The 57671-nt window shown below is 65.8% G+C and carries 49 protein-coding genes (2 of these 49 cut by a window edge); 29 read left to right on the forward strand and 20 right to left on the reverse strand.

Features of this window, described 5'->3' with window-relative positions:
- On the reverse strand, positions 1–203 hold the 5' end (the start) of the coding sequence (gene ggt, locus QWY79_RS11110; protein WP_435389784.1) for a gamma-glutamyltransferase. Its footprint begins 1525 nt before the window's first position; 203 of the gene's 1728 nt are visible here — the first part of the coding sequence; the start codon lies at positions 201–203; its stop codon lies off the left edge, out of view.
- Between the two features lie 298 nt (positions 204–501).
- Between ggt and rpe the strand changes: the two genes are divergently transcribed.
- From rpe to QWY79_RS11125, 3 genes are all read left to right on the forward strand, one after another.
- Positions 502–1200 carry a ribulose-phosphate 3-epimerase gene (rpe, locus tag QWY79_RS11115; RefSeq protein WP_290272705.1) on the forward strand — a complete coding sequence of 233 codons (699 nt, stop codon included), beginning with the start codon at positions 502–504 and terminating at the stop codon, positions 1198–1200.
- On the forward strand, positions 1197–1478 hold the full coding sequence (locus QWY79_RS11120; RefSeq protein WP_290272707.1) for a GIY-YIG nuclease family protein: 282 nt from the start codon (positions 1197–1199) through the stop codon (positions 1476–1478). The genes rpe and QWY79_RS11120 overlap by 4 nt, the downstream gene beginning before the upstream one ends.
- A gap of 79 nt (positions 1479–1557) precedes the next feature.
- Positions 1558–2406: a mechanosensitive ion channel family protein gene (locus QWY79_RS11125; protein ID WP_290272709.1), complete on the forward strand. Its 849-nt coding sequence runs from the start codon at positions 1558–1560 to the stop codon at positions 2404–2406.
- Positions 2407–2640: 234 nt separating this feature from the next.
- Here QWY79_RS11125 and QWY79_RS11130 read toward each other — a convergent pair whose 3' ends face one another.
- Positions 2641–3939 (reverse strand): NAD(P)/FAD-dependent oxidoreductase, encoded by a 1299-nt coding sequence (locus QWY79_RS11130; RefSeq protein WP_290272711.1) that lies wholly within the window; start codon positions 3937–3939, stop codon positions 2641–2643.
- 94 nt (positions 3940–4033) lie between these two features.
- Here QWY79_RS11130 and QWY79_RS11135 point away from each other — a divergent pair, with 94 nt between their 5' ends.
- The 5 genes from QWY79_RS11135 to trpC all read left to right on the forward strand — a co-directional run bounded on the left by QWY79_RS11135 (position 4034) and on the right by trpC (position 9166).
- A complete protein-coding gene (locus tag QWY79_RS11135) occupies positions 4034–4699 on the forward strand; it encodes a phosphoglycolate phosphatase (protein WP_290272712.1) in 666 nt (221 codons plus the stop codon).
- 267 nt (positions 4700–4966) lie between these two features.
- The gene (gene trpE, locus QWY79_RS11140) at positions 4967–6451 is read left to right on the forward strand and encodes an anthranilate synthase component I (RefSeq protein ID WP_290273423.1); all 1485 of its coding nucleotides are present in this window, start codon (positions 4967–4969) and stop codon (positions 6449–6451) included.
- Positions 6452–6718: 267 nt separating this feature from the next.
- Entirely contained in the window at positions 6719–7300 is a 582-nt protein-coding gene (locus QWY79_RS11145) for an anthranilate synthase component II (protein WP_141317579.1), read from the forward strand.
- A gap of 31 nt (positions 7301–7331) precedes the next feature.
- The gene (gene trpD, locus QWY79_RS11150; RefSeq protein WP_290272717.1) at positions 7332–8351 is read left to right on the forward strand and encodes an anthranilate phosphoribosyltransferase; all 1020 of its coding nucleotides are present in this window, start codon (positions 7332–7334) and stop codon (positions 8349–8351) included.
- Positions 8352–8371: 20 nt separating this feature from the next.
- Positions 8372–9166: an indole-3-glycerol phosphate synthase TrpC gene (trpC, locus tag QWY79_RS11155; protein ID WP_290272718.1), complete on the forward strand. Its 795-nt coding sequence runs from the start codon at positions 8372–8374 to the stop codon at positions 9164–9166.
- A 109-nt stretch (positions 9167–9275) separates the two neighbouring features.
- On the opposite strand, the gene QWY79_RS11160 is transcribed toward trpC, so the two are convergent.
- On the reverse strand, positions 9276–11096 hold the full coding sequence (locus QWY79_RS11160; protein WP_290272720.1) for a cation:proton antiporter: 1821 nt from the start codon (positions 11094–11096) through the stop codon (positions 9276–9278).
- A 135-nt stretch (positions 11097–11231) separates the two neighbouring features.
- Positions 11232–14573 carry an FAD-binding and (Fe-S)-binding domain-containing protein gene (locus QWY79_RS11165; protein ID WP_290272721.1) on the reverse strand — a complete coding sequence of 1114 codons (3342 nt, stop codon included), beginning with the start codon at positions 14571–14573 and terminating at the stop codon, positions 11232–11234.
- 270 nt (positions 14574–14843) lie between these two features.
- Between QWY79_RS11165 and serS the strand changes: the two genes are divergently transcribed.
- The gene (serS, locus tag QWY79_RS11170; protein WP_290272723.1) at positions 14844–16124 is read left to right on the forward strand and encodes a serine--tRNA ligase; all 1281 of its coding nucleotides are present in this window, start codon (positions 14844–14846) and stop codon (positions 16122–16124) included.
- A gap of 154 nt (positions 16125–16278) precedes the next feature.
- On the opposite strand, the gene queG is transcribed toward serS, so the two are convergent.
- Positions 16279–17388 carry a tRNA epoxyqueuosine(34) reductase QueG gene (gene queG / locus QWY79_RS11175; protein ID WP_290272725.1) on the reverse strand — a complete coding sequence of 370 codons (1110 nt, stop codon included), beginning with the start codon at positions 17386–17388 and terminating at the stop codon, positions 16279–16281.
- A 103-nt stretch (positions 17389–17491) separates the two neighbouring features.
- Between queG and QWY79_RS11180 the strand changes: the two genes are divergently transcribed.
- The 11 genes from QWY79_RS11180 (at position 17492) to QWY79_RS11230 (ending at position 30904) form a co-directional block, all read left to right on the forward strand.
- Positions 17492–19027 carry an NAD(P)H-hydrate dehydratase gene (locus tag QWY79_RS11180; protein ID WP_290272727.1) on the forward strand — a complete coding sequence of 512 codons (1536 nt, stop codon included), beginning with the start codon at positions 17492–17494 and terminating at the stop codon, positions 19025–19027.
- 2 nt (positions 19028–19029) lie between these two features.
- On the forward strand, positions 19030–19566 hold the full coding sequence (gene tsaE / locus QWY79_RS11185) for a tRNA (adenosine(37)-N6)-threonylcarbamoyltransferase complex ATPase subunit type 1 TsaE (protein WP_290273425.1): 537 nt from the start codon (positions 19030–19032) through the stop codon (positions 19564–19566).
- A gap of 23 nt (positions 19567–19589) precedes the next feature.
- Positions 19590–21014 (forward strand): N-acetylmuramoyl-L-alanine amidase, encoded by a 1425-nt coding sequence (locus QWY79_RS11190; RefSeq protein WP_290273427.1) that lies wholly within the window; start codon positions 19590–19592, stop codon positions 21012–21014.
- Between the two features lie 167 nt (positions 21015–21181).
- Positions 21182–23182 carry a DNA mismatch repair endonuclease MutL gene (gene mutL / locus QWY79_RS11195; protein WP_290272730.1) on the forward strand — a complete coding sequence of 667 codons (2001 nt, stop codon included), beginning with the start codon at positions 21182–21184 and terminating at the stop codon, positions 23180–23182.
- Positions 23183–23230: 48 nt separating this feature from the next.
- Complete coding sequence (gene miaA / locus QWY79_RS11200) at positions 23231–24184, forward strand: tRNA (adenosine(37)-N6)-dimethylallyltransferase MiaA (protein ID WP_290272732.1); 954 nt, start codon at positions 23231–23233, stop codon at positions 24182–24184.
- A gap of 126 nt (positions 24185–24310) precedes the next feature.
- A complete protein-coding gene (hfq, locus tag QWY79_RS11205) occupies positions 24311–24562 on the forward strand; it encodes an RNA chaperone Hfq (protein ID WP_141317484.1) in 252 nt (83 codons plus the stop codon).
- Between the two features lie 8 nt (positions 24563–24570).
- Positions 24571–25884, forward strand: coding sequence for a ribosome rescue GTPase HflX (gene hflX / locus QWY79_RS11210; RefSeq protein ID WP_141317485.1), 1314 nt, complete (start codon positions 24571–24573; stop codon positions 25882–25884).
- Between the two features lie 122 nt (positions 25885–26006).
- Positions 26007–27239, forward strand: a complete 1233-nt coding sequence (gene hflK / locus QWY79_RS11215) for an FtsH protease activity modulator HflK (protein WP_290272733.1) — start codon at positions 26007–26009, stop codon at positions 27237–27239.
- Between the two features lies 1 nt (position 27240).
- A complete protein-coding gene (gene hflC, locus QWY79_RS11220; protein WP_290272735.1) occupies positions 27241–28122 on the forward strand; it encodes a protease modulator HflC in 882 nt (293 codons plus the stop codon).
- Between the two features lie 223 nt (positions 28123–28345).
- On the forward strand, positions 28346–29542 hold the full coding sequence (locus QWY79_RS11225; protein WP_290272737.1) for an ATP phosphoribosyltransferase regulatory subunit: 1197 nt from the start codon (positions 28346–28348) through the stop codon (positions 29540–29542).
- A 66-nt stretch (positions 29543–29608) separates the two neighbouring features.
- Positions 29609–30904, forward strand: coding sequence for an adenylosuccinate synthase (locus QWY79_RS11230; RefSeq protein ID WP_290272738.1), 1296 nt, complete (start codon positions 29609–29611; stop codon positions 30902–30904).
- 188 nt (positions 30905–31092) lie between these two features.
- Here the strand turns inward: QWY79_RS11230 and QWY79_RS11235 are convergent, their stop codons facing one another.
- The 9 genes from QWY79_RS11235 to QWY79_RS11275 all read right to left on the reverse strand — a co-directional run bounded on the left by QWY79_RS11235 (position 31093) and on the right by QWY79_RS11275 (position 41912).
- Positions 31093–32754, reverse strand: coding sequence for a BCCT family transporter (locus QWY79_RS11235; protein ID WP_290272740.1), 1662 nt, complete (start codon positions 32752–32754; stop codon positions 31093–31095).
- 615 nt (positions 32755–33369) lie between these two features.
- Positions 33370–34200, reverse strand: coding sequence for an ABC transporter permease (locus QWY79_RS11240; protein ID WP_290273430.1), 831 nt, complete (start codon positions 34198–34200; stop codon positions 33370–33372).
- Positions 34201–34205: 5 nt separating this feature from the next.
- Positions 34206–35408, reverse strand: coding sequence for a quaternary amine ABC transporter ATP-binding protein (locus QWY79_RS11245; RefSeq protein WP_290272742.1), 1203 nt, complete (start codon positions 35406–35408; stop codon positions 34206–34208).
- Positions 35409–35551: 143 nt separating this feature from the next.
- Positions 35552–36748 (reverse strand): PQQ-dependent sugar dehydrogenase, encoded by a 1197-nt coding sequence (locus tag QWY79_RS11250; RefSeq protein WP_290272743.1) that lies wholly within the window; start codon positions 36746–36748, stop codon positions 35552–35554.
- A gap of 71 nt (positions 36749–36819) precedes the next feature.
- The gene (locus QWY79_RS11255; RefSeq protein WP_290272745.1) at positions 36820–37695 is read right to left on the reverse strand and encodes an AEC family transporter; all 876 of its coding nucleotides are present in this window, start codon (positions 37693–37695) and stop codon (positions 36820–36822) included.
- Between the two features lie 54 nt (positions 37696–37749).
- Positions 37750–39801: an FUSC family protein gene (locus QWY79_RS11260; protein WP_290272747.1), complete on the reverse strand. Its 2052-nt coding sequence runs from the start codon at positions 39799–39801 to the stop codon at positions 37750–37752.
- A 5-nt stretch (positions 39802–39806) separates the two neighbouring features.
- Positions 39807–40670, reverse strand: a complete 864-nt coding sequence (locus QWY79_RS11265; protein ID WP_290273433.1) for an efflux RND transporter periplasmic adaptor subunit — start codon at positions 40668–40670, stop codon at positions 39807–39809.
- Positions 40671–40675: 5 nt separating this feature from the next.
- Positions 40676–40888, reverse strand: a complete 213-nt coding sequence (locus tag QWY79_RS11270) for a DUF1656 domain-containing protein (protein ID WP_290272749.1) — start codon at positions 40886–40888, stop codon at positions 40676–40678.
- A gap of 103 nt (positions 40889–40991) precedes the next feature.
- A complete protein-coding gene (locus QWY79_RS11275; RefSeq protein WP_290272751.1) occupies positions 40992–41912 on the reverse strand; it encodes a LysR family transcriptional regulator in 921 nt (306 codons plus the stop codon).
- A 343-nt stretch (positions 41913–42255) separates the two neighbouring features.
- Between QWY79_RS11275 and QWY79_RS11280 the strand changes: the two genes are divergently transcribed.
- From QWY79_RS11280 to QWY79_RS11300, 5 genes are all read left to right on the forward strand, one after another.
- Positions 42256–44238: a ligand-gated channel protein gene (locus QWY79_RS11280; protein WP_290272753.1), complete on the forward strand. Its 1983-nt coding sequence runs from the start codon at positions 42256–42258 to the stop codon at positions 44236–44238.
- Positions 44239–44342: 104 nt separating this feature from the next.
- Entirely contained in the window at positions 44343–45299 is a 957-nt protein-coding gene (locus QWY79_RS11285; protein WP_290272755.1) for an ABC transporter substrate-binding protein, read from the forward strand.
- A gap of 11 nt (positions 45300–45310) precedes the next feature.
- The gene (locus tag QWY79_RS11290) at positions 45311–46303 is read left to right on the forward strand and encodes a FecCD family ABC transporter permease (RefSeq protein WP_290272757.1); all 993 of its coding nucleotides are present in this window, start codon (positions 45311–45313) and stop codon (positions 46301–46303) included.
- A 7-nt stretch (positions 46304–46310) separates the two neighbouring features.
- A complete protein-coding gene (locus tag QWY79_RS11295) occupies positions 46311–47411 on the forward strand; it encodes a FecCD family ABC transporter permease (RefSeq protein ID WP_290272758.1) in 1101 nt (366 codons plus the stop codon).
- Between the two features lies 1 nt (position 47412).
- Complete coding sequence (locus tag QWY79_RS11300; protein WP_290272760.1) at positions 47413–48210, forward strand: ABC transporter ATP-binding protein; 798 nt, start codon at positions 47413–47415, stop codon at positions 48208–48210.
- Positions 48211–48305: 95 nt separating this feature from the next.
- Here the strand turns inward: QWY79_RS11300 and QWY79_RS11305 are convergent, their stop codons facing one another.
- On the reverse strand, positions 48306–48998 hold the full coding sequence (locus tag QWY79_RS11305; RefSeq protein ID WP_290272762.1) for a PRC-barrel domain-containing protein: 693 nt from the start codon (positions 48996–48998) through the stop codon (positions 48306–48308).
- Between the two features lie 203 nt (positions 48999–49201).
- On the opposite strand from QWY79_RS11305, the gene QWY79_RS11310 reads away from it, so the two are divergent.
- From QWY79_RS11310 to QWY79_RS11325, 4 genes are all read left to right on the forward strand, one after another.
- Entirely contained in the window at positions 49202–50188 is a 987-nt protein-coding gene (locus QWY79_RS11310; protein ID WP_290272764.1) for a metal ABC transporter solute-binding protein, Zn/Mn family, read from the forward strand.
- A 64-nt stretch (positions 50189–50252) separates the two neighbouring features.
- Positions 50253–51050, forward strand: a complete 798-nt coding sequence (locus QWY79_RS11315) for a metal ABC transporter ATP-binding protein (protein ID WP_290272766.1) — start codon at positions 50253–50255, stop codon at positions 51048–51050.
- Positions 51050–52195 carry a metal ABC transporter permease gene (locus QWY79_RS11320; RefSeq protein ID WP_290272768.1) on the forward strand — a complete coding sequence of 382 codons (1146 nt, stop codon included), beginning with the start codon at positions 51050–51052 and terminating at the stop codon, positions 52193–52195. Before QWY79_RS11315 ends, QWY79_RS11320 begins: the two co-directional genes overlap by 1 nt.
- Positions 52195–53355 (forward strand): metal ABC transporter permease, encoded by a 1161-nt coding sequence (locus QWY79_RS11325; protein ID WP_290272770.1) that lies wholly within the window; start codon positions 52195–52197, stop codon positions 53353–53355. Before QWY79_RS11320 ends, QWY79_RS11325 begins: the two co-directional genes overlap by 1 nt.
- A gap of 7 nt (positions 53356–53362) precedes the next feature.
- Here the strand turns inward: QWY79_RS11325 and QWY79_RS11330 are convergent, their stop codons facing one another.
- The 5 genes from QWY79_RS11330 to QWY79_RS11350 all read right to left on the reverse strand — a co-directional run.
- Positions 53363–54286, reverse strand: coding sequence for a ferredoxin family protein (locus QWY79_RS11330; protein ID WP_290272772.1), 924 nt, complete (start codon positions 54284–54286; stop codon positions 53363–53365).
- On the reverse strand, positions 54283–55116 hold the full coding sequence (locus tag QWY79_RS11335) for an ABC transporter ATP-binding protein (RefSeq protein WP_290272774.1): 834 nt from the start codon (positions 55114–55116) through the stop codon (positions 54283–54285). Before QWY79_RS11335 ends, QWY79_RS11330 begins: the two co-directional genes overlap by 4 nt.
- Positions 55117–55201: 85 nt before the next feature.
- Entirely contained in the window at positions 55202–56191 is a 990-nt protein-coding gene (locus QWY79_RS11340; protein WP_435389785.1) for a FecCD family ABC transporter permease, read from the reverse strand.
- 59 nt (positions 56192–56250) lie between these two features.
- Positions 56251–57249 carry a FecCD family ABC transporter permease gene (locus QWY79_RS11345; protein ID WP_290272778.1) on the reverse strand — a complete coding sequence of 333 codons (999 nt, stop codon included), beginning with the start codon at positions 57247–57249 and terminating at the stop codon, positions 56251–56253.
- Positions 57243–57671, reverse strand: the final stretch of a protein-coding gene (locus QWY79_RS11350; protein WP_290272780.1) for an ABC transporter substrate-binding protein. 600 nt of this gene lie beyond the right edge of the window; only the last 429 of its 1029 coding nucleotides appear in the window; its start codon lies beyond the right edge, outside the window — the gene reads right to left on this strand; the stop codon is at positions 57243–57245. The genes QWY79_RS11345 and QWY79_RS11350 overlap by 7 nt, the downstream gene beginning before the upstream one ends.

Consider the following 57671-nt stretch of genomic DNA (forward strand, 5'->3'; position numbering starts at 1 on the left):
ACGGCGTTGCCGCCATCGGCGAGGACATCCCGGGCGACCTGCGAGGCCAGAAAGTGGCTGGTCGCCACCATGCCCTGGGTGCCTTCCTGGGGATGGAAGCGTTCGCCTTCCAGAATGGCCGGCTGCGCCATGGCCAGCGGGGTCATCAGCAGGGTGCCGGCGATCAGGCCGGCGACCAGTGGGGTATGTTTCCAGTGTGGCATGAACCTCTCCTTGTCTTGGGTGACAAGCCCTTCCATTCGGGGCTTCCTGTAACTATCAGCAGGCAGCGATGATTGCGCAAGGTAAACACTGCTTAAATGCCTGCGCATGCAAAGCGCTTCGTTGCGCGGTGCTCGAAATCTCGCCTAACTAGATGTTATGCCTCGTTTTCTGTGCTCCGTGCGCCTTGCGCTTCACGATGCTCGACGATCTAATCAGCGTTTCCCAAGTCGTAATCCGGGTGATGGATGCTGTTAGAATATCCGCCATTGTGTTCTTCGAATTTCGCCAGGGAGCCCCATGAGCGCCACGACCTCCGACTACCTGATTGCCCCTTCGATCCTGTCTGCCGACTTCGCCCGGCTCGGTGATGAAGTCGATGATGTCCTCGCTTCGGGGGCGGATATCGTGCACTTCGACGTTATGGACAATCACTATGTGCCCAACCTGACCATCGGCCCCATGGTCTGCGAGGCGCTGCGCAAGCACGGCGTGACCGCCCCCATCGACGCCCACCTGATGGTCAAGCCGGTGGACCGGCTGATCGGCGATTTCATCGATGCCGGCGCCAGCTATGTCACCTTCCATCCGGAGGCCTCGGAGCATATCGATCGCTCGCTGCAGTTGATCCGCGATGGGGGCTGCCGGTCGGGGCTGGTGTTCAATCCCGCCACTCCCCTGCATTTCCTCGATCATGTCATGGACAAGGTCGACATGATCCTGCTGATGAGCGTCAACCCGGGCTTCGGCGGTCAGTCCTTCATTCCCGGCACCCTCGACAAGCTGCGCGAGGTGCGTCGACGCATCGATGCCTCCGGCCGTTCGATTCGTCTGGAAGTCGACGGCGGCATCAAGCCCGACAACATTGCCGAGGTGGCGCGTGCCGGAGCGGATACCTTCGTCGCCGGCTCGGCGGTCTTCAAGGGGCGCAACGCGCAGGATCCGCATCGTTACGACAGCGTCATGCGCGAATTTCGCCGCGCGCTCGAGGACGCATGAGCGAACTCGATACTGCGGCCGGGCCATGGCATCTGTACGTGCTCGAGACCGCCGACGGTGCCCTCTATACGGGCATCACCACGGATGTGCAGCGGCGCCTGAGCGAACACCGGGCGGGGCGCGGTGCCAAGGCCCTGCGTGGCAAAGGTCCGCTGCATCTGGTATATCACCAGGCGGTGGGCGAGCATGGTGAAGCGCTGCGCCTGGAGGCAGGCATCAAGCGCCTGTCGGCAAGGGAGAAACGACGCTGGCTGCTGACGCGCCAGGCTGAACCCTGAGGGGACGGGGCGTCGGCAGTCGGTCAACAAGGTGTCGGTCCCGCTCGGGGCGCGACAGGCAAGTATTCAAGGAGTCGAGATGGACGCGGATCTGGAACGCATCGTGGAATTTCTGCAGGTGCAGGGCACGAGCTTTGTGATCAACCTGGTGGCGGCGATCGCCATCTTCGTGCTCGGGCGCTGGGTGGCCAAGCTGCTGCATCGCCTGGCCGTCAAGTCCATGAAGAAGGCCAAGGCCGACCCCCTGGTGGTCACCTTCGTGGGCAACATCCTGTATGTGATGATGATGTTTGCCGTGGTCCTGGCCACCATCAGCCAGATCGGCATTCAGACCACCTCGCTGATCGCCGTCATCGGTGCCGCGGGACTGGCCGTGGGGCTGGCGCTGCAGGGATCGCTGGCCAATTTCGCCGCCGGCGTGATGGTGGTCCTGTTCCGCCCCTACCGGGTGGGCGACTACATCGAGGGTGGCGGCGTTTCCGGCACCGTCGAGGAAGTGCAGATCTTCAACACCGAGCTCAGCACGCCGGACAATCGGCGCATCATCGTGCCCAACGGTCAGATGATGTCGGATGCCATCACCAACTACTCCTCGCGTTCCACGCGGCGGGTGGACCTGGTCGTGGGCGTCGGTTACAACGACGACATCGATACCGTGCGACGCGTGCTGGAGAGCGTGGTGGCCGATGACAGCCGTGTGCTGGCCGATCCGGCGCCGAACATTCGCATCGGCTCGCTGGGGGATTCAAGCGTCAACTGGATCGTGCGGCCCTGGGTCAATGCCGGTGACTACTGGGACGTCTACTGGGAGATGACCGAGGAAATCAAGCGTCGCTTCGATCGCGAAGGCATCAACATTCCCTTCCCGCAGCGCGATGTGCACGTCTACCATCACGGCGACAAGGGCGAGACTGACGTCATCGGCTGAGGTCGGATCGCACCGACGGCCACTGCTCGAGGCCCGAGTCCCGATCGTGTCGGGGCTCGGGCCTTTCGCTTCTGGGTTATATGGCGCTTAGGGAAACGCTGAAAAAATTGGCGAGCATCGTGAAGCGCAAGGCGCACGGAGCACAGAAAGCGAGACATAACATTTAGTTAGGCGAGCTTTCGCGCACCGCGTAACGCAGCGATTTGCATGCGCAGGCATTTAAGCAGTGTTTCCTCAGTGGAGTTTCATGCGCGGCTTCAAAAAACGATTCAGACCATCGACGATGACCATCAGGCCGGTCTTCAGGCTGCCGTGAATGGCGCGCTGGTGCATGCGATACAGGGAAGCGTAGAAGAACTTCGCCAGGTGGCCCTCGATGAAGAGGCTGCGTGCCGAGGCGCCACGCATCAGGCTACCCACCGCATCAAAATGGGCCAGCGAAATCAGCGAGCCGCGATCACGGAACACGAAGGGCTTGAGCGGTTTGCCCTCGAGCCGTGCGCGCAGGTTCTTGTAGAGCCGGTCGGCCTGCTGGTGAGCCGCCTGGGCGCGCGGCGGTACCTGGGAACCGTCTTCCTGGGGGCAGCTGGCGCAATCGCCCAGGGCGAAGATGTGCGGGTCATCGATACTCTGCAGGCTGGATTCGACCCTGATGCGGTGGTTGCGCTCGGTGGTCAGGCCCAGCTCCGACAGAAAGGCCGGGGCCTTGATGCCGGCCGCCCAGACGCCGAGGTCGGTCTCGATGCGCTGGCCGTCGGCGGTGATGATGGCCGAGGGCTCGACCCGGGTCACGCGGGTCGCGACATGCACCTGCACGCCCAGGCGCTCCAGCTCGCGATGCACCGCCTGACTGATGCGCTCGGGCAGGGCGGGGAGAATGCCGGGGGCGGCCTCGATCAGGTGCACTTCCAGGTGGTCGCTTTCCAGCCGGGTGACGCCATAGGCATGCAGCATCTGGGAGGCATCATACAGCTCCGCGGCGAGCTCGACGCCGGTGGCGCCGGCGCCGACGATGCCCACCGCCATCCGGGTGCGCTGGTCCTGCCGGGGCGTGTTGTAGCGCAGGAAGGTGTTGAGCATATCCTTGCGAAACGCTTCGGCCTGGCGCGGGCTGTCGAGAAAATGGCAGTATTCGCCGACGCCCGGGGTGCCGAAGTCATTGCTCACGCTGCCCACCGCGATGACCAGTTCATCGTAGGACAGGCTGCGTGATGGCAGGACCTCATGGCCCTCGTCATCGATGATCGGCGCCAGTGTCAGTTGCCGCGACTCGCGATCCAGCCCGGTGACGGTGCCGAGCTGGAAGTGATAGCCGTTGGCTCGCGCATGGCCCTGGTAGGAAATCTCGTCGAGCCCCGAGTCCAGGGCGCCGGTGGCCACCTCATGGAGCAGCGGCTTCCAGATATGGGTGGTATGCCGGTCGACCAGCATGATCTCGGCACGCCCGCGTCGGCCCAGGCGTCGTCCCAGGCGGGTCACCAGCTCCAGTCCACCGGCGCCGCCGCCGATAACCACGATTCTTGGTACGCTCATTATCCACAAGCTCCTCGGAAATAGGCCACCAGCATAAGCCCGTCGCCGTGACATGCCCATGGCCCCGAGGCATTTCATGACAGGAAACCGCCACATGCACAGCCTGCTGGATGACATTCGACTGATCTGCTTCGACCTGGACGGCACCCTGGTGGACTCGGTGCCGGACCTGGCGGCAGCGGTCGACGCGGCCCTGTGCGATCTCGGTCTGCCGGCTGCGGGCGAGCGGCATGTCAGGGACTGGGTCGGCAATGGTTCGCGGGTGTTGATGGAACGCGCACTGCGCCATGCGCTCGCCGAGGAACCCGGGGCGTCACGCCTTGAGCAGGCCCACGATGCCTTCGTGAACCATTATGAGCGGCGCCCCTGCGCGGCAAGCCGGCTCTATCCCGGCGTGGCGGAAGCGCTGCAGCAGCTGCATGCCGCCGGCCTGACGCTGGTGCTGGTGACCAACAAGCCGGCGGCCTTCATCGCCCCGATTCTCGAGCACTTTGGGCTGTCGACGTACTTTTCGCTCTGCCTGGGCGGCGACAGCCTTGCGCGGCGCAAGCCCGATCCCCTGCCGTTGACGCATGCCGCCGCGACCTTCGCGACCTCCACGACGCATTGCCTGATGGTCGGGGACTCCCGACATGACATCGCGGCGGGCAGGGCGGCCGCGTTCCGCACCCTGGCCGTGCCCTACGGCTACAACCATGGTGAGCCGGTTGCGCTCAGCGGTCCGGATGCCGTGGTTGAATCGCTGGTGGAACTCCTTTAGTTTGAACCTGGCCCGTGCCGCGCATTGGGCCATGCACCCTGAACCCGTATAATCGCCGGACATTCCCGGACTTCCTGCCCTTATGGACCCTCGCATGACGCTGGATGCCCTTGTTCTCCGTGACGCCGTGACCCCGCTCGATCGTCGGGTATTCACCGGCAGTTGGCGATGGTGACGCTGACGCGCCAGGGCGGCCCGAGCGTCGCTTGACCATGCGCTTTTCGCTCCATCGTGAGTTCTTTCTTTACCCGAGGCCCAGGGCAGATGATGACCCCCGAACGTTTTCAGGAGCTGGCCGACGCCGGCTACAACCGTATCCCCGTGACCCGCGAGGTCCTGGCGGATCTCGATACGCCGCTTTCCACCTACCTCAAGCTGGCCGACGCGCCCTGGACCTTCCTGCTGGAGTCCGTGCAGGGCGGCGAGAAGTGGGGGCGCTACTCGATCATCGGCCTGCCGTGTCGCGAGCGCATCGAAGTGCGCGGATTTCATGTCGAACACGTCGTCGACGGCGAGGGTCGCGGGGCCACCGAGGTGGAGGACCCGCTGGCCTGGATCGAGGCTTTTCAGGCGCGCTTCAAGGTCCCGCGCCTGGATGACACGCCGCGTTTCGACGGCGGCCTGGTGGGCTATTTCGGCTATGACACCATTCGCTACATCGAGCCCCGCCTGCGGGGCGTGGAAAAGCCGGATCCGCTCGGGGTACCGGACATCCTGCTGATGGTCTGCGATGACCTGGTGGTCTTCGACAACCTCTCGGGCCGCCTGACGCTCTGGACCCACGCCGATCCGGGCGAGGCCGAGGCCTATGACCGCTCGATCCAGCGCCTCGACCAGCTCGAGGAACAGTTGCGCAGCGCCGTGCTGCAGAGTCGCAGTCCCGGTACCGGGCGGTCGGACATTTCCGAGGACGACTTCCATGCCAGCTTCAGCGAGGCCGGCTACAAGGCGGCCGTGGAACGCATCAAGGAATACGTCAAGGCCGGCGACGTCATGCAGTGCGTGCCGTCCCAGCGCATGTCGATTCCCTACCAGGCGCCGCCGCTGGACCTGTATCGCGCCCTGCGCAGCCTCAACCCGTCGCCCTACATGTTCTTCCTCAACCTGGACGACCATCATGTGGTCGGCTCCTCGCCGGAAATCCTCACCCGCCTCGAGGAAGGCGAGGTGACCGTGCGGCCCATCGCCGGCACGCGTCACCGCGGTGCCACCGAGGAAGAGGATCGCGCCCTGGAAGCCGAGCTGCTCAACGATCCCAAGGAAATCGCCGAGCACGTCATGCTCATCGATCTCGGCCGCAACGATGTGGGGCGCATCAGCGAGCCGGGCTCGGTGACGGTCACCGACAACATGGCCGTCGAGCGTTATTCGCATGTCATGCACATCGTCTCTCAGGTCACCGGGCGTCTGCGCTCGGGCATGACGGCGATGGACGCACTGCGTGCCACCTTCCCGGCGGGTACCCTGTCCGGGGCCTCCAAGGTGCGGGCCATGGAAGTCATCGACGAGCTCGAGCCGGTCAAGCGCGGTATCTACTCCGGGGCCGTCGGCTATATTTCGTGGCACGGCAACATGGATACCGCCATCGCCATTCGCACCGCCGTGATCAAGGATGGCGAGCTGCATGTCCAGGCCGGTGGCGGCATCGTCGCCGACTCCGATCCCGAGGACGAATGGCAGGAAACCATCAACAAGCGGCGCGCCCTGTTCCGGGCGGTGGCCATGGCCGAGCGGGGGCTCGACAACCTCTAGGCCGAAGGCGCCCGAGAGCGCCTTGACAGGCATGAGCGCGCCGCACACTATAGCGAGCATGATGTATTTCGCGATGACCTCAGTGACGCAGTGGCGCCTCCAGTCTTGAAGGGGCGGCGTGCGTGTGTCTGAGCAATAGTGCCGCCCGCGAGGCGGCATTTTTGTATCTGCTGGCTCGCGGCAACCCTCGGGCATGTCGAGTCATCATGAGCAAGCGAAGGTCTTGGGCTTTGTGAGCCCGATTGATATCAGGAGTGTATGCCCGACATGATCGTGATGATCGATAACTACGACAGCTTCACCTTCAACATCGTCCAGTACCTCGGCGAGCTGGGGCAGGACGTGCGCACCTATCGCAACGATGCCATCAGCGTCGCCGACATCGAAGCCCTGTCGCCGAGCCACCTGGTGATTTCCCCCGGGCCCTGCACCCCGAACGAGGCCGGCATCTCCATGCAGGCCGTGCGCCACTTCGCCGGTCGTCTGCCGATCCTGGGCATCTGCCTGGGTCACCAGGCCATCGGCCAGGTGTTCGGCGGGGACGTGCAGCGCGCGCCTGATGTCATGCACGGCAAGACCTCGGCGATCCGGCATGATGGGCGCGGCGTGTTCAGCGGGCTCGACAACCCGCTTGAGGTGACGCGCTATCATTCGCTGGTCGTCGCCCGTGAAGGCTTGCCGGAGTGTCTCGAGGTCACCGCCTGGACGCCGGACGACGACATCACCCCGGGGCTGATCATGGGCCTGCGTCACCGCGAGCTGGACATCGAGGGCGTACAGTTTCATCCCGAGTCGATCCTGACGCGTCAGGGACACGAGCTGTTGACCAATTTTCTCGAGCGTCGATAAGGCGTTGGATCACGGTTAGGAGAGAGCTGCCATGCAGATGCGAGACGTCCTTGGCGCGTTGATGCGCCGGGAAAACTTGAGCTATGAGGCGACCCATGGGGCCATGACGGCCATCATGACCGGCGAGGCCTCCGAGGCCCAGGTCGCCGCCTTCCTGATGGGCATGGCGATGAAGGGCGAGTCGGCCGAGGAAATCAGCGCCGCGGCACAGGTCATGCGCGAGCTGATGAAGCCGGTGACACTGGGCGTGGACAATGTGGTCGACATCGTCGGCACGGGGGGTGACGGCGCCAACCTCTTCAATGTCTCCACGGCCTCCAGTTTCGTGGCCGCCGCCGGCGGTGCGCATGTCGCCAAGCATGGCAACCGCGGCGTGTCGTCCTCGTCGGGCAGTGCGGACCTGTTCTCGGTGGCGGGCATCGGGCTCGACCTGTCGCCGGAGCAGGTCGGCCGCTGCATCGAGGAGGTCGGGGTCGGCTTCATGTTCGCCCCCAATCACCATCCCGCCATGCGCCACGCCGTGGGACCGCGTCGCGAGATGGGCGTGCGGACCCTGTTCAACATCCTCGGCCCCCTGACCAACCCGGCGGGGGCACCGAATCAGCTGCTCGGCGTCTATTCGGCATCGCTGGTGCCGCTGATGGCCGAGGTCATGCGGCGTCTCGGCAGTCGGCACGTGCTGGTGGTATGCGCCGAGGACGGCCTGGACGAGATTTCCCTGGCCGCGCCGACCCGAGTGGCCGAGCTCAAGGATGGCGAGATTCACGAGTATCGCATCACGCCGGAGGATTTCGGCATCGAGCGTCAGTCGCTGGAGGCGCTGAAGGTCCAGACCGCCGAGGACAGCCTGCGCCTGGTCGAGCAGTCGCTGGTGGGCGAGGGGCCGGCGGCCGATATCGTCGCCCTGAATGCCGGTGGCGCCCTCTATGCCTCGGGTGTCGCCGATACCCTCAAGGAAGGCGTGGCGCTGGCGCAGGATGCCCAGGGCTCCAAGCTGGCCCGTGAGAAGCTCCGGGAACTGGCCAACTTCACCCGGGTCTTTGCCCAATAGGCGCCGTTCAGGAGCATGACATGACGACCCCCACCATTCTGACCCGTATCCTGGAGCGCAAGGACGCCGAAGTCGCCGAGCGCCGCCGGGCAGTCTCCGAGCGTGAATTGCTGACCCTGGCCGAACGCATGACGGCGCCGCGCGGCTTCATCGACGCCCTGGATGCGCGCATGCGCGACGGCGATCCGGCGGTGATCGCCGAGATCAAGAAGGCCTCGCCCTCCCGCGGGGTGATCCGCGAAACCTATGTGCCGGCGGACATCGCCGCCAGTTATGCCGCTGGCGGGGCCGCCTGCCTGTCGGTGCTGACCGATGCCGACTTCTTCCAGGGCCATGAGGATGACCTGATCGCCGCCCGCGATGCCTGCTCACTGCCGGTGATCCGCAAGGACTTCATCACCCACGCCTATCAGGTCAGCGAAGCGCGCGCCATCGGCGCCGACTGTATCCTCCTGATCGTCGCCGCGCTCGACGACGCTCGGCTGGCGGACCTGCACCGCCAGGCCACCGAACTCGGCATGGATGTGCTGGTCGAGGTGCATGATGCCCGCGAGCTGGAACGTGCGTTGGCGCTGGACCTGGGGCTGGTGGGGATCAACAATCGCGACCTGCACACCTTCGAGACACGGCTCGACACCACGCTCGAGCTGCTGGGGCGCGTACCCGCTGGCGTGACGGTGATCACCGAATCCGGCATTCACAGCCGCGACGACATCCTGCGCATGCGAGAACACGATGTGCACGGCTTCCTGGTCGGCGAAGCCTTCATGCGTGAGGAGTCTCCGGGGGAGTCGCTGCGGCGTCTTTTTTTCTAAGCCTCCAACTCCTGCCGTGCCTCGACCCGGCCGCCGGCCCACCAGGCTGCGTGCCGACACAACGCCGACCCGAGGGTCGGCGTTGTCATGTAGCAGCCGCGGCGCGGCCTCAGGAAATCAGCGGTGCTTCCATCTCCGGCGAGTCGGCATAGACCAGGCTGACCAGGGTGTCGCCGCGCTTGGGCGTCAGCCCGTTCTCGGCCGTGGCCAGGCGCAGCCGGCCGGACTGGCCGATGCACAGTAGTGGCAGGCAGCGTCCGGCATGGCGACGCTTGAGGTGGTCCAGCCGCGTCTTCTCGGTGCAGTGAGTGCGCTGCATTTCGCCGCCTTCGGCGACCAGGCGTGACAGCCGGGCATAGGTCACATCGCGGCCGAAGAGCAGGGGCAGATGGCTCAGGGCCTGACCATGCGGGCGGTTGCCGCTGCGCCCTTCGTCGACGGCCAGGCGGAAGACGCGTTCGCGTCCCAGCAGGTGCTCGAAGTGCAGGCTGGCCATGTCGTTGAGCTCGCGGTAGGGCGAGAGCGGCAGCAGATAGCCGATATTGCTCAGCTCCAGGTGCTGGGCCGCGTGTTCCGAGAGCGGGTCGCCGAAGTAGGTGGTCAGCCCCAGCGCCTTGGCCTCCTGGATGGCATCCCAGTTGCTGTCGGTGAGCACCACGCTGACCCCGGCGGAACGCAGCTGCTGGCCGATCTGGCGAGCCACCGGGTTGGCACCGATGATCAGCACACCATCCGGTGACGGCCGTTGTACGCCCAGCCAGCGGGCCAGCGGACGGGACAGCAGGCTCTGACCGACCACGGTGCTGATGATCACCAGGAAGGTGACCGGCACCAGCATCTCGGCGCCGGGCATGTCGAGTTCTTCCAGACGCAGGGCGAACAGCGAGGCCGTGGCGGCGGCCACGATGCCGCGCGGCGAGATGAAGGCCAGCAGGGCCTTTTCGCGGTTCTCCAGGCGGCTGCCCAGGGTACAGACCCAGACCATCAGCGGCCTGGCCACGCCGAGCAGCACGAACAGGAAGGCCCAGGCCTGCCAGCCCAGCAGGGCCAGCTGATCCACCGTCAGACGCGCCGCCAGCAGGATGAACAGTCCCGAGATCAACAGGACCGACAGCGTTTCCTTGAACTCGATGATCGGCCGGGTCGGCACGCCGCGCATATTGGCCAGCCAGGCGCCCATGACGGTGACGGTCAGCAGACCGGATTCATGGAACAGCAGGTTGGAGATCGAGAACAGCGTCAGCATCATCATCAGGGTGCCGAAGCTGTGTAGCTGGCGGGGCAGCCAGTGGCGGCGCAGGATCAGGCCCCACAGATAACCGCCGCCGATGCCCAGGCCGAAGCCGATCAGGGCGGTCTTGCCGAACAGTACCAGGGTGTGGGTGGCGGCGCCGGTGGCCCCGGACCCCAGGGCGACGTATTCATAGACCAGTACGGCGCCGATGGCACCCACCGGGTCGATCAGGATGCCTTCCCAGCGCAGTATCTGGGTCAGGTGCTGGCGGGCCCCCAGCGTCTGCAGCATGGGCAGGATCACCGTCGGCCCGGTGACCACCAGCAGGGCGCCCAGCACGCTGGCCATTTCCCAGGATAGCGAAAGCAGAAAGTGGGCGGCGATGGTGCCGATGACGGCGGTGATCAGCGCGCCCCAGGTAACCAGACGACGAACCGTTCGGCCGTGCCCGCCCAGTTCGCGGAAGTCCAGCGTCAGACTGCCCTCGAACAGGATGACGGCCACGGCCAGCGAGACCAGCGGAAACAACAGGTCGCCGAACAGCGCATCGGGATCCAGCAGCCCGCTGACCGGACCCGCCGCGATGCCGGCGACCAGCAACATCAGAATGGCCGGCAGCTTCAGCTGCCATGCAAGCCATTGGCAGATCAGCGCCAGCAGGCCGATCACCGCCAGGTCGAAGCCGGCATGCTCCATGGGGTCGCACTCCATCGGTTCGGGTCGTATGGGGGGCCGCGCAGCCTATCGTCGTCGGCCCCAACATGCAATCCATCCCCCGGCCTGCTACCGCTGGCCGTCGAGCGGCGCTGCCTGGAAGCCCCGGATGGCGGCCTATGACCGGGAGGCGGTCGTCGCTTCGGGCGCTTGTTGCAGTGCCGTCAGCAGACCCTGCAGTGGATGCGGCAGGCCGGTCTGCGAGAGGCGCCGGGCCTGGCTGCGGCAGGAATAGCCGGTGGCCAGCAGGCGCCCCTGGAGTTCCGGCGCCTCGACCCTGGGTTGCCAGGACTGGGCATAGATGGTCTTCGAGGTCTCGAGGTTGCGCGCCTCGTGACCATAGGTGCCGGACATTCCGCAGCACCCCGAGGCCAGCACCTCCAGCTCGAGGCCGAAGGCGCTAAAGATGCGCTGCCATTGCGCGGGGGCCTCCGGCACACTGGTTTTTTCCGTGCAGTGGGCCAGCAGGCGGAAGCCGGGGTCGGCGAGTGCCGGCATGTCGTCGGCGAACCGCTCGGCACGCTCGGCGAGCCACTCGCTGAGCAGCTGTACCTCGGGCACCTTCTCGGCGCCCAGTGTCTTCACGTATTCCTGGCGATAGGTCAGGGTCATGGCCGGGTCGATGCCCACCAGGGGCACGCCGAAATCGGCGAGGGCCGTGAGGCGCTCGGCCTGTTTCTCGGCGGTGCGCGCGAAGGCGCCCAGGAAGCCCTGGACCTGCATGGGCTTGCCGTTGGCGGCATAGGGGGCAACGAAGACGTTCACGTCCAGGCGCTGCAGCAGTTCGATAATGTCGCGGGCCACGCCGGCCTCGAAATACCGCGTGAAGGCATCCTGTACGAGAATCACGCTGCGCGCTTTCTGAGCGGCGGTCAGTCGGCTCAGGCTGGCCGGCGTGGCGGAAGGCACACCCCAGGCCGTCAGCTGCTTGTCCAGGCGTGCCCGCGAAAGCCGCGGGCTGTCGACCATGCCCAGGGGGCCGGAGAGCAGCCTGCCGAGCATCCGGTTGCCGAGGGCGGCGTTGTATAGCGGCGCCAGGCGCGACAGGCTCGGGGCCAGGAACTCCAGGCCGCCGATCAGGTAATCCCGGGCCGGGCGCAGATAGCGACCGTGGTAGACCTCGAGGAACTGCGAGCGGAAGGCCGGCACATTGACCTTGACCGGGCACTGGCTGGCGCAGGACTTGCAGGCCAGGCAGCCGGCCATGGCCTCGTGGACCTCGTGCGAGAAGTCCTCCTCGCCGCGCCGTCGGGCCAGGCTATTGCGCGCCCGGCGCGGGAAGTCGCGCACGAAGCGCCACACGCCTGCCTGCTTGTGTCGATGCGCTTCTTCCACCACGTCGACACCGGCCTCGCCCTGGCGGCGCAGCCATTCGCGCATCAAACTGGCGCGTCCCTTGGGCGAGTGAATGCGCTGGCGCGTGGCCTTCCAGGACGGGCACATGGCGTCGTCCGGGTCATAGTTGTAGCAGGCGCCATTGCCGTTGCAGTGGACCGCATCGGCGTGGGCCTGCCAGACATGCGGTGCGATGCGGCGGTCGAGCTGGCCGCGGGTGGGCACGCCATCGATGGTCAGCAGCCCCGGGTCCACCCACTTGACCGGCTCGGCCTCGGCGGCTGCGTCGGCGGCGTCGCTCGGGCCAGGAACTCCGCCCTTGGTGGATGGAGCCGTAGATGGGGCCGTATCGGGAGCAGGCCTTCGCGAAGGCGCTGTGAAACCCTCCCTGGGCGCTACATTTGCCATACCTGGCAAATGACCTTCGCTACGACCTGCCCCCGATATCCTGTCATTCGGGATAGCACTCCCCGCGTCCTCGGGCGGGATGGAAAGCGGCGTGGCGATCTTGCCCGGGTTGAGCTGGTTGTGCGGGTCGAAGGCGGCCTTGAGACGCTGAAGGCTGGGATACAGCGGGCCGAAGAAGGCCGGGGCGTATTCCGAGCGCACGCCCTTGCCGTGCTCGCCCCACAGCAGGCCGCCGTAGCGTCGGGTGAGCTCGGCGACGGCATCCGAGAGGGGGCGGATCAGGGCTTCCTGGGCCGGGTCCTTCATGTCGATGGCCGGGCGCACGTGCAGCACCCCGGCGTCGACATGGCCGAACATGCCGTATTCCAGGCCATGGCTGTCCAGCAGGGCGCGGAATTCGGCGATGTAGTCGGCGAGAACCTCCGGGGGAACCGCCGTGTCCTCGACGAAGGGAATCGGGCGTTTCTCGCCCTGGACATTGCCGAGCAGACCCACGGCGCGCTTGCGCATGGCGTAGACGCGCTGGATGGCGGGGCGGCCTTCGGCCAGGCTGTGGCCCAGGCGCGGCACCCTGGTGTCATGGCTCAGGTGGCGGCAGAAGGCATCGACGCGGCCGGCCAGCCGCTCGGGGTCGTCGTCGTTGAATTCGACCAGGTTGATGCCGTCCACGGGCGTGGCGCCATCTTCCGGAAAGAATTCGGCGACGCTGTCCCAGACCATGTCGCCCTTGGCCAGGCCGAGCACCTTGCTGTCCACCGTCTCGATGGAGGTCGGCGCAGCGTCACTGGCCATCAGCGCCTCGGCGTCGCGCAGGGCGTCCATGAAGCCGGCGTAGCGCACGTTGACCAGGGTAGAGTGTCGGGGGATCGGCAGCACCTTGAGTACCGCCTCGCTGGTAAAAGCCAGCGAACCTTCGGCACCACACAGCACGCTGTTGAGATCGAAGCGGCCGTCCGCGGTGCGCAGGTGTGCCAGGTCATAGCCGGTCAGGCAGCGGTTGAGCGGTGGGAAGGTCTCGTCGATGCGCTGGCGTTCGTTGTCGATGATCGCCTGGGCCTGGCGGTGCACGCGGCCGACGGCGTCCTTCCGCGCGCACAGCGCATCGAGCTCGGCCTCGCTGACCGGGCGGCTCGCCAGGCGTTCGCCGCCGAGCAGCACGCTGTCGAGTTCGAGCACGTGGCCGCGGGTCTTGCCGTATTCGCGGCTGCCCTGGCCGCTGGCGTCGGTGGCGATCATGCCGCCGATGGTGGCGCGATTGGAGGTCGAAAGCTCCGGGGCGAAGAACAGGCCATGGGGCTTGAGCGCGGCGTTGAGCTGGTCCTTGACCACGCCGGCCTGGACGCGCACCCGCTGGTTCTCGACGTCGATGTCGAGGATGGTATTCATGTGCCGCGAGACATCGATCATCAGGCCATCGGTGAGCGACTGGCCATTGGTGCCCGTGCCACCACCGCGCGGCGCCATGACGATGTCGCGGTAGGCGTCCTGCCCGGCCAGGCTCGCCAGACACTCGAGATCGCTGACATCGCGCGGGTACAGCACGGCCCGGGGCAGGCGCTGATAGATGGAGTTGTCGGTGGCCAGCACGGTGCGGTTGGCCGCATCCGCGGCGATCTCGCCGGCGAAGCCGGCCGCGCGCAGGGCCTCGAGGAAGGCCTGATAATGTTCGGCGTGCGCATCCGACGAGGCGTCACGGGGGTCCAGTCGTGCGATCATGATGGGGTATCGGTCATGGCGCCGTCCTGCGCTGCTCACGGGTGGCATGCAGCAGACGGGCGGGAAATGAGGGTGCACTCGATGCACATTACTTTACCGTGCCAGGACGCCGGCGCCCACCCCGACCCCGGGATATCATCCATCACGGGCGCGGAGTGACGCTCTCGGGCGGGTCTCTGGGGCCGCCCCGGCGGCGTGGCACCCGGGCAGGGTTTTGCCTACAATGGGCGCTTTCGTTTGCCGCTATTTCTCATCGACGGACAGGTTTCCATGCTCGATCCCAAACTGCTGCGCAGCGACCCCGACGGCGTCGCCCAACGACTGGCCAAGCGGGGCTTCGCTCTCGATACCGACCAACTGGCCGCTCTGGAATCCCGGCGCCGGGAGCTTCAGTCGGAGACCGAACGCCTGCAGAACGAGCGCAACACCCGCTCCAAGGCGATCGGCCAGGCCAAGGCTCAGGGCGAGGACATTCAGCCGTTGCTCGACGAGGTCAGCGATCTGGGCGAGCGACTGGATGCCGCCAAGGCGCGCCTCGCCGAGGTTCAGGCGGAGTGGGATGAGCTGGTCAGCGGGCTGCCCAATCTGCCTCACGAGAGCGTGCCCGAGGGCGACGACGAGGACGACAACGTCGAAGTGCATCGCTGGGGCACGCCGCGCCACTTCGATTTCGACGTGCAGGACCATGTCGACCTGGGGGCACGGACCGGCCAGCTGGATTTCGATCTGGCCACCAAGCTCACCGGGGCCCGCTTCGCGGTGATGCGCGGCAGTGTGGCGCGGCTGCACCGGGCCCTGACGCAGTTCATGCTCGACACTCAGACCCTCGAGCATGGCTATGAAGAGTGCTACGTGCCCTATATGGTCAATGACGACTCCCTCTTCGGGACCGGCCAGTTGCCCAAGTTCGGCGAGGATCTGTTCCGCCTCGAAGACGAACGGGGCTATCGACTGATTCCCACCGCCGAGGTCCCGCTGACCAACTTTGCCCGCGACGAGATCTTCGAGCACAAGCAGCTGCCCGTACGGCTCACCGCGCATACCCCCTGCTTCCGCAGTGAGGCGGGCTCGCATGGTCGCGATACCCGCGGCATGATTCGCCAGCATCAGTTCGACAAGGTCGAGATGGTGCAACTGGTCGACCCTTCCACCAGTTACGACAGCCTGGAAGAAATGCGGGGTCATGCCGAGACCCTGCTGCAGGCGCTGGCGTTGCCTTACCGTGTGGTCACGCTATGCACCGGCGACATGGGGGCCGGGGCCGCCAAGACCTATGACCTGGAGGTCTGGCTGCCCAGCCAGGCGGCGTACCGCGAGATTTCCTCCATCTCCAACTGCGAGGACTACCAGGCCCGGCGCATGCAGGCACGCTTCCGCCATCCGGGCGAGAAGAAGCCGCAACTGCTGCACACCCTGAACGGCTCCGGTCTGGCGGTGGGGCGCTGCCTGATCGCCGTGATGGAGAACCATCAGAACGCCGACGGCTCGATCACTGTGCCCGAGGCACTGCGCCCTTATATGGGGGGTGTGGAGACGATCAACGTCTCCTGAGAGGGTGTTTACAAATTACTGCGCTCGCCCATGCGGCGTTGAAATCAGCCTCAAAATGCTCATTTACCAGCTCGTAAACTCCGCTTTTTCGGCTGATTTCGCCTGGCCTGGCCGTCGCTCGTGACTTTTGTAAACACCCTCTGACGCGGGCGTCTCAGGAGGCCTCGACCGCGATCATGCCGGCGCGGCGCTGTTGCTGCTGTGCCAGCGCCCAGCGCACATGCTCGCGCACCAGGTCGGAGGGGTAGGCCAGGCGGGCCCGCAGGGCGGATTCGACGCGCTCGCTCCAGGGCGCGTTGCCCAGTCCGACCGCCAGGTTGCGCAGCCAGCGTTCGTAGCCGATGCGGCGAATGGGGCTGCCGGCGGTCTTGTCGAGGAACTCTTCCTCGCTCCAGCTGAACAGCCGGGTCAGCTCGGCCCGATCGAGGTCATGACGCGGCGCGAAGTCGGGCTCGTCACTGACCCGGGTGAAGCGCGTGAAGGGGCAGACCAGCTGGCAGTCGTCGCAGCCGAACACGCGGTTGCCCATGGCGGCCCGGAACTCCTCGGGAATCGCGCCATGCAGCTCGATGGTCAGGTAGGAAATGCAGCGCCGCGAGTCGACCACGCGATCCTCGACGATGGCATCGGTGGGACAGGCCGTGCGGCAGGCGCTGCAGCTGCCGCAATGCGCGCCGGCGTAGGGCGGGTCCACGGGTAACGGCAGATCGGTATAGAGTTCGCCGAGGAAGAACAGCGAACCGGCCTGGGGGTTGAGAATCATGGCGTTCTTGCCCACCCAGCCGATGCCGGCCTTGCGGGCCAGGGCACGTTCCATGACCGGTGCCGAGTCGACGAAGGCGCGGTAGCCGAAGGGGCCGATCTCGGCCTCGATCTGCTTGGCCAGGGTGCCGAGCCGCTTGCGCATCAGCTTGTGGTAGTCGCGACCCAGCGCATAACGCGAGATGTAGGCTTTCTCGGGCTGGGCCAGGGTGCGCGTGGTCTCGACCTCCGGTGGCAGGTAGTCGAGGCGCACGCTGATGACGCGCAGCGTGCCGGGCACCAGCTCCTCGGGGCGGGTGCGCTTGGTGCCGTGCTTGGCCATGAAGTGCATTTCGCCCTGGTAGCCGAGGTCCAGCCAGCGTTGCAGGCGCACCTCATCCTCGGCGAGGTCCACGTCGGTGATCCCGACCTGCTGGAAGCCCAGTTCGCGCCCCCAGGTCTTGATCGAGCTGGCCAGGGCCTCGAGATCGGGAGTGGCGTCCTTGGCAGACGGCTGAGACATGATTGTGAAAACACCACGCAGGATGGCGCCGCGACGCTTGGCGTCGGGCACGGAAAACGACACACTCAGCATGATAAAGCATCAGCTGGCGGGGGAATAGCCAATGGCCGAGGCGCCACAGATCGACACGTCGGGAGATCGGCAGCCCCGGGACGGCATGCGGGCCTTGTATCGCGCCGACCAGGTGCGCGAGCTGGATCGGCGTGTCATCGATTCGGGGATCGAGGGCTTTGCCCTGATGCAGCGCGCCGCGGCGGCGGCCTGGCAGCAGGTGCGCCGCCACTGGCCCGGCGTGCGTCATCTCAGTGTGCTGTGCGGCGGCGGCAACAATGGCGGTGACGGCCATGTGCTGGCCGCCATGGCTGCCGCCGAGGGCCTGGAAGTCGAGCGCATCCTGCTGAAACCCGTCGAGGAGCTGACGGGAGACGCGCGGCGCGCGGCCGAGATGGCCGATGCCGCCGGTGTGGCGCGTGTTGCCTGGCAGGCTGGCATGACGCCGGGGGGCGAGCTGATCGTCGATGCGTTGCTGGGGACCGGGCTCGCGGGTGAGGTGCGCGGCGCCTCGCGCGAGGCGATTGCCGCCATCAACGCCAGCGCGCGCCCGGTGCTGGCGCTGGACATTCCTTCCGGCCTGCACGCCGATACCGGCGCCGAACTGGGCGAAGCCGTGCGGGCCACGCGAACCGTCACCTTCATCGGCGACAAGCTGGGGCTGCATACCGGTCGTGGGCCGGCGCGGGTGGGGGTGTTGACGCTGGAACCGCTGGTGGACGCCGAGCCGCTGCTCTCCGGCCTGTCACCGGCCGCCCTCTGCCTGGATCGCTGCCTCATTGCGAAGCTGTTGCCGCCACGGCCGCGCGACGCTCACAAGGGCAGGGCGGGGCATGCGCTGATTCTGGGGGGGGCCCCCGGCATGGGCGGCGCCGGCCTGCTGGCCGCCGAGGCCTGTGCGCGGCTCGGGGCCGGCAAGGTCAGTCTGGCCACCGACCCGGCCCATGTCGCCGCCAGCCTGATTCGCCGTCCGGAAGTCATGGCCCACGGAGTCCGCGGCCTGGCTGATCTGGGCGATTTGCCGCAGCACGCCGATGTGCTGGTGCTCGGGCCCGGCCTGGGGCGCGACAGCTGGGGGCAGGCGCTGTGGCAGGGCGCGGTGGCGGCCGGGCGGCCGCTGGTGATCGATGCCGATGGGCTCAATCAGCTCGCCGAGCGTTTCGATGGCCGGCGTCGCGACGACTGGATTCTCACCCCGCATCCCGGCGAGGCGGCCCGCCTGCTGGGCATTGCCGCCAGTGAGGTGGAAGCCGATCGCCCGGCCGCGGCTCGCGCCCTGCAGGCCCGCTACGGCGGCGTGGTGGTGCTCAAGGGCGCCGGTAGCCTGGTCGTCGGCCCGCAGGACCTGACGGTCTGCCCCTACGGCAATCCGGGCATGGCCAGCGGCGGCATGGGGGACGCTCTGTCCGGCATGCTCGGCGCCCTGGTGGCCCAGGGCCTGTCGCTGGAGGTGGCCGCACGCCTGGGCGTGATGATCCATGCGCTGGCCGCCGACATGGCGGTGCAAGAGGCCGGCGAGCGTGGCTTGCTGGCCGGCGATCTGGCATCCTGTGCACGTTTTCTGGTCAACCCGACGATGGACGAATGACGATGCAGTGGCGACTTGCTGACGAGGACCGACAGGTCGCACTCGGTGAAGCGCTCGGCCGCGCCCTGGCCGGGCAGGGAAGAGTCTATCTGGAAGGGGAACTCGGCGCCGGCAAGACGACTCTGACGCGTGGCATTCTGCGTGCCCATGGTCATCAGGGCGCCGTGAAGAGCCCCACCTACACCCTGGTCGAGCCGTATGAACTGGGTGAGGTACGTGTGCACCATTTTGATCTCTACCGCCTGGGTGACCCCGAGGAGCTGGAGTTCATCGGTGGACGCGATCTGCTGGGAGAGGCGGCGTTGTGCGTGATCGAGTGGCCGGAACGCGGCCAGGGCTGGCTGCCGGAGCCGGATGTCCGGGTGCAGCTGTACCTGGACGAACCCGGGCGCGTGGCCGTCCTGCATGCCGGGACGGACCTTGGTCGCCGCGTGCTCGAGTGCCTCGCCGCCGGAATGCCAGAGCAGAATGATGACCCAGCCTCTCGCCATGACGGGCGAGGCAAGGATATGGCCGGTAAGGACGAACAGGATTCATGAGGACAAGGGTATTGCGCCGACACATGGCCCGCTGGGTATTGCCCCTGCTGCTCCTGGTGCCGCTCTGGGCCCAGGCAGCCAGCGTCGACAATCTGCGCCTGTGGGCGGCGCCGGATCATTCACGACTGGTATTCGACCTGTCGTCGCCGGCAACTGCCGATGTCTTCACCCTCGACGACCCGCGTCGACTGGTGATCGATGTCGCCGACAGCGAACTCAACGCCGATGTCAGCCGGCTGGACCTGTCCGACAGCGCCATCCGCGAGGTGCGCACCGGTGTTCGCAATGGCACGGACCTGCGTGTGGTGCTCGAGCTGTCGCGCCCCATCGAGCCGCGTCATTTCAGCCTCGAGCCCAATGAACAGTATGGCCATCGACTGGTGGTGGACCTGGAGTATCCCGGTGAAAGCGCCGTCGAGGACCCCATCGACCCCATCGAGGCCAAACTCCGCGAGCAGGAGATAGCCGCCGATCGCGCCCAGACCGAGGCCGTTGCCGAGGGGCGTGACCCCAGCAAGGTAACCCCGACCCGCGAGAAGGCACAGCCGCATCCCAAGCGTGACATCATCATTGCCGTGGACGCCGGGCATGGCGGCGAGGACCCGGGCGCGATCGGTCCCAGCGGCACGCGCGAGAAGGATGTCGTGCTGGAAATGGCCAAGCGCCTGGCGCGCTTGATCAACGGCACACAGGGCTTCAAGGCGGTGATGATTCGCGACGGCGATTATTATGTCGGTCTGCGCGAACGCACGCGCATTGCCCGTGAACAGAAGGCGGACTTCTTCGTCTCCCTGCACGCCGATGCCTTCAACAGCCCCCGTCCCCATGGCAGTTCCGTGTTTGCGCTGTCGCAGAGTGGCGCGACCTCGGAAACCGCCAAGTGGCTGGCGGCCTCCGAGAACCGTTCGGATCTGGTCGGCGGCGTGGATGGCAGCCTCTCCCTGGACGACAAGGACGAGGTGCTGCGCGGCGTCCTGCTCGACCTGACCATGACCGCGACGCTCAATGACTCGCTGACCATCGGCGGCCGGGTGCTGGATCGCATGGGACGCATCAATGAGCTGCACAAGCCGCGTGTCGAGCAGGCCGGCTTCGTGGTGTTGAAGTCGCCGGACATTCCGTCGCTGCTGGTCGAGACCGGCTTCATCTCCAATCCCGAGGAAGAACGCAAGCTGCAGCAGGGTGGCTATCAGCAACGCATGGTCGAATCCATCTTCGGCGGCGTGCGCGCCCATTTCCAGAGCAATCCGCCACCGGCCAGCCTGCTCGCCTGGCAGCGCGACCAGGGACGCGGCGGCAGCGGCAACGAGTACCGCATCCAGCCCGGCGACACGCTCTCGGAAATCGCTGCCCGCCACGATGTCCCGGTCGGCCGGCTGCGCCAGGCCAACGAGCTCAACGGCGACGTGATCCGCGTCGGGCAAGTGCTGAGGATACCGAGTTCTTGAGAGAAAAGAAGGAAGAGGGAAGAGGAAGTCCAGAAGGCAGCTAGAAGTGGGAATGAGAGGGTCGGTTCGCCATATCGGCCAGGCTGTCTTCTTCCTTCTTGAAGGCGCGGAGCGCCGTACTTCCCTCTTAACCGCGGCGAAGCCGCGTCTTCGAGTTTGGGGTGGTCATGACAGACAGACAGCATATCCAGGTTCTCGATCCGCGTCTGGCTAACCAGATCGCCGCGGGGGAGGTCGTCGAGCGGCCGGCGTCGGTGGTCAAGGAGCTGGTCGAGAATGCCATCGACGCCGGGAGTCGGCGTATCGAGGTCGAGCTGGAGTCCGGCGGGGCGCGGTTGATCCGGGTGCGTGACGATGGTGTCGGCATCAGCGAGGACGACCTGCCGCTGGCGCTGTCGCGTCATGCCACCAGCAAGATTGCCTCGCTGAATGATCTCGAGGGCGTGGCGAGCCTCGGCTTCCGCGGCGAGGCTCTGGCGTCGATCAGTTCGGTGTCGCGCCTGGAGCTGATGTCCAACGTCGCCGACGACCCGACCAGTGGCTGGCGGGTGGTGGTCGAGGGGCGGCGCATGGAGCCGCGCGTCACGCCCTCGCCGCACCCGCGGGGCACCTCGGTAACGGTGCGCGACCTGTTCTTCAACACGCCGGCCCGGCGCAAGTTCCTGCGCACGGAAAAGACCGAATTCGGCCATGTCGAGGAGGCGTTCCGTCGTCAGGCCCTGTCGCGCCTCGATCTTGGCTGGGTGTTGCGCCATAACCAGAAGAGCATTCATCAGCTGAATGCCGGCAGTGACCTGGTCGGCCACGAGCGCCGCCTGCAGTCGCTGCTGGGCAAGAGCTTTCTGGAAAACGCCCTGCATCTGGACCTGGAAACCGGCGGCCTGCGGCTCTGGGGCTGGGTCGGGCTGCCCACCCATTCGCGCGCCCAGGCCGATCAGCAATACTTCTTCGTCAACGGCCGGGTGGTGCGCGACCGCCTGGTGGCGCATGCCATTCGTCAGGCCTACCGTGATGTGCTGTTCCACGGCCGCCACCCGGTGTTCGTGCTCTACCTGGAGGTCGACCCGAGCGTCGTCGATGTCAATGTGCACCCGACCAAGCATGAGGTGCGCTTCCGTGACGGGCGCATGGTGCATGACTTCCTGTTCTCGAGCCTGCATCGGGCCCTGGGCGAGGCGCGGGCCGGTCAGTCCTCGGAGCAGGCAGCGGCGGAGGGCGATGCGGCAGACCCGACCGCAGCGCAGCAGGCCGATGGAGACCCAGAGGCAGCGGACCAGACGCGGGTCGCGGAATCCGCCGGGCGCTGGCAACAGCAGCCGATGGCCCTGCATGGTCGTGACGACGGCCAGCAGCAAAAGGTCACGCCGGATCGCGTACGCGCCTTCATGGAGGGCTATCGCGCCTTGCACCCGGAGCATGAAGAGAGCCTGCTGACCCCCCAGCCCGCTGCTCCGGGTGCCGGTGGCGCCGCCGCCGATGTGGCCCTGGCCGAACGCGAGGCGTCGCCGGATACCGCGACTTCTTCCGCCGTCAGCAGTCCGGTGATGCCGGAAGAGGACGCTACCCGGGCACCGCCCCTGGGTTACGCCGTGGCGCAGCTGCATGGCATCTATATTCTCGCGCAGACCGAGAACGGCATGGTGATTGTCGACATGCACGCCGCCCATGAACGCATCGTCTACGAGGGCATGAAGTCGCAGGTGCATGGCAGCGGCAACGATCCCGGCAGCCTGCAGGCGCAACCCCTGCTGGTGCCGGTGTCGATGGCCGCCAGTGCCGCTGAAGTGGCCACCGCCGAAGCCGAGCGCGAGGCCTTCTCGCGCCTGGGGGTGGAACTCGATGTGGCCGGGCCGGAAACCCTGCTGGTACGCCAGGTGCCGACCCTGCTGGTGGATGCCGATGTCGAGCCGCTGGTCCGCGACATGCTGGGGGACCTCGAGCGCTACGGACGCTCCGATCGCCTCGAGGCGCACATCAATGAACTGCTGTCGACCATGGCCTGCCATGGCAGTGTGCGTGCCAATCGCCAGCTGACCACCGCCGAGATGAACGCCCTGTTGCGCGACATGGAGCGCACCGAGCGCAGCGGTCAGTGCAATCATGGGCGCCCGACCTGGACCGAAATGAGCATGAAGCAGCTGGATCGCCTCTTCATGCGTGGCCAGTGACGCCATGCAAGGTCCATCCGCCTTTCCCCGCAGACGAATCCTGAACCGATGACGACCCCGACCGCACCCGATTCCCGCCCCCCGGCCATCTTCCTCATGGGCCCGACCGCCGTCGGCAAGACCGAGATGGCCATTGCGCTGCACGAGCAACTGGGCTGCGAGCTGATCAGCGTCGACTCGGCGATGGTCTATCGCGGCATGGATATCGGCAGCGCCAAGCCGTCGGCCGAGGAACTGGCCAGGGCGCCCCATCGTCTGATCGACATCCGTGACCCGGCCGATCCCTACTCGGCGGCCGGCTTCCGCGAGGATGCGCGCCGCGAGATGCAGCGCATCACCGAGGCCGGCCGGGTGCCGCTGCTGGTCGGCGGCACCATGATGTATTACCAGCGGCTCTGGGTCGGTGAGCCGAACCTGCCTTCCGGGGATGCCGAGGTTCGCGCCCAGCTGGATCGCGAGGTCGAGCAGCGGGGTCTCGCCGCCCTGCACGCGGAGCTCGCCGACATCGATCCGCGGGCGGCGCGGCGCATCCACCCCAATGACCCGCAGCGGCTGACACGGGCGCTGGAGGTCTACCGCATCAGTGGCCACTCGTTGACGGAACACTGGGATGCCCAGCAGCCTGAAACCTTCCCGTGGCGTGTGTTGTCGATAGGACTCGCGCCTGCCGATCGAGGTGTTCTGCATGCGCGTATCGCGACCCGCTTCGATGCCATGCTCGAGGCGGGCTTCATCGAGGAGGTCGCGGCCCTTAAGGCCAGGCCGGATCTGCATTCGCGGCTGCCGGCGATGAAGAGTGTGGGATACCGCCAGGCATGGGAGTATCTCGACGGCCAGGGCGATGTCGAGACGCTGAGGCGTCGCGGCATGGTGGCCACGCGACAGCTGGCCAAGCGCCAGTTGACCTGGATGCGAAGCTGGCCGGAACTGAATTGGGTCGACATTCTGAGCGGTGAACCGCGCGATCGTGTCTTGAAATTGGTGCGTGAATTCAGCAGTTAGCGTAAGATGAGCGTTTCACGAGGCCGGTTGGACGGGCGATACCGGGCGAAGAGTGCCACCTTGAAAACGGCGGTGAGCACCCAATAATACTATTAACCCCATAAGAGATAACCTAGGGAGAGCCACATGTCCAAAGGACAGTCCCTTCAAGATCCATACCTGAACGTCCTGCGCAAGGAGCGCATTCCGGTGTCGATCTTTCTGGTCAATGGCATCAAGCTGCAGGGCCAGATCGAGTCCTTCGACCAGTTCGTCATCCTGCTGCGCAACACGGTCAGTCAGATGGTCTACAAGCATGCCATCTCCACGGTCGTACCGTCGCGCAACGTTCGTCTGCCGGCCAGTGATGTCGCCGGGCAGCCGGAAAGCGATGCGTGAGGTACTGATTGTTTTTTGAACGTCCCGACGCCGGTGAAACGGCGGTTCTCGTCCATGTGGATTTTCAGGACGAAAGCGAGCGCGAGGATTCCGGTGAATTCCTCGAGCTCGTGCGCTCGGCCGGCGCGGAACCGGCCACGCTGCTGACGGGTAGCCGAGGTCGGCCCGATCCCCGCTCCTTCATCGGGTCGGGCAAGCTGGAGGAAGTGCGTGAGGCGCTGGAAGTGCACAAGGCACAACTGGTGATCTTCAATCACGCGCTCAGCCCCTCCCAGGAACGCAATGTCGAGCAGTCGCTGAAGTGCCGTGTGCTGGATCGCACGGGGCTGATTCTCGACATCTTTGCGCAGCGTGCGCGGACTCACGAAGGCAAGTTGCAGGTGGAGCTCGCCCAGCTGGAGTACATGTCCACGCGACTGGTACGTGGCTGGACGCACCTGGAACGCCAGAAGGGCGGCATCGGGCTGCGCGGCCCGGGTGAAACCCAGCTCGAGACCGACCGTCGTCTGCTGCGTGGCCGCATCAAGGCGATACACAAGCGCCTGGACAAGGTGCGCAGTCAGCGGGGTCAGAATCGTCGGGCGCGTTCGCGGGCCGAGATCCCGAGCATTTCCCTGGTCGGCTACACCAATGCCGGCAAGTCAACGCTGTTCAACGCCGTGACGCAATCCCGGGTCTATGCGGCAGACCAGCTGTTCGCTACCCTCGACCCGACCCTGCGACGTCTCGAAGTGGAGGACGTGGGGCCGGTGGTGCTGGCCGACACGGTGGGCTTCATTCGTCACCTGCCGCACAAGCTGGTCGAGGCCTTCCAGGCGACGCTCCAGGAAGCCGCCGAAGCCAGCCTGCTGGTGCACGTCATCGATGCCGCCGACCCGGATCACGAACTCAACGTGAGTCAGGTCAACGAGGTGCTCGATGACATCGGTGCCCTGGAGGTGCCGACGCTCAAGGTGATGAACAAGGTCGACCTCTTCGACAGTGCGCCGCGCATCGAGCGCAATGTCGACGGCAAGCCCGACACGGTCTGGTTGTCGGCTCAGGATGGTCGCGGCCTGGAGCTCTTCGAGCAGGCGCTCACGGAGTGCCTGGCCGATGACATCATCGATTTCGACATGACCCTGGCGCCGGCCCAGGGCAAGCTTCGCGCCGGCCTGCACGAGCTGAACGCCGTCCGCGAGGAACGCTTCGACGAGCAAGGACATACGCTGCTCGAGGTTCGACTGCCGAGGCGCGATTTCATGCAACTGATGGCGCGTCTCGGTGAGCGAGCCGATGATTACCTGCCGCGCGAGCTGCAAGAAGGCCCGGTTTGGGAGTAGTGAGTCGCCTTCGCGCATGGACCGGTGTTGCCAAGCCGACCCGGTTGATGCCATAAGGAGCGCAACGATGCACGCCGCGAAGTCCGAACGCGGCGGCATGCAACGTATATTGGAGACGACGTATGGCCTGGAATGAGCCTGGTGGCGGCAACCAGCACGACCCCTGGAGTGGTGGTGGCCGCCGTGGTGGCAACGGCAGTGGCGACGGTGGCAAGGGGGGCGGCAATCAAGGCCCTCCGGACCTCGACGAGGCACTGAAGAAATTTCAGAACAAGCTCAACAACATGCTGGGAGGTCGTGGCAAACGCGGCGGCAATGGCGGTGGTTCCGGGTCCGGTGGCGGCGGCAAGCCGCGCAACACCTTTGCCCTGCCCGGTCTGCTGCTGATCGTGGCACTGGCCATCTGGGCCGCTTCCGGCTTTTATCTGGTCGACGAGTCGGAACGTGGCGTGGTGCTGCGTTTCGGCAAGTATCAGGAAACCGTGACGCCGGGCCTGCAGTGGCATCCGCCACTGATCGATGACGTGCGCATGGTCAATGTGACGCGGGTGCGTTCGATCAGCCAGACGCAATCGATGCTGACCCAGGACGAAAACATCGTCTCGGTGGAAATCTCGGCGCAGTATCAGGTCGCCGACCCGCGTGGCTATGTGCTCAACGTCCGCAACCCCGAGCTCAGTCTCGAGAATGCACTGGATTCGGCGCTGCGCCATGTGGTGGGCGGTACCGACATGATCGACATCCTGACCTCGGGACGTGCCATCCTCGGCAGCTCGGTCAGCAGCCGCCTGCAGTCCTATCTGGACAGCTATGGTACCGGCATCATGCTGCAGACCCTGAACGTCGAGTCGACCTCGCCACCCGATGCCGTTCAGGATGCCTTCGATGATGTCATCCGCGCTCGCGAAGACCGCCAGCGCACCATCAACCAGGCCATGGCCTATGCCAATGCCGTGATTCCCGAAGCCCAGGGTCAGGCGCAACGCCTCATCGAGCAGGGGCAGGGTTATCGCGAGTCCGTCGTCGCCGAAGCGCAAGGCCAGGCCAACCGCTTCAATGCGCTACTGACGCAATATGAGAAGTCCCCGGATATCATGCGCGAACGTCTCTATCTGGACACCTTGTCCGAGGTCTACAGCGGAACCTCGAAAGTCATGGTGGATGTCGCCGAGCAGAGCCCGCTGATGGTATTGCCGATGGACAAGCTCAACAGCAGAACGAGCAGCAGTGCCAGCGGCCAGTCGGCTGATTCGCAGGTCGATCCTCAGTTACTGCAGCGTCTGCAGAATTCCGAGTCCTCATCCAGCACCGGCCGTTCCGGCAACAACAACGGCGCGCTCAGGGAGGGTCGCTGAAATGATCAATAATCGTTCCCTGCTTATCGTCGGCGGACTGGCGGCGGCTGCCTGGCTGGCCAGTGGCAGTCTTTACGTGGTCGATGAAACCGAACGCGCGGTCAAGTTGCGTTTTGGCGAAATCGTGGAAGAGGGCATCGAACCCGGACTGCACTTCAAGGTGCCCATCACCCAGACGGTTCGCAAATTCGAAACGCGCGTCAGGACGCTGGATACCGATCCCAGCCGTTATCTCACGCTCGAGCAGAAAGCGGTGATCGTCGACTCCTACGTGCAATGGCAGGTGGTCAACCCGACGCAGTACTATCAGGCGACGGCCGGTGATGAAATGCAGGCGGTACGCCTGATTCAGCCGCGTGTCGACGAGAGCCTGCGTAACGAGTTCGGTCGACTCAATCTGTCACAGATCATCTCCGAGCAACGCGATGAACTGATGACCGGCCCGACGCAGGAACTCGACGAGTTGATGCGTGATGAACTGGGTGTCGCCATCCTGGATATCCGCGTCAAGCGTATCGATCTGCCGGAGGATGTGTCGTCGGCGGTCTATGAACGGATGCGTTCCGAACGTGAGCGTCAGGCACGTGAATGGCGTGCCCAGGGTCAGGAAGAGGCCGAGCGCATCCGCGCCAATGCCGACCGTCGTCGTGAAGTGCTGCTGGCCCAGGCCAGGGCTCGCGCGGAAACCCTGCGCGGTGAAGGCGATGCCGAAGCGGCAGAGATCTTCTCCCAGGCCTACGGCAAGGACGAGGAGTTCTTCTCCTTCTGGCGCAGCCTCGGGGCCTATCGGGACAGCTTCAAGGGTGACGGCGACATGATGGTGCTGGATCCTTCCAGCGACTTCTTCCAGTACCTCAAGAGCCCGACGGCTACCGACGACTGAGTCGGGTCTTGCCGCTGTGCCCGGTAACCCGATACAGCGCCGTTGCCGTGACGGCATCGGCGCTGTGGGTTCATCCCGACGGCAAACGTGATAGTATTGGATAACCGGGCGTGGCCCGGTTTTTTTGTGGGCTCTCCACTCCCGGCGAGCTTTGCGGGCATCCTGCCATGCCCGGCATGTGAGGCTCGCGCAGGCCAACCACTGTCTTGCAGGAAAGAACGACATGACCATCGCTGACCGCTGGCTCTTGCCCGACGGCATGGACGAAGTGCTGCCGCCTCAAGCCAGTCGAATGGAAGAGGTGCGTCGGGCGCTGCTCGATCTCTACTACGGCTGGGGCTATGACCAGGTAATGCCCCCGCCCGTCGAATTTCTCGACTCCCTGCTGACCGGCACGGGCACCGAGCTGGAGCTCCAGACCTTCAAGCTCACCGACCAGATGACGGGGCGCATGATGGGCGCCAGTGCGGATGTCACGCCGCAGGTGGCGCGCATGGATGCCCACTCGCTCAAGCGCCAGGGGCCGGTCAGGCTCTGCTACTGCGCCAATGTGCTGCGCGCCAAGCCGGACCAGTATCAGGCCGGCCGCAGCCCGGTCCAGGTCGGTCTGGAACTCTTCGGTCATGCCGGCCTGGAAGCCGATCTGGAGGTCCTGCGCCTGGCCCTGACCAGCCTCACCGTGGCGGGAGCCCGGGAAGTGCATCTGGCCTTGGGGCATATCGGCATCTATCGTAGCCTGGTGGAAGCCGCCGAGCTGTCCGCCGACCAGGAGCGAGCCGTCTTCAAGGCACTCGAGCTGAAATCCCCGGGTGAGCTGGCCAGCTGTGTCGAGGACAGCGTCAGCGATCCGCTGCTGGCCGAGATGCTGCGCTCACTGGTGACCCTGCATGGCGGACCGGAAGTGCTCGATGAAGCCCGCGAGGTGTTCGCCGAGGCGCCCCAGGCGGTGGGCGCCGCCCTCGACCAGCTGCGCGCGCTTTATCAGGGCGTGGCGGCTCAGCATCCGGAGGTCGAGTTCTATTTCGATCTGGCCGAGCTGAGGGGCTACCAGTACCACACCGGCATGATGTTCTCGGCCTTTGTGCCCGGCTATGGCCAGGCACTGGCCAAGGGCGGCCGCTATGATGACACCGGGCGTGCCTTCGGTCGTGCGCGTCCCGCGACCGGTTTTTCGCTGGAGCTCAAGCTGCTGGCCGGTCTGGCACCGAGTTCACGCCGGGAGGGCGGCATCTGGGCGCCTGCCGAGGGCGATGGCCTGGCCGATGCCGTCAGACAACTGCGCGAGCAGGGCGAGCGCGTGGTTCAGGCCCTGCCGGGACAGCGCACCGGCCCCGAGCAGCATCAATGTCAGCGTCAGCTGGTGCGGCAGGCCGAGGGTTGGCGGGTGACCGACCTGCCGGCCTCCGAGGACCCGTCCTGAGGCCGGGTGAAGCCTAATATTCGATTCCGGCCGATCGCCGGCGGCAGCAACGAGAGACGAGACACTATGGGCAAGAACGTAGTCGTACTGGGCACCCAGTGGGGTGATGAAGGCAAGGGCAAGGTGGTGGACCTGCTGACCGAGTCCGCCGATGCCGTGGTCCGCTTCCAGGGCGGGCACAACGCCGGTCATACCCTGGTCATCGATGGCGAGAAGACGGTACTCCACCTCATTCCCTCGGGCATTCTGCGCGACGACAAGACGTGCGTGATCGGTAACGGCGTGGTGTTGTCCCCGGAAGCCCTGATCGAGGAGATTCGCGAGCTGGAAGACAAGGGCGTGCCGGTACGCGAGCGGCTGCGCCTGTCGCCGGCCTGCCCGCTGATCCTGCCGTATCACGTGCGTCTCGATCAGGCGCGCGAGAAGGCCCGTGGCGTGGCCAAGATCGGTACCACCGGGCGTGGTATCGGGCCCGCCTACGAAGACAAGGTGGCGCGTCGCGGCCTGCGTCTGGGCGATATCCTGCACCGTGAGCGCTTTGCGTCCAAGCTGGGCGAGGTCCTGGACTATCACAACTTCGTGCTGACCAAGTATCACGGCGAGCCGGCGGTCGACTTCCAGGAAGTGCTCGACGAGGCCATGCGCATGGCCGACGAGCTGCGCGACATGGTCTGCGATACCGTCAGCCTGGTCCATGAGGTACGCAAGGCCGGCGAGAACATCCTCTTCGAGGGTGCTCAGGGCTCGTTGCTGGACATCGACCACGGCACCTATCCGTTCGTCACCAGTTCCAACACCACCGCCGGCGGCACGGCAACCGGTTCAGGGGTCGGCCCCCTGTATCTCGATTATGTGCTGGGGATTACCAAGGCCTACACGACGCGTGTCGGCTCCGGGCCTTTCCCCACCGAGCTGTTCGACGAATACGGTCGCCACCTGGCCGAGAAGGGCCACGAATTCGGTGCCACGACCGGCCGGGCACGCCGCTGTGGCTGGTTCGATGCCGTGGCCCTGCGCCATGCCGTGCAGATCAACTCGGTTTCCGGCCTGTGTCTGACCAAGCTGGATGTGCTGGATGGCCTCGAAAACATCCGGGTCTGTGTCGGCTACCGCAGCAAGGACGGCGAGGTGCTGGATGCGCCGGTCGATTCGGAAGGCTATGAAGCCATCGAGCCGGTCTACGAGGACCTGCCGGGCTGGAATGAGTCGACCATCGGCATCAAGGGCCTCGATGAGCTGCCGACCAATGCGCGCGCCTATATCCGCTTCCTCGAGGAGCAGGTGGGCACGCCCATCGATATCATTTCGACCGGCCCGGACCGCAACGAGACCATCGTGCTGCGCAACCCCTTCGCCGAGTAAGCCCGCCATCGACCCAGACCGGCAGCGCTGAACCCGCAACGCCGCCCACCGGAATCTCCGGGGGCGGCGTTTTCGTGAGGGCCTGCGGGTCAGGCCGCGTCATTTTTGCCTGCACCAACGACGACGCCCCGCACGGGGCGGGGCGTCGTCGTCTTTCACGCGTCTTGCTCGTGAGTCAGGGCCGCGCTTCAGACACTCTTGGGCTCGCTCATCAAGCCCTTGACGATGGCAAAGCAGGCCACCAGCAGCACCAGCGTGAACGGCAGACCCGTGGTGATGACCGCGGTCTGCAGTGCCGTGAGGCCGCCACCCAGCAGCAGGGCAATGGCGATGGCCCCCTCGATGAGGCACCAGAAGATGCGCTGCGAGGTCGGGGCATCGACCTTGCCGCCGGCTGTGATGGAGTCGATCACCAGCGAACCGGAGTCCGAGGAGGTGATGAAGAACACCATGACCAGCACGATACCCACGAAGGACGTGATACTGGTCAGCGGCAGCTGTCCCAGCATGGTGAACAGCTGGACTTCCAGCGCGGCGTCCTTGACGCCTTCGAAGCCGTCAGTGATGTACTGATCGATGGCGGTGCCGCCGAAGGCGGTCATCCACAGCACGGACACGACCGAGGGTACCAGCAGCACGGCAATCAGGAACTCGCGCACGCTGCGGCCACGGCTGACCCGGGCGATGAACATGCCGACGAACGGAGACCAGGAAATCCACCAGGCCCAGTAGAAGGCAGTCCAGCCTTGGCTGAAGTTGGCATCCTCACGACCGAACGGCATGGACAGCGCCGGCAGGTTGACCACATAGGCCATCAGGTTGTCGAAGAAGCCGGTGGCAATCGCCAGGGTCGGACCGACGGCAATCACGAAGATCAGCAGCAGGAAAGCCAGCGTCATGTTGAGCTGCGACAGGCGCTGTACGCCCTTGTCGACACCCAGCACCACCGAGCCCAGGGCCACGACCGTGATGCCCAGGATCAACAGCACCATGGTGGTGTCGGTTTCGGGCACCCCGAACAGATAGCCGAGACCGGCAGAGGCCTGTGAAGCACCTATACCCAGGGAGGTCGAGAGACCGAAGAGGGTAGCGAAGACCGCCAGGATATCGATCAGGTGGCCCGGCCATCCCCAGACGCGCTCACCCAGAATCGGGTAGAAGACTGACCGCATGGTCAGCGGCAGACCCTTGTTGAACGAGAACAGGGCCAGGGCCAGTGCCACGACCGCGTAGATCGCCCAGGGGTGCAGGCCCCAGTGGAAGATGGTCGCGGCCATGCCCAGCGTAATGGCACCTTGCTCATCCCCGGCGGCAGCACCCAGCGGTGCCCAGTCAGTGCGAACACCGTTTTCCGTCGAGGTACCACCCAGCGCCGTGTCGAAGTGGGTCATGGGCTCGGAGACGCCATAGAACATCAGACCGATGCCCATGCCGGCAGCAAACAGCATGGCGAACCAGCCGGCATAGCTGAAGTCCGGTGTGGCATGAGCGCCGCCAATGCGTACCTTGCCCATGGGCGTGAAGATCAGCGCCACAGCCAGTATCACGAAGATATTGGCCGCCAGCAGGAAGAACCAGCTCAGGTTGCCGGTCAGGAAGCTGAAAATCGCATTGAACAACGGTTCAATCTGGTTCTGCATGGCCAGGGTGGCGATCACGAAGAACAGCACCACCAGTGAGGAGATGGTAAAGACCTTGCCGTGCAGGTCCATGTCCACCCCGAATTTGCGGCCGGTGATGTTGTCCTGACCAATGACGTAATCGGTATCAATCAGGTTTGCGGGCCCATCCGGGGCAGGAATGCCTTCGGACCCCGCATTGGCCTCTTTGGCTTTATCGTCGTTCGTCACGGGACTTCTCCTTGTTGACGTCGATTCGCGTTAGAGGAGAAGCGTCAATCGTGCTGTCCACGCACGGCTGACGCTTCGCCAAAGGTGGCGTTCACCTCTCAGCATCCGAGAGACTCCGCACACACCGTTATCGAAGAAGAGCAGCGTCATCCGATCACACTCGATGAAGACTCCCTACCGATCCATTCAGTGACATCCGGCTCTGCTCGGTGATGTCAGTCCTTCTTGCGTCGTCGTCCACGATTACACGACACATCCGCCAGTTTGACGATGGTTGAGAATCTGCGTCTTTTCAACGGCTTTTCTTCATCCATCGGCATCCAGCGAACAGGGAGCTTACATCATTCGAACCCGGCGCGTCTGCGCGTGGCGACACCATCCGGCGCTGACAGCACATTCATGTCGCGATTTGGGCGATTTTCAGGGCCTTTCAATAAATAATTCTTGATGAAGCGTTTTATGTATTGAACTTCTTAATGCGTCGTACCCGGCACATTCGCGACTCGTCCCGGCTGCAGTGCCGCCTGACACAAAAAGGGGAGGCACGCAGCTTGCCTCCCCTGGTTCCGGGCATCGGCCCGACGCTGAGCCACGCCGGGTAGACGCCTGGCCCGGTTATTTGCGGGTCTTGCGCAGCGACTGGGTGACGCGGTCCAGGATCATCGCCAGGATCACCACTGCGATACCGGCCTCGAAACCGTCGCCCGGACGCAGGCGCTGGATGGCGCGCCAGACTTCGCTGCCCAGGCCATCGGCGCCGATCATCGCGGCGATGACGACCATGGAGAGGGCCAGCATGATGGTCTGGTTGATGCCGGCCATGACCGTTGGCAACGACATCGGCAACTGCACCTTGACCAGCTTCTGGCCACGGGTCGCGCCATAGGCATCGGCGGCTTCGATCAGCTCCACCGGCACCTGGCGAATGCCCAGGGTCGTGAAGCGAATGGCCGGCGGCATGGAGAAGATCACCGTGGCGAAGATCGCCGAGACCGAGCCGATACCGAAGAACGGAATGGCCGGAATCAGGTAGACGAAGGCCGGCATGGTCTGCATGAAGTCCAGCACCGGCATGATCGCGCGGTAGAGTCGCTCGGACAGCGCCGCGGCGATGCCCACCGGCAGGGCGATGACCACCGCGACCAGGGTCGCGATGACGACCAGCGTCAGGGTCTCGATCATCGGGTCCCAGAGGCCCAGGTTCCAGATCAGCGCCATGCCGATGGCGGCTCCGATGGCCAGCCGGGTATTGGCCACCCACCAGCAGAGGGCCGTGATGATGGCCAGCAGCGACCAGTCGGGGAGCCACATCAGGGCATCGTTGAGGCCGTCGATCCCGGTCTGGGTGACACGCGAAATACCGCGGGTCACCACGGAATACTCACTGGTCAGCCAGTTCAGGCCGCCTTCGATCCAGTCGCCTAGCGGGATACGTGGAATATCGATAGCCATTATTGTTCTCCTGCCTGAGCGAGTTCATCCAGGACGGCGCCCTTGACCACAACGCCCTGCAGCACCTGGTCATCGTCCACCACGGCGATGGGGAAATGGTTGTCGTGGAACATGGCGAAGAGGTTGTGAAGGGGCTCTTCCCGCTTCACGGTGCGGAAGTCCTGCGTCATCACATCCGTCACCTTGTCCTTGCCCTGCTCATGGGCCTGGCTGGCGCTGTCGGCATCGACGAGGCCGATCAGGCGGCGCTCCTGGTCGAGAATATAGATCGAGTCGATGCTGTGTTCGCGCATCTTGCGCAGGGCCGTGCGTGGCCCATCCGTGTGGCGAGCCGTGGAGCGCACCCTGCGCATGGCACTCTCGGCGGTCAGGATCCGCGACTTGTCGACCCCCTCGATGAAGCGCCGTACATAGTCGTCCGCCGGCTTGGTCAGGATCTCCTCGGGGGTGCCGATCTGCACCACCTCGCCATCCTTGAGCAGCACGATGCGATCGCCGATGGTCAGTGCCTCGTCGAGATCGTGGGTGATGAAGACGGTGGTCTTCTGCATGCGATGCTGCAGCGCCAGCAGCTCCTGCTGCATGTCGCCACGGATGAGCGGGTCGAGGGCCGAGAAGGCCTCGTCCATCAGCAGCACCGTGGCATCGTTGGCCAGAGCGCGAGCCAGGCCGACACGCTGCTGCATGCCCCCGGACAGCTGATTGGGATAGGCATCCTCCCAACCCTCCAGGCCGACCTGGGTGAGGGACTTCTGCGCCGCATCACGGCGCTCGTCAGGCGCGACACCGCGCACCTCGAGGCCGAATTCGGCGTTCTGACGCACGGTGCGGTTGGGGAAGAGGGCGAAGTTCTGGAACACCATGGAGAAGTGGCGACGCCGGCATTCCAGCAGCTCCTTCTCCTTGAGGCTGGGGATATTCTCGCCGTCGATGACGATTTCACCCTCGGTTGGCTCGATCAGGCGGTTCAGGCAGCGGATGAGGGTCGACTTGCCCGAACCGGAGAGGCCCATGATGACCAGAAGTTCACCCTCGTGAACATCAAAATCGATGTTGGACAGCCCCAGGGTCTGGCCGCTCTTGTCGAGAATTTCCGGGCGCTTGAGGCCCTGGTCGCGTAGCTCGAGCCCTTTCTTTGGCTGATTGCCGAAGACCTTGCTGAGGTTACGGACCCGAATCTTGACGTTTCGGTTGTCACTCATGGATGTGTCCTTGGTGGCTTTTCTCCCTCGATCCCGAGAGACGAGAAAGCCTGATGAATGAAAGGAGGCTGATGTTGGCGCTGCATGGCTCTCGTGCCTGAGTGTTATATTGTTTTACTTTTTATAATTCCCTTTTTTATCAGCTAGTTAGTTTTTGTTTTGGGTCCGGTTGCGGCGCATGAAGCGGTCGCTTGCTGCCCGGGATTCAGCGGCAACAAACGGAAAAGGCTACCGGTGGGACTGTCATTCAGCAAGTAGATGGCCCCATCGTCCGCCTGTCGGACGTCCCGAATGCGACCGATTTCCCCGTCCAGGACGACTTCTCGCGCCACCTCGTCGCGGGCCTTGAGCGTAAGCCGCACCAGGCGCTCGCTGCTCAGTCCACCGGCCAGGAAATCGCCCTGCCAGGCCCCGAAGGCAGCGGAGGTCACCTGGGCCAGACCGGAAGGCGCGAAGCGCCCCTCGAAGACATGCAGTGGATCCTGCATCCCTGGAGCGCTGTCCAGGCCGATCGGTTGATTGGTGGCGTAGTCCCGGCCCAGGCTGACGGTGGGCCAGCCGTAGTTCTCGCCGGCGGTCAGACGGTTGAACTCATCGCCGGTGCGTGGACCGTGCTCCGTTGACCAGGCCGTACCGTCCTCGGCTACCACCAGGCCCTGGGGATTGCGATTGCCCAGGGTGAAGATCGCGTCCGCGATGCTGTCGTCATCGACGAAAGGGTTGTCCGCGGCAGGCTCGCCCTCGGCGGTGAGGCGCAGGAAGCTGCCGGCGTGATCGCTGCCGTCCTGGGCGCGTTCGGGGTCCATGCCACGATCGCCGATGCTCATCAGCAGGGTGCCATCATCCAGCCAGGCCAGGCGTGAGCCATAGTGGCGGCCTGCCGCGGAGAAACGGTTCTGGGTGAAGAGATGCTCCAGGTCGACCAGGCGCGCCTGCTCGAGTCGGGCTCGGGAGAGGCTGGTGGCGCTGCCGGTGTCGCCGGGCCGACTCCAGGTGAAGTAGACCCAGTCATGTGCGCCAGCGTCAGTCTCGTCGCTGCCGAACCCGGGGTGCAGGGCGATATCCAGCAAGCCACCCTGGCCGCGTGTCGACACCTCCGGCACCCCGGAAACGGGGGTCGCGTCGCCGTCGGCGCTCACCAGTTTCAGCTGTCCCGAACGTTCGCTGACCAGAAAGCGACCGTCGGGCAGGGGAGCCAGGCTCCAGGGCTGCTCCAGACCCGAGGCGACCTGCGTCAGGCAGAGCGTCAAGGCCCGGGTCTCGATGGTGGTGTCGGCCTGGGCGTTCAGGCCGACCGAGAGCAGCAGGCCGGTCAGCGACCGGATCGTCAATGCACGCATGCGTCCTCCACAAAAGCGCCGGGTACTGGCCCAGTATAGGGGGACAAAGCGTTGACCGTATGGCAGCCGGGTTACATGAGGATGGCCAGCATGATGGGCAGATAGATCAGCGACAGCAGCGTCGAGCAGAACACCAGGCTGGCCACGTACTCGGGCTCGCGCCTGGCTTTCTGGGCAAACAGGTAGTTGAAGACGGCGACCGGCATGCTCATCTGCAGCACCAGAATGCTCAGCGCCATGGGCGGCAGGGCCAGCAGGCTGCCGATCCCCCAGGCGATCGACGCCGCGAGCGGAATGCGCAGCAGGCTGAACCCGATGCCCGAGCGCAGGTTGTTGACCCGGATGCTGGCCAGCGAAACGCCCAGGGTGATCAGCATCAAGGGCACGGTCAGCCCGGAGATCAGGTCGACACTGTTGGCCAGCCAGAGCGGCAACTCGGTATCGGTCAGCAACAGCGCCAGGGCGATGAGGATGGCATAGACCGTCGGCGTCTTGGCCAGGGATTTCAAGGGGTTGCCGCGACTGGCCAACATGGTGCCCAGGGTGAACTGGAACAGTGACACCGTCACCATGACGGTGATACCGAAGGCAAAGCCGGCCTCGCCGAAGGCATAGAGCACCACCGGCAGGCCCATGTTGCCGGTGTTGGGGTACATGGCCGGCGACAGCATGACCCGCCAGTCCTTGTCCAGCAGGCGCGCCAGCGGGAAGGCGGCGCCCGCCATGCAGATGATGACCAGGGCGGCAGCCAGCATGGTGCGACCGAAACTGCTGGCATCGATCTCGGCCCCGGCCAGGGAGGCGAGTACCAGAGCGGGGGTGCCGATATTGAAGACCAGCCGAGTGACGAAGGCCACCGGGTAGTCATGGCCCAGCCGAACCCAGGTGAAGCCGAGGCCGGCACCGGCGAGCACCGGTGCCATGACGGCAAAGAGTTGAGCGTACATGGTGTCCTCCAGATAAAGATGAACGCGAGATGCGACCCGCGCGACAGGGCTGCCTCAGGCCGCCCCGGTCCGAGTCTCAGCCGCCAGCCGGGACGCCCCGGCCCGCTCCGACTGGCGCTGCAGCGACAGGTCGAGGCGTTCCACCAGACCTGCCAGCAGGGCGCGGTGGCGCTCGTCCAGTGAGGGCTGATGAGCCAGTGTCGCGATCAGGGCCTCACCGGCGGGGCGCACCTCGCTGGAGGCATGCCCGCTGGCGCTATCCTGGTAGGCCCGGGCCAGCGCCGCGAAAAAATGGCGTTGGGCGCGATGCACGGCCGGGTCCGTCAGGTCATCCAGGCGTCGGCGGAGCTGGAGACAGGCATAGCCGATATCCAGGCCGGTGAGTCCCAGGCTGAACAGGTGGCGCTGGTCTTCCGGCAGCACGTCGTCGTGCCGTGCCAGTTGCAGCAGGCGGTCGGCCATGCTGCCGATGAAGCGCGTTTCCGCTTCATGAATCGGACGCTGCGGCAGTCGTTGCAGGTCATGGGCAATGGCCTTGACCAGGCGGCGCTTGCGCAGGCCCGAGGCGAAGCCGGGCAGCAGTCGAAAACCGCCGACCACGGTGGCCAGGCCCACCATGACGGCGATGGCGCGGTTGATGAAACTGTCGAAAGAGAAATCCATGCCATTGCCGGGCATGGTCAGCAGGATGTTGCCGATGGTGAAGGCCAGGCAGTAGCCCATCAGGCGTGGGTTGGCGGCACCCAGCAGGCCCAGAAACAGCGGCGGCAAGAAGATCATGGCGAGCATCACGAAGCCATTGGCCTGGGCCAGCAACACATGCCCGAACACAAAGGCGCTGGGGATGGCGGCCAGCATGCCCTTGGCGAACATCATGCAGATCATCACCGGGTTGTCACGGCTGGCAAAGAAGGCCGAGAACAGGGTGCCGAGCAGCATGGCCACCTGGCCGTTGTCCCAGGTCGTGGCGATCCACAGGCTGGCCAGAGTGGCGAAGATCAGGCCGGCACGCAGGGCATTCAAGCCGGCCGCCAGATGATCGCGATGCCAGGCGAGGGCCGCGCCGCGCAAGCGTTTGCCGGCGGGCAGTGACAGGCTGTCCCGGGCATCGAGCATGATCAGCGCGTGGCCCAGGGTCTCGCGCAGGCCGATGAGCACACGCAGCTGCAGCGGCGATGCTTCCTGGTCGGGGCAGTCGAGAACCCGCCGGCGGAGTTCCTGCAGGCGTTCCTGAGCCTGGTCGACACCACTGGATTCGGCGGCGAGGCGAAAGCCGTCGGCGATCTCGTCGGCCAGCCGGTGAATGGCGGGATCGAGGCGCTCGCCGTGGTGGTGGAGTAGCTGCTGAAGGGCATGCAGGCTGGCCATCAGGCGCAGGCTGTGGCGTGTCAGCACATGGCTGGCGCGAATGCGGCCCGGTCCTTCGGGGCCTTCATAGCGAGCCGCCTGGCTATCGGTCTCGAGCTGGGTCAGGGGCTCCAGGCTGGCCGTCAGGGTGGACTGCAGCGTTTCCACGTCGCTGGTGTCGGCGAGGCGCAGGCTGGCGTGATGAAAGGCCTGGTTGACCACCTCATCGGCCTGTTGCCCCAGATGGTCGCGCACCTTGATCGGCCACAGCAGGGAACTGACCAGGGTGGCACAGATGGCCCCCAGCGCCAGCTCGGAGAGGCGGGCCACGGCGATGCCGAAGAGGCCATCCGGCTGTTGAGCGCCGATCACCACGATCAACATGGCGGTGACGGCACCCATGATGCAGCCGTAGGAGCCATTGTTGCGCAGCAGGGAGCTGCCGTAGGTGCACAGCATGATCCATAGCGTCAGCACCGCCAGCGCCGGGATCGGCGCCTGAACGAAGAGCCCCATGATGAGCATGCCGGCGGCGCAGCCGACCAGGGTGCCGGCGATCTGGCTCAAGCCCTTTTCGACGACCATGCCGCTCATCGGACGGATCTGCAGGAAGGCCGCCGAGATCAATGCCCAGTAGGGCCGTTCCAGGTCACACCACAAGGCCACATAAAGCGCCAGCAGCATGGCCAGGGTCGCCTTGACGGCAAACTTCACGGCCTGACTGCCGGGGGTCAGATAGGCTTGCAGCCAGGGTGACATCGACCTTACTCCGCGTCGTCGGTGATGCGCACCGTGGCCGTCATGCCGGCGCTCAGGGTGATGCCCTCGGGAACCTCATCGAGTGCGATGCGCACCGGAATGCGCTGGGCCAGGCGCACCCAGCTGAAGGTCGGTTCCACCTGAGGCAGCAACTGTTCGTTGGTCGAGGCGTTGCGGTCGGCTATGCCGCCGCCGATGCTTGCCACATGACCGCGCAGCTCGGTATCGCCGCTCATCAGGATGACCCGCGCCGGATCTCCGGTCTGGATGGAAGGCGTCTTGGTTTCCTCGAAATAGCCGGTGACATAGAAGGAGTCGGCCTTGACCAGCGCCATGACCGGATTGCCGGCGTTGACATGGTTGCCTTCGGCGAGCTGGAGGTTGAGCACCTGGCCGGCGACCGGTGCCTCGACCGTGGTGCGCTCGAGGTCGGTGCGGGCGCTCTCCAGACTGCTACGGGCCTGCTTGAGCCGGGCGGTGGCGACCTGGCTGTTGATGCGGGCCGTCTCCTGGCTCTCCGCACTGATCGCCTGACGACTCAGGCGATTGCGGCGAGACGCTTCATGCCGGCTCAGTTCCAGTTCGGCCTGGCGCTGTTCGACGACTGCCTGCGCTTGTTTCAGGGCGGTCCGATAGCGCGTGTCGTCGATGCGGAACAGGGTCTCGCCCTTGGCAACCTGCTGATTGTCGGCGATCGGCAGGGCCACCACACGTCCCGAGACATCCGCGGCGATGGTCACCACCTCGGCACGTACCCGGCCATCTCGCGTCCAGGGCGTGAACAGATAGTAGTGCCAGAGCCACAGGCCGGCGGCGATGGCCACGGCCACGATGCCCAGGGTGATGAGACTGCGGATAAGGGTGCGCATCATGATCAGAGGAGTCCCGTGGCGGCCGGCAATGCGGCGGCGGCCGTGCAGATGACGAACAGGGCAGTGTCGAACCAGGCCTCGAACCACAACTGGCGAGCCCCCACCAGGCGATGCAGCACGGCGCGTATCACCAGCGCACCGGCCAGCCCGATCAGCACGTAAAGCAGCATGGGCGAGAGCAGGATCCCGCCCAGGGCGATTTCACGAAGGCCCATGGTCTCTTGCCTCATTGGTTAGGCGACTCATGATAGCAATTCATGCGCCCCTCGGCATCCGAGCGGGTGCTCGATGCCTTGAACATGGGGGAGGCAGGGTTTCCTAGCTGGCCTGTCGTGCCACATCCTCCTGCCATTCGGCCGGGCGGGCACTGCGCAGGAAGTCGAGCAGGGCCGAGATCTTGCGTGGTTGATGGCCATGCGGATAGAGCAGGCTGACCGGCGTCGGCGAGACCTGCCAGCTTGCCAGGCTGCGTTCCAGCTGGCCCGGGTGGGCGGCATTGCGGCGCTCGGCCATCCAGTTGGGCAGCACCCCCAGTCCCTGACCGCGGGCAATGGCATCGGACTGCAGGACGAGGCGGTTGACGCGCAGCCGCGAGCCCGGCGAACGAATGTCGACCTGGCCCAGGTATGGGTGGCGCAGCACCAGGCCCTGCTCGGCCTCGCCGAGCAGATCGACCCAGTCGTAACGCTCCAGCTCGCGGGGATGCTCGGGATGGCCGTGTTGGGCCAGATAGTCGGGATGTGCGTACAGGCCGCAGGACAGCAGTGCCAGCGTCTCCTGACGCAGTCCCACATCCCCCGTTTCACCGAACCAGATCACCACCGTCTGCGGGGAGATGACCTCGGGCAGGCGCTCGCGAACCATCAGGTTGACCCTTACCCCGGGGTAGCGCTGCATGAAGGTTTCGATGGCGTTGGCCACCCAGCCGCGTCCCAGGGCGTCGTGGACCTCCAGGGTCAGCTCGCCGCTGATGTCCTCGCGTAGCTCCTCGAGCGCCTGATGCCCCTGATCCGCCAGGGCGAGAATCCGCAGGCAGTAGTCGTGAAAGACGCGGCCGGCCTCGGTGGGCAGCAGGCGGTTGGACTGGCGGCGCATCAGGGGCTGGCCCAGCTGCTCTTCCAGTTGATGCAGCCGCCGACTGAGCGTGGACTTTGAGGTGCCGAGCCGGCGGGCACTGGTGGTCAGGCTGCCGGAGGCCATGACGTCGGCAAAGGCACGCAACTCGTCGAGGTCAGACATCGGGGAATTCTCGAATCCGGGAGATGAGGCCGTGTCATACGCTGACGGCCGATGATGAAAATCATTATCCTTCGCTGTTGCGAATCATGCAACGGGATGTATGACGACAGGGGCGAACGAATTTGAAACAATCTAAACGATAAAAATTCGCATTACAGATTGAGAAACGCTGAATAAATTGCCGAGCATAGTGAAGCGAAAGGCGCACGGAGCGCAGAAAGCGAGACATAACAAGTCGTTAGGCGAGCTTTCGAGCACCGGGCAACGCATCGATTTGCATGCGCAGGCATTTAAGCAGTGTTTCCTTTGCCCTTCGAGTCAGGATCATCAGGAGACAAAGAGCATGCCCCATCCCTTCGCCCGCACCCTGCTCGTCACCGCCGTGTCGGCCTTTAGCGCCTCCGGCGCCATGGCTCAGGAGGCACAGGAGCAGCAACTCGATGATGTCGTGGTCACGGCCGCCGGCCATGAGCAGCAGGTCAAGAATGCGCCGGCATCCATCAGCGTGCTGCCGCGTGAAGAGCTGGAAAAGCGCCATTACAGCAATGTCACGGATGCCTTGCGTGATGTGCCGGGGGTCATCATCACCGGCGGCGGCAGTGGTGACAACGGTCATGACATCAGCATGCGCGGCATGCCGGCCTCATACACCCTGATCCTGGTCGATGGTCAGCTGGTGAGCTCGCGCGAGTCGCGTCCCAACGGCAGCGCCGGGTTCGAGCAGGACTGGCTGCCGCCGTTGCAGGCCATCGAGCGTATCGAGGTGGTACGCGGCCCGATGTCGACCCTGTATGGCTCGGATGCCATCGGCGGGGTGATCAACGTGATCACCCGCAAGGTCGCGCAGGACTGGAGCGGCAGTGTCCAGCTCGACAGCATCGTGCAGCAGGACAGCCAGTCCGGTGACAGCTACCAGGGTAACTTTTACCTCAACGGCCCCCTGGTCAAGGACCTGGTCGGGCTTCAGGTCTATGGCCGTGCCAAGACGCGGGAAGAGGACGACATCGTCAACGGCTACGAGGACAAGACGCTGCGCAGCCTGACCGGCCGTCTGACGTTTACGCCCAATGCCGACCACGACCTGGCCGTGGAAGCCGGTGCCACCGAGCAGACCCGCGAAGGGCATGTCGGGCGCAGTGTAGCCAGCGACGGGTGTCGCGGCGGTTGCGAGGATACCTACAGCGAGCACACCCGGGAGCATGTGGCGGTGTCGCACGAAGGTCGCTGGGGCATCGGCACCACCGATACCCAGGTGCAGCGCGAGGTCACGGAGAACGAGAGCCGTGACATGGAAATCGCCAATACCACCGCCAAGACCTCGCTGGTGATGCCCCTGGGGGCGCATATCCTGACCCTCGGAGCCAATTACGAGAAGGAGGAGCTGGAAGACGCGACCTCCAACCAGATCTCGGATCGCTCACAGATCGAGAGCTCCCAGTGGGCACTCTTCGCCGAGGACGAGTGGATGGTGACCCGCGACTGGTCGCTGACCGGCGGGTTGCGCCTGGATGACGACGAGAATTACGGCAGCCACCTGAGTCCACGGCTGTACAGCGTCTGGAACATGACCCCGAGCTGGACCCTGAAGGGCGGTGTCTCGACCGGTTTCCGCTCGCCCAGCCTGCGCGATATCACCGCCGACTGGGGCGCCATCAGCCGTGGCGGCACGACCTACGGCAATCCGGACCTCGAACCGGAAACCTCGCTCAACAAGGAACTGGCGTTGCTGTACAGCGGGGAAAGTGGCCTGAGCGGCGGTATCACCCTGTTCCACAACGACTTCCAGGACAAGATCACCCGACTGCCGTGCCGCTCCGAGGTGCGCTGCCCGCCCGTGACGCAATACGATCGCGACGAGAACGGCGACCTCAACACCAATACCCGCGAGAACATCGACGAGGCGGTAACGCGTGGCGCCGAGCTGTCGCTGTCGGCGCCGCTCGCCGACAGCCTGGAGCTGACGGCCAGCTATACCTACACCGATTCCGAGCAGAAGAGTGGCGAATACGCGGGCGAACCCTTGACGCAGCTGCCTGAGCACGAGGTCTCGGCCACCCTGGACTGGCAGGCCAGCGACCGGCTGAGCCAGTGGACGCGTCTGACCTATCGCGGTGAAGAAACCCAGCCGACGACCGGCCCCTCGCGCGGGACCCTGGTGGCACCGTCCTACACCTTCGTCGACACCGGCATCGGCTACGACATGACGGAAAACGCCACCCTCAATTTCGGCATCTACAACCTCTTCGACGAGTCCGTCACCGCCGAAGAGTACGGCTATGTGGAAGACGGTCGCCGCGCCTGGCTCGGTCTGAGCGTCGATTTCTGAAGCAGGGCGGGGCATGCCGGTCCGTCGCAATGGCGCCTTGCAGGAATCCGGCATGCCAGCGCCTTCAAGACGCATTTATGCTTCCACCCTCCAAGGAGTTAACCATGTCATTACTGCCATTCACCGCGCCCCGCCAGGGACGCCTGCTGGCCGGCCTGACGCTGGGCCTGAGCGTTGCCGCGCTGGCCATGGCGCCCGCCTCGGCCCAGGCGCGAAGCCTGGAGACGGCCCATGGCGAGATCGAGATCGAGGGCCAGCCGGAGCGCGTGGTGACCCTCTACGAGGGCGCTCTGGATGCCGCCCTGGCGGCCGGGGTGACACCGCTGGCGGCCGTCGCCACGCGGGGCGGCGACGGCGTGGCCGAGTATCTGAGTGACCGGGTGCCGGACATCGCCATGGTCGGTACCAGTCGCGAGTTCAACCTCGAGGCCATCGCCACCCAGGATCCTGACCTGATCCTGGCCTCGCCCTATCTGAGCGACGAGCAGTACCAGCTGATCTCGCGGCTGGCCCCCACGGTGGTCCCGGAGAACAACGGCTTCTCGCCGGATGGCTGGAAGGCCCAGGCGCGTCTGTACGGCAAGGCGCTGGGACGCACCGCGGCCGTCGAGGCGGCCCTCGAGGATGTCCAGACGCGGGCCGAGGCGCTCGAGGCCGAACTGCAAGCGAGCGACACCACGGCCAGCCTGGTGCGCTGGATGCCCCAGGGGCCGCTGGTCATGTCGAGCGAGCTGTTTTCCACCGGGATGCTCGAGGCGGTGGGGCTGAACGTCACCGACTCGGGGCTGGTCAAGGACGGCCGCCCGCACAGTGACCCGCTGAGTCTCGAGAATCTCGAGCAGGTCGACCAGGATCTGCTGTTCCTGGCCACCCTCAACGACGAGGGGCGACAAGCCCTGGATACCGCCCGGCAGTCACCGGCCTTTGCCCGCCTCGATGTCGTCGAGCGTGACCGGGTGTTTGCCGTGAACGGCCAGCTGTGGACCAGCGCGTCCGGGCCGCTGGCGGCTCGGGCCGTGCTGGATGATATCGAGGCCGCCCTGTTGCCCGACAGCGAATGATCACCGGCGCCATGCCACGACCCCTGGCCGGCCAGGCCCTTGCCCTGGCCGGCTTGCTGCTGTTGACCTGTTTCGCCAGCCTGCTGTGGGGTGCCGGCGACGTCGGTCCCGGGCGTGCCCTGGCGGTCGTGCTGGGGCAGGGCGATGCGGAGGCGCGCTTCGTGGTCACCACCCTGCGTGGCTCGCGGACCCTGGTCGGGCTGGCCGTGGGCATGGCACTCGGGGTCGCCGGGGCCCTGCTGCAGACCCTCTCGCGCAATCCGCTGGCCGAGCCGGGGCTGCTGGGTGTCAGCGCCGGCAGCGCCTTCGCCGTGGCTGTCGCCCTGTTGCTGGGCGCCTCGGCGGCGACGCTGCGCATTGGGGTCGCCCAGCTGGGTGCCCTGCTGGGATGCCTGTGCGTACTTGGCGTGGCGCGCGTGCGCGGCCTGGGGCAGGACCCGGTGCGCCTGGTGCTGGCCGGGGCCGCCTTTTCCGGGTTGCTCTCGGCACTCACGACCCTGTTGCTGCTGTTCGACCAGCGCGCCGCCGACGAGATCCGTTTCTGGGTGGTCGGCAGCCTGTCGGGGCGGGGTATCGACGACCTGCTGGCCGTGCTGCCGAGCTTCATGCTGGCCACCGCCATCACCCTGCTGATTGCGCGCCCCATGGCGGCGCTGGCACTCGGCGAGCGCATGGCCGCCGGGCTCGGCCATCACCCCGGGCGCGTGCGGTTGCTGGCGATCCTGGTCGTCGCCCTGCTGGTCGGCGGCGCCACGGCCATTGCCGGTCCCATTGCCTTCGTCGGGCTGGTGGTGCCGTTCGCCGCGCGGGCGCTGGCCGGGCCGGACATACGCCGCAGCCTGTGGTTGTGCTTGCTGATCGGCCCGCTGATGATATTGAGCGCCGATATCATCTCGCGTCTGGTGGTGGCGCCGTCGGAATTGCCGCTGGGCGTGTTGACGGCACTGTGTGGCGCGCCGGTGCTGGTGGCCGTGGTCAGGCGTCGTCGCCTGCCGACGTTATAGGAACCCCATGAGTCTGTCGGTCCTGTCCTCGTCCTCGCCGCGCCATCGGGCGGCCTCCGTTGCCCCGGTGCCGGCCCCGGCCGGCACCCATCGCCTGGCCCGGGGCCATGTCAGCGTTCTGCTCGACCGGCGCACCCTGGCGGCCAATGTGTTGCTGCTGGCCGCCCTGCTGGTGGCCAGCCTGACGTATCTGTGTCTGGGGGAACGCCATCTGTCGCCCCTGGCGGTGCTGGCCGTCCTGCAGGGGCAGGGCGAAGGCCTGGCCAACTTTCTGGTGGCCGCGCTGCGCCTGCCTCGACTGGGCGCCGCCCTGGCGACCGGTGCCGCCTTTGCCCTGGCGGGCTGCCTGATGCAGACCCTGGCGGCCAATCGACTGGCCACACCGGGGATCATCGGCATCGACAATGGCGCCACGGCCTTCGCCGTGGCCTCGGTGGTGGGGCTCGGCGTGGGCATGGCGCCGCCGGCCATGGCGCTGGCCGGGGCGACTACCGCCACCGTGCTGACCTTCGGCCTGGCATTGGGCGGCGGCACCCAAGGCTATCGTTTCATCGTCGCCGGCATCGGCGTGGGGGCGGTCTTCGGTGCCATCACCAATCTGCTGCTGGCGCGCGTGGCCATCGATGTCGCCAACGCCGCCTATCCCTGGACGGTGGGGTCGTTGAGCGCGCGGCCCGAGGGCGCCGTCAGGCTGCTGGTTGTGGGCCTGGCACTGGGGGTGCCGGTCGCGCTGGCCCTGAGCCGTTCGCTGCGCCTGATGGGGTTTTCCGAGTCCGTGGCGCGCAGCCTGGGCACGCGGCTGGGGCTCAGGCGAGTGCAGGTGCTGAGCACCTCGGTGGTGTTGACGGCGCTCGCGGTGGCCGTGGCCGGGCCGGTGGGCATGGTCGGCCTCGTCGGCCCGGAGCTGGCGCGCCATCTCGCCTCGCCACGCCGGGTGCCGGTGCTGGCCTCGGCGCTGGCCGGTGCCCTGATCATGGTGCTCGCCGATCTGGCCGGGCGCCTGATGCTCGCACCACTGGAGATTCCAGTGGGTATTGTCACCGCCGTCGTGGGCGGTCCCTGGTTGTTGTGGATCCTGATTCGCCCACGCCGTCATGGAGTTGCCTGAGATGAATGGCGTTGCTTCCTGTCTCGAAGCCCGGGACCTGACCCTGGCCCACGACCGCAAGCCGGTGGTGGTCGACCTGAACCTGCAACTGCCGGCCGGGCGGGTCACGGCCATCGTCGGCCCCAATGGTTGCGGCAAGTCGACCCTGCTGGCCGGACTGGCGCGGCTGCATGCGCCGCAGGGCGGGCAGGTGCTGCTCGATGGCAGCGCGATCGTGCGGTTGCCGGCGCGCGAGCTGGCCCGGCGACTGGCGCTCCTGCCCCAGGAAGCGAGGGCGCCGGAGGGGCTGACCGTCGCCGAACTGATCGGCTTCGGCCGTCAGCCTCACCAGAGCTGGCTGCAGCAATGGTCGGCGGAGGATCGGCGTATCGTCGATGAGGCCCTGGCGGCCGCGGATCTGCATGCACTGGCCGAGCGACCCCTGGAGTCGCTGTCCGGCGGTCAGCGGCAGCGCGCCTGGATCGCCATGATCATCGCCCAGCAGACCTCACTGCTGCTGCTCGACGAACCCACCTCGGCGCTCGATCTGGGGCACCAGCTGGAGGTCTTCGAGCTGGTCCGCGAACTGGCCGAGCAGGGCCGGACCCTGGCCATGGTGCTTCACGACCTGCCGATTGCCTGCCGCTACGCCGACCATCTGGTGGCCATGCGTGACGGCCGCATCATCGCCACGGGGCCGCCCGGCGAGGTGGTGACACGCGATCTGGTGCGCGAGCTGTATGGCGTGGACTGCAACCTGCTGCATGATCCCGACAGCGGCGCGCCGATACTCACCGGGATGCGTCGCATCCGCCGCTGACCGGGCGGCCGGCGGCAATGAACGGGCCCGGCCAGTCATGGCCGGGCCCGGAATGCCGTCAGCTCGAAGTGGTAGAAGTGGTAAAGGTGGCGGGGTTACTGAGTGGCGTCTTCCGCGCTGTCCTGAGTGACGTCGCCGGCCGACTCGGCCGCCTCACCGCTGGCATCGGCCGCCTGTTGCGTGGACTCGCTGGCCGAGTCGGCGGCTTCTCCGGTGGCATCCGCGGCATCACCGGCGGCCTCCTGGGTCTGCTCGCCGAACGATTCCAGGGCTCCACCGGCCTTGTCGAGCAGGCTGCTGGCCGTGGATTGCGTGGTTTCCCAGGCGCTGCTGGCGCCTTGTTTGGTATCCTGCCACGCCTGCTGGAGGTTCTCGCGGGCGTTGCTCCACCAGTTGTCGGTGTATTCCGGCTGCTGGCTGACGGCCTCGGCGTCCATGTCGAGATGGACGCGGTACTGGATGGCGTCCAGATTGTCGCCGTTGCGCGTCTCGACGGTGAAGTCATCGACGCCGACCACGTATTGCTTCTCGCCCATGTCGAGCAGGTTGCCGGTATCGACCACCAGGGCATGGATGCGCATCTCGTCATTCAGCAGCACGTCCTCGACCTCGCCGATGGACCGGCTGTCGTCCGACTTGGCGTAGACGTCGGCATCCAGCAGCTCGTCGGTGGAGTACAGCCCCTGCGGCGCTGCCATGGCCGTGGCCGAGAGCGTCGCCGTGAACAGCAGGCCGGCACCCAGCAGAGCCGGGCGCAGGGCAGGGGATAGCGTATTGGGTCGTGTCATGCGGGTCTCTCCTTGATCCTTGATATCATGGTTGATATCGGCAATGCCTTGGGCCCCGAAAAAGGTCATGAGTTCCCGACGGAGCATGCAGTGCTGTCATCGACCGGGTTTATCACCTTGATGGAAGATGGCGCTTTTACTCGGGGAGAGGGCGAATGCTATACATGCACGCTTCAGCTGGCGCGATACGCTCGGAGGACAGGATGACAGCACGATGGATGGCAGGGGCGACCCTGATGGCAGCGGCATGCCTGGCGGCCCCCGCCCAGGCACAGGAGGCGTCGCCGGAACCGATCAATGCCGTGGCCACCACCGGCATGGTAGGTGATATCGTGCAGCAGGTGGGGGGCGAGTGCGTCACGGTCACCACCCTCATGGGCCCCGGTGTCGACCCGCACCTCTATCAGGCCAGTGCGCGTGACGTTGCGACCTTTCAGGCGGGCGAGATGATCTTCTACTCGGGTTACTCGCTGGAGGGGCAGCTCGGTGATGTGCTGGAGCGCCTGGCCGAGACCCGACCGACCATTGGCGTGGCGCCCGCCTCGACCGATGTCGATGAGCTCATCACCACCCAGGATGAATACGGCCTCGACCCGCACCTGTGGATGGATGTCTCCCTCTGGTCGCGTATCGTGCCGACCGTGGCGGACGCGCTCAGCCAGCAACGCCCGGCCTGCGAGACGCGCTTTCAGGACAATGCCGAGGCCTATGTCGCCCAGCTCGAGGGCTTGCATCAGTGGGTGCAGGAGAGTATCGCCAGCATTCCCGAGCAGCAGCGTATCCTGGTGACCGCCCATGATGCCTTCAATTATTATGGCCGCGCCTATGGCATCGAGGTGGCCGGCATCCAGGGTCTCAGCACCTCGACCGAGACCGGCGTGGCCGACATCCGCAAGATGGCCGAGGTGGTGGTCGAGCGCGGGGTGCCGGCGGTCTTCGTCGAGAGCACCATCAGTCCGCGTACCGTGCAGGCGGTGATCGAAGCGGCCCGGCAAAAGGGGCACGAGGTGTCGATCGGCAGCCAGCTCTACTCGGATGCCATGGGCGAGACGGGCACCGCCGACGGCACCTATATCGGCATGCTGTACCGCAATACACAGCATATCGTCGAGTCGCTGGGCGGCAAGGCGCCGGCACTGCCCCGGGTCCTGGATGACTGGGCGGCACGCTGGGAGATTCCTTCCTCCTGATGCCCGCCCGGAGCTTCACCGCCATGCGTCATTCCCACGACTCAACCGAGAGGCCGCCTCGATCATGACCACGCCGCTCCATGAACCGGATCTTGCCCTGCACGTCGAGGACCTGACCGTCAGCTACCACAGCAAGCCGGTGCTCTGGGACATCGACTTCGACGTGCCGCCCGGCGTGATGGCAGCGATCGTCGGCCCCAATGGCGCCGGCAAGAGTACCCTGATCAAGAGCGTGCTCGGCCTGGTGCCGACGGTCGCCGGTCATGTGACCCTGTTCGGCCGGACCTATCGGCGGCATCGGCGGCGGGTCGGCTATGTGCCCCAGCGCTCCAGCGTCGACTGGGATTTTCCGACCACTGCCCTGGATGTGGTGACCATGGGCCTCTATGGTCGGCTCGGCTGGATCAGGCGCCCGGGGCGTGGCGAGCGGCGCGAGGCCATGCAGGCCCTGGAAATGGTCGGCATGCAGGCCTTCGCCGATCGTCAGATCAGCCAGCTCTCCGGGGGGCAGCAGCAGCGTGTCTTCCTGGCCCGGGCCCTGGTGCAGAAGGCCGATGTCTACTTTCTCGACGAGCCCATGGCCGGTGTCGATGCCACCACCGAGCGCGCCATCGTGGACATCCTGCGGCGCCTGCGGGATGACGGCAAGACGGTGATCGTCGTCCACCATGACCTGCAGACGGTGCGCAGCTATTTCGACTGGTTGATGATCCTCAATGTGCGCGTCATCGCCCAGGGCCGCGTCGAGGACGTGTATACCGCCGACAACCTGCGCAGCGCCTACGGCGGCCAGATCGCCCTGCTCGATGAAACGGCCCTGATGCAGCCCGGCACCACCGATGACAAGACGGCGGGGGCGTGATGTCGCCGCTCGAACTGATAACCGACCACACCATCCAGAATGTTGTCATCGGCGCCGCCTTGCTGGGCCTGATCAGCGGCGTGCTGGGCAGCTTTGCGGTATTGCGCAAGCAGAGCCTGCTCGGCGATACCATGTCGCATGCCGCGCTGCCCGGGGTGTGCATCGGCTTTATCATCGCCGGTGCGCGCGAGATGAGCTTCCTGCTGCTGGGCGCACTGACCACCGGGGCGCTGGCGGCGCTGGTCATGCTGATGTTGACGCGCAACAGTCGCCTCAAGACCGACGCGGCCCTGGGCATCGCCCTGAGTACCTCCTTCGCCCTGGGCGTGGTGCTGCTGACGCACATCCAGAACCAGAACAATGCCGCCCAGGGCGGACTGGATGCCTTTCTCTTCGGGCAGGCGGCGGCGACCCTGCGCAGCGACCTGTGGATCATGGGCGGCGTCACCCTGGTGGCGCTGGCGCTGGTGGGTGCGTTCTGGAAGGAGTTCAAGCTGGTCTCCTTCGACCCGCAGTTCGCCGCTTCGCTGGGCATGCCGGTGATGTGGCTCGAAGTCCTGCTCACGGTGATGATTGCCCTGGCGGTGGTGGTCGGGTTGCAGATGGTCGGCGTGGTGCTGATGGCAGCGATGATCATCGCCCCGGCAGTGGCGGCACGCCAGTGGAGCCACCGGCTGGAAAGCATGGTGATCCTGGCCGCCGTCATCGGCGTCGCCGGGGGCGTGTTCGGCGCCTTGCTGAGTGCGCTGTCGCGTGGCCTGGCCACGGGCCCGCTGATCATCCTGAGTGTCTCCAGCGTGGTGCTGGTGTCGTTGCTGCTGGCGCCCGGGCGTGGCTTCGTCTGGGAGGGCATTCGCCTCTGGCAGGGGCGTCGTCGGCTGCGCTATCAACAGGTGCTGACCACCCTCTACCGGCTCGCCCTGCATCATGATGACCCGACCTTCCGCTCCGAACAGGGCATGCTGGATACCTATCATGGCCATCGCACGCGGGCGGCCTTGCGCCAGTTGCTGAAGCGCGGCCTGGTCGAATGGCGTTCGGCTCCGCCGGAGGAGCCGCGCGGTGCCAAGCACTGGGTGCTGACGCCGCGCGGGCGGGACGAAGCCGAGCGCATCCTCGACTCGCTGGGCAGGGGGGAAAGCTGATGCAGGCTGCACTGTTCGACAATGCCGCCCTGATGATCATGCTGGTCGGGGCCCTGGTCGGCATCGCCTCGACCCTGGTGGGCACCTTCCTGGTGCTGCGCGGCGTCAGCATGCTGTCCGACGCCATCGGCCACTCCATCGTCTTCGGCATCGTCATCGTCTGGCTGATCACCCATCAGCAGAGTGGCCCCGTGCAGATCATCGGCGCGGCCCTCACGGGCTTGCTGACGGTCTTTCTCACCGAACTGCTGGTCAGCACCCGGCGGGTCAAGAAGGATGCCGCCATCGGCCTGGTGTTTCCGGTGCTGTTCTCCGCCGGGGTGCTGCTGATCAACCTCTATGCCCGGGATGTGCATATCGACACCCACACGGTGCTGCTCGGCGAGATCGGCTTCGTGTGGCTGGATACCCTGACCCTCGGCGACTATCGCGTCCCCCAGGCGCTGGTGTGGATGGGCGCGATGACGCTGATCAATGGCGCCTTCGTGACGCTCTTCTACAAGGAGCTCAAGATCGCCACCTTCGACGAGGCGCTGGCCAAGGCCCTGGGGATGGCACCGGGCCTGCTGTTCTATGTGCTCCTGCTGCTGACCAGCGGCACCGCGGTGGCGGCCTTCGATGCCGTGGGGGCGGTGCTGTTCGTCGCCTTCGTCATCGTGCCGCCGGCCACGGGCTATCTGCTCACCGACCGCCTGTGGATGATGTTCATCCATGGCTCGCTGGTGTCCATCGCCTCCAGCATCTCGGGCTACTGGCTGGCGGTGTTCTGGAATGTCTCGATCGGCGGCATGATGGCGGTGATGACCGGGGTTTTCCTGCTGCTGGCCTTCCTGCTCGGGCCGCGCTACGGCATGGTCGCCCAGGTACTGCGGCGTCGCGGACAGCGACGCGTCAACGAGATCCGCACCCTGGCGGTGCACCTCTACAACCACGAGGACGGCCCGGAACAGTGGGCGGAAAACGTCACCCAGGCGCTGCGCGAACACCTGCTGTGGGACAACGCCAAGGCCAACCGGGTCGTCGCGCGCAGCCGCGAGCAGGGCCTGGTGGAATGCCGCGGCCAGAGCCTGGTGCTCACCGAGGCCGGCCGCGACATGGCTCGGGAAATTCTCGAACCGACGCGCAATGGCACGGGGTCGCTGACGACGACGGCGACCTGAGCCCCGCTCAAGCCGGGGGCGTTGCGGCCTCGCGGACCTCGGTGGCGCGCCATACCCGGCTCGGTGAAGGGCCGTTCGGCAGGTCGGCACAGGTGTCGTAACGCAGCAGTTCCTGCGCCTGACAGCGAATGGTCAGCTTTCCCGCCTGACGCTCGGTGTGCCATTCGACCACAAGGTCGTGGTCCGTCTCGTCGTTCGCCGCGCCGCCATCCTCGATCCTGACGTCTGCCTCCAGGCCTCGCGCCGCCAACCATTCCAGGGCGGCGACCTGGGCGCACTGGTGTTGCGGCGTGAGCCGGGCGTCGCCGCGATAGCAGGGCAGGTAGGGGCGGTCGCGCGCCTCGCTTGCCAGCAACGGCAGGATGTCGTCATCGCCGATGCGCCCATACTTGCGCAGTTGCGGCAGCAGCAGGGCGCTGGCTGCCAGCCGGCAGCCGCCCAGATGGGTGCTCTCCCAGACCTCGAAGGGCAGATCGTGCTGGCGTACCGCCTCCGCCAGGGCCTTGTAGGTGCTAAAGCCGAATCTGGCGCAACACTTGTCCTTCTTGCCGTGGGTGCAGCACAGCAGCAGTGAGCGCTCTACCGTTGCCGGCTGCCAGGCGGCCAGGTCATCGCCGCGCCGCAGTGCCGCGATGAAGTCGCCGAGTGCTTCGCGGGGGATGTCGAATGCCTGGCGCTCGGGCATCAGGAAGACGCGGTGCAGCCGTGCGGACTGCTCGCGTCGGTGGATCAGATTGACGCGTCGTCCTTCGTCGGGCAAGGCATGCAGGGCCTCCAGGAGGGGAGCGGGCATATCGCTGGCGTGGCGCAGGTTGCGCTGCCATTTGGGACGCGGCCAACTGAGCAACAGGTTGCGTGCGGGATGGGTACCGCTACCCACCAGCGGGTCGTCGATGGCCCGGCTTTCCTCGGCGCAGAAACGTCGGTTCATGGCGCGACCTCCCCCAGCGTGCCGGCATGTTCGCGCCCCGTGGCGGGGATGCATACCGGATGAGCGGCCCCGGGAACGCTCATGACCCTGGCCTCCAGGTCGAAGACCGCCTTCAGGGTGTCGGCCGTAAAGACCTCTTCGGGGGTGCCCTGGTAGTGAATCCGCCCGTCGCGCATCATCACCAGGGTATCGGCATAGGCCGCTGCCAGATTGAGGTCATGCATCACCACCAGCAGGGTGCGGCCATGTACGTGAGCGAGTTCGGCGAGCAGGTCGAGCAGATCCACCTGGACCTTGAGGTCGAGAAAGGTGGTGGGCTCGTCGAGCAGAATGAGCTCGGTCTGCTGAGCCAGCACCATGGCGATCCAGCAGCGTTGGCGTTGCCCGCCGGACAGGGATTCCACGGGGCGTGCCGCGAACTGGTCCACGTCCGCCAGTGCCATTGCCTCGTCGATGGCAAGCGCATCCTCGCGGGCTTGGGGCTTGAGGAAATGCTGGTGGGGAAAGCGGCCCATGGCGACCAGCTGCCGCACGGTCAGGCCTTCCGGCGCATCCGGCCCCTGGGGCAGGATGCCGAGGCGCCGTGCCACTGCACGGGTCGGCCGACGCTGGATGTCCTGCCCATCCAGGACGACACGTCCGCCCGTCGGCCTCAGGGTTCGGGCAAGGGTCTTCAGCAGGGTCGACTTGCCACTGCCGTTGGGGCCCAGCAGCATGGTCAGGCGTCCAGCCTCGACATCGAGGCTGACATCATCCAGCACCCGCCGGGTGTCGTATCCGGCCTGCAGATGCGCGCCCTGAAGGCGTGGCGAGGTTTGCGGGAAGGACATTGCGGAATCTCTCGGGAGCGATTGGTTGGCCATGGCACGCTAAACAAAACTCGGGTCGTTGGCGAAGCGTCGGAGCCGGCGACCGTCATGTGCCGCGTCGCCGTGCGCGATACAGCAGGTAGATGAAAAAGGGCGCGCCGATGGCCGAAATGAAGATGCCCGCGGGCAGGTCTTCGGGAAGAAAGGCCACCCGTCCCACCAGGTCGGCGTAGAGGACGAGCAGGGCACCGCTGATGGCCGTCGTCGGCAGCCAGCGCGACAGTTGTCGTCCCACCAGCCGTGCGGCGATGTGCGGCGCGATCAGACCGACGAAGCTGATGCCGCCGGCAAAGGCCACTGCCGCGCCCGCCAGCATCACGCTGCTGGCCATCAGGATCAGGCGGCTCGGCTGGATGGCCACCCCCAGCCCCGTGGCCACCGAATCGCCGAGGGCCATGACCGCCAGGTGGCGGGTCCGCGCCAGCCCCAGTGGAATGCCCACCAGCAGCCAGGGCAACAGGTCGAGTACGTCCTGCCAGCGGGCCGCATAGAGGCTCCCGGTCAACCAGACATAGGCCGTCATGGCCGCAGCATCGTCGCTCACCACGATGGTCAGGGTCGTGATGGCTCCCATGCCGGCCGACAGCCCGATACCCACCAGCACCATTCCGGTGGGCGTGATACCGCGCTTCCAGGTCAGCAGGAAGATCAGGCCCGCCGACAGCAGTGCGCCCAGCAGCGCCGCCGTCGGCAGCCATTGAATGCTCACCAGCTCGCGCAGGAAGGCCAGGAAGAGCACGGCCATCATGGCGGCTCCGCTGGTGATGCCGATGACATCGGGAGAAGCCAGGGGATTGCGTACCAGCCCCTGAAGGATGGCGCCGGCGACCGCCAGGGCGGCGCCGACCAGCACCGCCAGCACGATGCGTGGCAGGCGCAGCTCCCGGATGATGAAGGCGACGTCGCTGTTGTCGGGCGTCAGCAGGGCTCGGGCCACGTCACCGATGGAGGTCGGGAAGCTGCCCAGGCGCAATGACAGGCCCATGCTGAACAGCAGCACGAACGCCATGAGCAACGTTATCATGACACCCGGCATGCGGCTGCGGAATGGGGCGAGGGCGGCCCGTGGCAAACGGGGGCGAGGGTGGTGCGGATTCATGTCGCCTGCCTGCGTGCCAGATAAATGAAGAAGGGAGTGCCGATCAGCGCGGTCATGACCCCTACCGGAATTTCCTGTGGCGGCATCAGCAGGCGTGATGCCACGTCGGCGATCAGCAACAGGCAGGCGCCGAGGAGGGCACTGGCCGGCATCAGCCAGCGGTGGTCGACCCCGAACAGGGCGCGGGCCATGTGGGGTACGATCAGGCCGATGAAGCCGATCATGCCGGCCAGTGCCACCGAGCATCCGGCGAGCAGGATCACGGCCAGCCCCAGCCACAGCTTGAGGTTGCCGCTGCGCAGACCAAGCCCTTGGACAGCCTCGTCACCCAGCAGCAGGGCATTGGCATGACGCGCCAACAATGCACTGAGCAGGAAGGCGCCGGCGAACAGCGGCAGCAGGGGAGTGACCAGCGCCAGCTCGCGACCGGCCAGTGACCCGGCCAGCCAGTAGAGCACGCTCTCGAAGCTGCGCCGGTCGATGATCAACAGCCCCTGGCTGAAGGACACGAAGAGTGCCGTCACCGCCACCCCCGCGAGCACGATGCGCAAGGGGGGCAGTTCGCCACGGGGGCCGCGACTCAGCAGCATCACCAGGCCGGCGGCGAGCAGGGCGCCCAGCAGCGCGGCCCAGACATATTGGCCCGGGGTGTGGAGTGGCAGCAGCGAGACGGCCACGACCACGCAGAACATGGCGCCCGCGTTGATGCCCAGAATGCCCGGCGAGGCGAGCGGATTGCGGGTGATTGTCTGCATCAGGACCCCGGCCACTGCCAGGCTGGCACCGACCAGGCTGGCGATCACGGCACGCGGCAGCCGCTCGGCGATGATGATCAAGTGATCGATGCGTCCCGGGTCATAATCGACCAGCGCCCTCACCAGGGTCGGCAGTGCGATGTCCCTGCTACCCAGCAGCAGGCTGGCGAGAAAGGCGAGCGCGGCGATGAGCAGTGCCAGTGACAGGCCCAGTGCCCTGGTGGCGTTGCGTGTCAGCATGTCGACAGGGCCCGTGGCATCCCGTCCCCTGGCCGAGGGCAGTCGATGCCCTGGCCGGTGGCCGGCAGGTCGTAATGGCTGAAGAGATCATCCAGCATGCGATTCGCGGCGATGATGCCGCCGCCCATGATCCAGTCCACGGCCTCCACCTCGAAGACCTGCCCCTCCCGGACCGCATCGAGCTGCTGCCACAGGGGATGCTCGGTCCAGCGGCGATAATTGCGCTGGATGGCCGGGTCATCCGGTTCCCGCAACACGAAGATGACGTCGGCCTGGAGGATCGGAATATTCTCCTCGCTGGTCAGCTTGATCCCCCAGCTCTGGTCATCCAGGGACCTCGGTTGCTGAAAACCCAGTTCGTCGAGAATGGAACCGGCGAAACCGGTGGAGTAGAGGCGCACATGATCGGGCTTGAAGCGAAT

Source organism: Halomonas sabkhae, assembly GCF_030409265.1.
Taxonomy (GTDB): Bacteria; Pseudomonadota; Gammaproteobacteria; order Pseudomonadales; family Halomonadaceae; genus Halomonas; species Halomonas halmophila.

What these genes read in the sequence shown, in the direction of transcription:
- rpe (WP_290272705.1), top strand. Translation starts at nt 502, where the DNA reads ATGAGCGCCACGACCTCCGACTACCTGATTGCCCCTTCGATCCTGTCT.
- QWY79_RS11120 (WP_290272707.1), top strand. Translation starts at nt 1,197, where the DNA reads ATGAGCGAACTCGATACTGCGGCCGGGCCATGGCATCTGTACGTGCTC.
- QWY79_RS11125 (WP_290272709.1), top strand. Translation starts at nt 1,558, where the DNA reads ATGGACGCGGATCTGGAACGCATCGTGGAATTTCTGCAGGTGCAGGGC.
- QWY79_RS11130 (WP_290272711.1), bottom strand. Translation starts at nt 3,939, where the DNA reads ATGAGCGTACCAAGAATCGTGGTTATCGGCGGCGGCGCCGGTGGACTG.
- QWY79_RS11135 (WP_290272712.1), top strand. Translation starts at nt 4,034, where the DNA reads ATGCACAGCCTGCTGGATGACATTCGACTGATCTGCTTCGACCTGGAC.
- trpE (WP_290273423.1), top strand. Translation starts at nt 4,967, where the DNA reads ATGACCCCCGAACGTTTTCAGGAGCTGGCCGACGCCGGCTACAACCGT.
- QWY79_RS11145 (WP_141317579.1), top strand. Translation starts at nt 6,719, where the DNA reads ATGATCGTGATGATCGATAACTACGACAGCTTCACCTTCAACATCGTC.
- trpD (WP_290272717.1), top strand. Translation starts at nt 7,332, where the DNA reads ATGCAGATGCGAGACGTCCTTGGCGCGTTGATGCGCCGGGAAAACTTG.
- trpC (WP_290272718.1), top strand. Translation starts at nt 8,372, where the DNA reads ATGACGACCCCCACCATTCTGACCCGTATCCTGGAGCGCAAGGACGCC.
- QWY79_RS11160 (WP_290272720.1), bottom strand. Translation starts at nt 11,096, where the DNA reads ATGGAGCATGCCGGCTTCGACCTGGCGGTGATCGGCCTGCTGGCGCTG.
- QWY79_RS11165 (WP_290272721.1), bottom strand. Translation starts at nt 14,573, where the DNA reads ATGATCGCACGACTGGACCCCCGTGACGCCTCGTCGGATGCGCACGCC.
- serS (WP_290272723.1), top strand. Translation starts at nt 14,844, where the DNA reads ATGCTCGATCCCAAACTGCTGCGCAGCGACCCCGACGGCGTCGCCCAA.
- queG (WP_290272725.1), bottom strand. Translation starts at nt 17,388, where the DNA reads ATGTCTCAGCCGTCTGCCAAGGACGCCACTCCCGATCTCGAGGCCCTG.
- QWY79_RS11180 (WP_290272727.1), top strand. Translation starts at nt 17,492, where the DNA reads ATGGCCGAGGCGCCACAGATCGACACGTCGGGAGATCGGCAGCCCCGG.
- tsaE (WP_290273425.1), top strand. Translation starts at nt 19,030, where the DNA reads ATGCAGTGGCGACTTGCTGACGAGGACCGACAGGTCGCACTCGGTGAA.
- QWY79_RS11190 (WP_290273427.1), top strand. Translation starts at nt 19,590, where the DNA reads ATGGCCCGCTGGGTATTGCCCCTGCTGCTCCTGGTGCCGCTCTGGGCC.
- mutL (WP_290272730.1), top strand. Translation starts at nt 21,182, where the DNA reads ATGACAGACAGACAGCATATCCAGGTTCTCGATCCGCGTCTGGCTAAC.
- miaA (WP_290272732.1), top strand. Translation starts at nt 23,231, where the DNA reads ATGACGACCCCGACCGCACCCGATTCCCGCCCCCCGGCCATCTTCCTC.
- hfq (WP_141317484.1), top strand. Translation starts at nt 24,311, where the DNA reads ATGTCCAAAGGACAGTCCCTTCAAGATCCATACCTGAACGTCCTGCGC.
- hflK (WP_290272733.1), top strand. Translation starts at nt 26,007, where the DNA reads ATGGCCTGGAATGAGCCTGGTGGCGGCAACCAGCACGACCCCTGGAGT.
- hflC (WP_290272735.1), top strand. Translation starts at nt 27,241, where the DNA reads ATGATCAATAATCGTTCCCTGCTTATCGTCGGCGGACTGGCGGCGGCT.
- QWY79_RS11225 (WP_290272737.1), top strand. Translation starts at nt 28,346, where the DNA reads ATGACCATCGCTGACCGCTGGCTCTTGCCCGACGGCATGGACGAAGTG.
- QWY79_RS11230 (WP_290272738.1), top strand. Translation starts at nt 29,609, where the DNA reads ATGGGCAAGAACGTAGTCGTACTGGGCACCCAGTGGGGTGATGAAGGC.
- QWY79_RS11245 (WP_290272742.1), bottom strand. Translation starts at nt 35,408, where the DNA reads ATGAGTGACAACCGAAACGTCAAGATTCGGGTCCGTAACCTCAGCAAG.
- QWY79_RS11250 (WP_290272743.1), bottom strand. Translation starts at nt 36,748, where the DNA reads ATGCGTGCATTGACGATCCGGTCGCTGACCGGCCTGCTGCTCTCGGTC.
- QWY79_RS11255 (WP_290272745.1), bottom strand. Translation starts at nt 37,695, where the DNA reads ATGTACGCTCAACTCTTTGCCGTCATGGCACCGGTGCTCGCCGGTGCC.
- QWY79_RS11260 (WP_290272747.1), bottom strand. Translation starts at nt 39,801, where the DNA reads ATGTCACCCTGGCTGCAAGCCTATCTGACCCCCGGCAGTCAGGCCGTG.
- QWY79_RS11265 (WP_290273433.1), bottom strand. Translation starts at nt 40,670, where the DNA reads ATGCGCACCCTTATCCGCAGTCTCATCACCCTGGGCATCGTGGCCGTG.
- QWY79_RS11270 (WP_290272749.1), bottom strand. Translation starts at nt 40,888, where the DNA reads ATGGGCCTTCGTGAAATCGCCCTGGGCGGGATCCTGCTCTCGCCCATG.
- QWY79_RS11275 (WP_290272751.1), bottom strand. Translation starts at nt 41,912, where the DNA reads ATGTCTGACCTCGACGAGTTGCGTGCCTTTGCCGACGTCATGGCCTCC.
- QWY79_RS11280 (WP_290272753.1), top strand. Translation starts at nt 42,256, where the DNA reads ATGCCCCATCCCTTCGCCCGCACCCTGCTCGTCACCGCCGTGTCGGCC.
- QWY79_RS11285 (WP_290272755.1), top strand. Translation starts at nt 44,343, where the DNA reads ATGTCATTACTGCCATTCACCGCGCCCCGCCAGGGACGCCTGCTGGCC.
- QWY79_RS11290 (WP_290272757.1), top strand. Translation starts at nt 45,311, where the DNA reads ATGCCACGACCCCTGGCCGGCCAGGCCCTTGCCCTGGCCGGCTTGCTG.
- QWY79_RS11295 (WP_290272758.1), top strand. Translation starts at nt 46,311, where the DNA reads ATGAGTCTGTCGGTCCTGTCCTCGTCCTCGCCGCGCCATCGGGCGGCC.
- QWY79_RS11300 (WP_290272760.1), top strand. Translation starts at nt 47,413, where the DNA reads ATGAATGGCGTTGCTTCCTGTCTCGAAGCCCGGGACCTGACCCTGGCC.
- QWY79_RS11305 (WP_290272762.1), bottom strand. Translation starts at nt 48,998, where the DNA reads ATGACACGACCCAATACGCTATCCCCTGCCCTGCGCCCGGCTCTGCTG.
- QWY79_RS11310 (WP_290272764.1), top strand. Translation starts at nt 49,202, where the DNA reads ATGACAGCACGATGGATGGCAGGGGCGACCCTGATGGCAGCGGCATGC.
- QWY79_RS11315 (WP_290272766.1), top strand. Translation starts at nt 50,253, where the DNA reads ATGACCACGCCGCTCCATGAACCGGATCTTGCCCTGCACGTCGAGGAC.
- QWY79_RS11320 (WP_290272768.1), top strand. Translation starts at nt 51,050, where the DNA reads ATGTCGCCGCTCGAACTGATAACCGACCACACCATCCAGAATGTTGTC.
- QWY79_RS11325 (WP_290272770.1), top strand. Translation starts at nt 52,195, where the DNA reads ATGCAGGCTGCACTGTTCGACAATGCCGCCCTGATGATCATGCTGGTC.
- QWY79_RS11330 (WP_290272772.1), bottom strand. Translation starts at nt 54,286, where the DNA reads ATGAACCGACGTTTCTGCGCCGAGGAAAGCCGGGCCATCGACGACCCG.
- QWY79_RS11335 (WP_290272774.1), bottom strand. Translation starts at nt 55,116, where the DNA reads ATGTCCTTCCCGCAAACCTCGCCACGCCTTCAGGGCGCGCATCTGCAG.
- QWY79_RS11340 (WP_435389785.1), bottom strand. Translation starts at nt 56,191, where the DNA reads ATGCCGGGTGTCATGATAACGTTGCTCATGGCGTTCGTGCTGCTGTTC.
- QWY79_RS11345 (WP_290272778.1), bottom strand. Translation starts at nt 57,249, where the DNA reads ATGCTGACACGCAACGCCACCAGGGCACTGGGCCTGTCACTGGCACTG.